Consider the following 54869-nt stretch of genomic DNA (forward strand, 5'->3'; position numbering starts at 1 on the left):
GAAAAAGTCCAAGAAGCACGCCGAAGCTTACGGCAATTCCTTTCCCGCCTTTTCCCCTATGAAAAATGGAAAAGGCATGTCCCAGTACCGGCGCTGCCAGCACTCCTGAAAAAAGCAGGGAATCCCTGCCTGCCCGCATAGAGCAATAATACACTGGCAGAAATCCCTTCAAAAGCTCCAGAAGAAGGACCAGGACTCCACATCCCACTCCCCCAAACAGGAAGGCATTGAAGGTTCCTGGATTTCCATCCTCAGACACTTCCCTGATATCAATATGCTTCCAGATTCTTGGAACTTCGTAGGCAAACAGAATGCTGCCAAGAAGAAATCCGCTTATCATATAAAACAAATATATTTTTTCCACTCTCATTTATGACCGCCGCTTTTTTCCTCTTCCTTAATCTCCCAGTGAAGCAGGAAGGTAAGTGCCGCACGAAGGGCTATGATCCCTGCTACAATTCCGATTTCTTTCCATTCCCGCACCACTACCGTACGAAGGATCTCACTTCCCATTTTAAATTCCAGACCCATGGCAAGTCCTCTTGCCAGGTAAACACCAGTATCGCCGGCGTGCTTCAGCCATTTGATAAATCCGGTAATACCACTCCAGATAATAATAGCAACTCCGATAAACTCGAAGATCACAATTGCAAATCCGGCAATATTTTCCAAAACCCACTCCATGGTCCCGGTTATGGTATTCATCATAAGCCACCTCTTTCCAGCCAGGTCACAACCTCTGTGTGGTCTGTAAAGCAGAACATTTCCACAGGCTGAATCTCTTTTACTTTATACTTCTTCGTCAGGTAAAGAAGATCTCTCGCCAGGGTTTCCGGATTGCAGGAAATATACACAATTTTCTTCGGAGCCAGCCGGATTACGGAGTTTAAAAATTTCTCGCTGCTGCCTGAACGGGGAGGATCCATAAATACCACATCAGCATTCTCTCCGGCTGTTGCCATAGCCTCCATAAATTCTCCGGCATCTCCCTGACGGAACGAAATATTGACGACCTTATTCTCCCTGGCATTAATCCTCGCATCGCGGACTGCATCTTTATTCAGTTCCACTCCAATCACTTCTTTTGCTTTGCCAGCAGCCACAAGGCCGATGGTTCCGATTCCGCAATATGCGTCAATCGCCTTCTCTTTCCCTGTAAGTCCGGCAAATTCCACTGCTTTTCTGTAAAGGATCTCTGTCTGTACCGGGTTTACCTGATAAAAGGATTTGGGTGAAATGCGGAAGGACTTTCCACAAAGGTTATCACGGATAAAGCCCTTTCCATAAAGTACGATTTCCCGCTCTCCAAGAACCATACTGGTATTTTTGTCGTTAATGTTCAATACTACCGTACTGATCTCTGGATGAGCCTTGCGCAGTGCCTTCACAAAGTTATTCTTTGATGGAAAAATAGGGGAAGCCACTACAAGGACCACCATCGCTTCACCGGATGTAAAGCCCCGGCGTACCAGCACATGACGGAGAAGCCCGTAGCCGGTATCTTCATCATAGGTCTTGATCTTGAAGGATTTCAGCATTCCCCGAATCGTCCGGATGATCTCCTGGCTTTTCTCATCCTCGATCAGGCACTGGTCAATGGGCACCACTCTGTGGGAACCAGCCTCATAAATTCCTGAGATGATATTGCCTTTTTTGTCTCTGTCAAATACAGCATGAACCTTATTCCGGTAAAAATAAGGATCCTTCATACCAATAACTGGTTTCACATTTCCAAATTTTTTCAAAAGCCCCTGCACCTGATTGTGTTTCTTCTTAAGCTGCGCAGGATAGGGCACTCCCTGATACTGGCATCCCCCGCATTTCTTCGCATATGGACAGGCCTTCTGTATATTTCTTTTCTCCTCCATAAATTCTCCCTCAAACTTCCTCTATTTATCTTCTGATAAGAAAATTATCCCCGAAACAAATGGGAATGTCAATCTTATACTGCATTTTTTCTTTTTTCCCAATAGAATACCAGTTTCATGGCACAAAGGGCACTTAACCAGCCCACCAGGGCGCCTGCCAGAACATCTGTTGGATAATGGACCCCCACATAAAGCCTTGACAACGCGATCAGCACAGCAAGAATAATAGCTGCTGTTCCTGGCCTTCCCGGATACATTTTATCATATACCACCGCACAGGAAAAGGAAGCACAGGTATGGCCGGAAGGGAAGGAATAGTCTTTTAGCTTAGCTACAAGGGGAACCAGACCTTCTACTGCATCATAAGGGCGGATCCTTGCAGCAGCGGTTTTCAGAAACAAGTTGGTCACGATAGCCCCAACCGCCAGGGCCAGTGCAGCGGTAAAGCCTGCTTTTCGTGTTTTCTTTGGGAATAGCAGCACGATGGCAAGCACGATCCAGAACCAGCCTCCATCACCCAGAAAGGTAACCCCCTTCCAGAACCAGTTAAACATATCATTTCTTAAATACTGCTGGATAAAAAGCAGTATCTGTGCATCCATATTGTGGATCCATTCCAGAATTCCCATTTCTTTTCCTCACTTTCTATTTCATAATAAGAACAAGTCTTAAAAGCCGCGACGTCTCATAACGAGACACAACACGTTCTGCGAGCTTTACTCGTTAGCACAGCAGCCGCCAATTTCTCGTGCAAGAACAGACTTTGCCCCACCTGCCCACGTAAATAACATAACAGGCGGTTCGTATGATTCGAACCGCCTGGATTTATTCTTTATTCACCTGCATGATACAGGATCTGCTGAAGATATTCACGATTTTGTTCCAGATTCGGAACCAGAACCTGCATGCCATCAATGGTCTGAGGCGTATAGCTTCCATCCTCAGGGATACGGTAAGACTGGATCTCGTCCGTTCCGATACTCATTACATCCATAGCATATCCAGTCATATCCCACAGGGAAAGATCGGTAGTCACCAGTGGAAGCACATCCTTGATCAATCCGCCAATCTCCAGAACATTTAAGTCCTTTATCTTGGCAAAAGCAGCTTTCAGCACGTCCTGCTGCCGCTCTGTCCTACGGTAGTCAGAATTGCCAATGGAGCGGTTGCGGGCATGGATCAGCGCCTGCTCGCCATCCAGATGGTTCACACCTTCCTGAAGGTCCCAGTCTGTACGAAGAGGTTGTGGATAAAGAACGCTCTGGTCTCTTCCACATATGTAATCCGCTTCTGCCTGGGTAAGTTCCAGGTCAATTCCTCCAACCTTATCCACCAGAACCTTAAAAACTTCGAAGTCCACTTCTACATTGCCATCTATCTGAACTCCAAAATTCTCTTCCAGAGTCTCATCCAGAAGCTCCATTCCACCATATGCATAAGCTGCATTAATACGGGTACTGGAATATCCTGGAATAGCAACGTAAAGATCTCTCATAAAAGAAGTCAGGCTGATAGTTCCCTGATCTTTATCCAAAGTAGCAAGAATCATGGAGTCTGAACGCTGACGTGTCTGATCGCCCTGCTTATCCTGTCCAATAAGCAGAATACTTTTTATATTGCTGGTATCAACTGTAGCATCGTTTTCCTGGGCCTTCACTGTATATACAGCCGAAGCTGTGACTGCCGGGCTCTCCAGTAATAATACTGCACCAAGACAGATAAGGCCTTTTTTCAAAATAGAGGATCTCATCTTTTCACTCCTGTAAGTACGGTGGTCATATAATATGTCTTCGGGTTATGCTTCTTAGCCGATTATTTTACTACAATTGTAAGGACTGCACCATTGGAGGCATTTCCATTGGAATCCACAACATAGTAGGTCAGCTCATAGGTACCTGGTGTATTCACATCCACATTGCCAGTGATCTGAATCTTGCGGTAAAGCTCATTAGACGCATCTTTATCATCCTGGATATCTTTTACATAGCTCAGTCTGTCAATCTGGGTTCCCTTTGTGATCTCAACATAGTAAGTTGTGAGATAGAAACGGGGATCCTGGGGATTCAGCCTGTCAATCTTTGCCTCTTCCCTTTCCTGAGCCTCCTCTTCTTCGGTCAGCTCTGTATCTTCTTCGGAATCCTCTTCTAAAACCTTATCAGAACTATCCTGTAAATCTTCGCTGTCCTCAGAATCACTATTGGTTTTAGCGGAACTGCTCTTATTATCAGATGCTTCATCACCGAAAATTACACTTCCAGGCAAAACTTCATCTGATGTCATATGATATGTCACCTTTGTTACATTATTGCTTTTGTCCTTTGCAACATAGACAACCGTTACCTCATCGCCTTTTTCATTTGGATATACGTTTTCGACTGTCAGACTGTCAGAAACATCTCCGTCCTTTTCATCAACAGCCTTTACACCTTCCAGAAGGTCTTCAGTGGTCATATCCGTTGCATAACTGTCTTTTTTGCTGTCAGCAATGGTGATCTCAGGTCCCTTGCGGTCCTGGCCCACATACAGCCATCCAAGAATGGCTGTCGCTCCGATTGCCACTGCCGCCATTAAAACAACTAACCATTTACGCATCTCTCATGCTCCTTATACTCGTTTTTATCAGCGACGTTTTCTTGCTTTCTGTTTCTTGGATCTGGACTCTTTCTCAGAATATGGAATACTTCCCAGAACAGACAGTCCAAGGTAGCGCTCTACATCCTCTTCCACTTTAATGGTATCATTTGTCAGATAAATAATGATCACAACAGCCATCGCAATGATCACGCCCAGAAGTCCGCCGATCACGCCATTCTTTCCGAGGCTTGGGCTTGCCTTCTCACTTGGAATATTGGCACTGTCTACTACATTGACAGCCTCAATATCCATTACAGACTGGATATGCTCTGCTGCCATATCGCGGATTGCATTTGCCATTTCGCTTGCTGTATAAGGATCCTCATCAGATACAATGATTGTCACAATACGGCTGTCTGTAGAAGTCTCTACAGTCAGCTTGCTAAGCAGCTGCTGATAGCTGATATCAAGGTTCAGCTGGGCAATTACCCCTTCCAGAACCGTACGGCTTTTAATAAGCTCTGCGTAATCTTTGGTCAGCTGTGTACTGGTCTGCATATCTGCACTGGTCAGCGTACTGCTGTCCTGTTTATTCAGTACCATGATCTTCGTGGTAGATTCATACTGTGGAGTGATAAAAAGCATTGTTCCAATAATGGAGATCACCCCCAGAATAATACCAGAAAGAATAATGATTCCCAGTCTGCTAAGAATCAGGTGAAAGATCTCACCCAGATCGATTTCAATTTCATCGTTGTTTGTAACCTGATTTTCCATTCTTCTTCTCCGTTACCCTGTAATTTTCGTTGTTCCCTTTTTAAAATCTTTCGTTATGGATAATGCATTCCGGATTACTGATAAAAATCATATCCGCATAATCTGTTCCCATCATTTTTTCAATTTTGTCGTAACATTTGCCAATATGTGGGGTACGCTTCGCCATATCATGACCATCTGAGCCCACAAAATCCAGCATTTCTTCTTTAATTACTTTCTTGCAGAAACGCTTGATCATAAAGCCGTCCCCGCCAATGATGCTGTCTGCATTCATCTGGATGTATGCTCCCATATCCCGGAGTTCATCAATAAAATCCAATCCGCCCTTCACAACAGAACGATAACGCTCCACATGAGCAATAATTGGATAATATCCTCTGCGGATCAGCGCCTGTACCCGTTCTCTGATATAAGACTTCTCATCTGTGGTACGAAATTCAACCAGCACATAACGGGATCCTGCCATGGTAAGCCGTTCGCCCTTTTTCAGGCAATCTGTCATGTCCATACTGGAATGAAGCTCACACCCAAGATACATCCGGATTCCCTCATCCCCAATTTCTGCCGCTGCTTTTCTTAAACGCAGAAACTGCTTTTTTACCACTTCAAGAGATGGTTCAAACATATCATACCGAAAATGGGGAGTTGCAATAATGTTACGGACACCGTCTTCATATTCCTTCTGAAGCATCCGAACAGAAAGTTTCAAATTCTTGGCTCCATCGTCCACTTCCGGAATAATATGGCAGTGAATATCATAAATACCTTTCATTCGCTTCGCCTATTCTATTCCCGTATCTTATGGCTTCATACCTGCAAAACTGGATCAATATTTACCGTATTCTCCATATTTGCCGTATTTTCCATATTTGCCATACTTACCATATTTGCCATATTTGCCATATTCCTTGGTATCTACTTTATTCAAAATAGCGCCAATGATCGGACAGTTTGTCTTCTCAAGCTGAGCTTTGACCTCCTGTACGAAATGATAACTGATGCTTCCAGACTCGATGACGATCACAGTTCCATCGCAGGAATCTGCCACTACAGCACAGTCGATTACACGGCCAAGAGGCGGAGTATCAATGATAATATAATCATAGACATCTCTCACAAGACGAATCATGTCCTTAAAGAGACGGCTTCCTAAAAGCTCTGCCGGGTTTGGCGGAACAACACCTGAGAAAATAATATGAAACTTCGGAAGATTTGTTGCACAAATAACATCTGAAAGCTTCGCCTGTTTGGAAAGATAATGGGTAAGCCCCTTTACCTCTTCCTCAACCTGTACTCTACCCATAAGTACAGATTTACGAAGATCTGCGTCAATTAAAAGTACGGATTTACCGCTCTCTGCAAGGGAAGCTGCAAGATGGAAGGTTACATTACTCTTTCCCTCATTGGGTGTACAACTTGTAAATGCGATTACCTTTTTGTCAGCTCCGCAAAACTGAATGTTGGTACGAAGTGCCTTATAGGCCTCGTCCATGGAGGAATCAGCTTTCCAATCGCTAATTTTTACTTTTACCATAATTTGTTTTCACCTTATCTATTTGTTATCCTGTAATGTATGCCGGTATTCTTTTGTTCTGTTCACTCTGTGAAACCAGACAATTTCCGAACATTTTAGCGGATACTCTCTTTTTGGACAGTATCCGCCTAATTATTATACACTACACTACAGCTGTTGACTAGTGTATTTTAACACTTATTCTATACAAATTTTCACAAAAGTTTCGCGGTTTTTACAACTTATTGCTTACTCGCCCTGGTTTTCCTCCTGAATATCCATATTTTCTTCCTGCAGATTCTCTACCTCTTCAGAAGACCGGCCTTCCTCAAGCAGATAAACTTCGGTCTCATACACGCCCTTTTCTTCAGCCTCTGCGTGACTTCCTACATAAATATCAATGCGGTTATTTTTGATGGCACCACCGCAATCCTCTGCAATATATACCTGGCCATCAATCACAACCTTAGAGCCGTAAGGAATCACGGTAGGATCTACCGCAATGGTCCTGTTGGTAACGGCTGTAGAACCTGTAGAAGTCACACCATTCGCCCAGGGACCGCAGCAGATGCTGCATGGGCAGTAATGGGTGATCCGAAATGTTCCAAGAGGGTGCAGGGAGCTGTCAGCAGATGCCATAACTACATCCCCCACAAGAATCCCCTGATCACCGCCAGTCTGTGTAACCCCATCTACTGCATCTGCAAAAATTCCGGTTCCGCTGCTCTTATGTATAACACCTGCCTCTACCGCTCCGTCAGAAGCACTCTCTTCTTCATATCCTTTCAGGATGGAATTGGGAACATAGCCGGTCTGTTCTTTTCCATTCCCATCTTCAAATACAATCCTGCTCCAGGCATCCGAAATGGTTCCAGTACGGTTGACCTCATCTTCTGCCAGCACTTCCCCGATCACATTTCCCTCTTTTCGTCCAGGATAGTCCAGTACATCTGTATCTTCTGCAATGATAACCGTATCCTGAACTGCGGTTACTTCGGATTCCTCTATCTGTGTTGCCTCTGTAACCGCTTCAAAAGTGGTCTCCTCGCCCCATGCCGAAGCAGGCATTAATGTGGACGCGCACAAAGCCAGAATCAATATCTTTTTCTTCATGAATCTATATCTCCTAACTTGTTTATTCTCTTTTTGTCTTTTCCCTACTCTTTGTTATCATAGCACAGCACTTCCTGTATTTCAAACCCTGTCCGTCTTTTTCTTATTTTTTCACATTTCCTTTCTTTTTTGAAAAAAGCATTTGACAAAAAGAAGTTTATACTGTAAAATAGCTATTGTTGTCGAGGTAACTAATCGACTTACAGTGAAGATGCGATAGTGGCGTAGTTGGTAACGCGCGACCTTGCCAAGGTCGAGACCGCGGGTTCGAGCCCCGTCTATCGCTCTGAAGCTCCGAAGTAATCGGAGCTTTTTTTGTGTCTGAAAGCTTTTAAAAATCTTCTTATTTTTTATATTTCTTCCTATAATTAATAGAATAAGAAAAGCCCTGCACAGATAGCCTGGAAACCAAACGCTTCTGCCGGTGATTCTGTAAAATACGTTTTTCGTTTCTGCTTCTGTACGGGCTTTTCTTTATATTTCTTTCAAGTACTTCTTATTCTGACTCTTAATGATGGAACAGTCTGATTCCGGTAAATGCCATCGCCATATTGTATTTGTTGCAGGTATCGATCACATCTGCATCTCTTACGGAACCGCCTGGCTGTGCAATGTATTTTACACCGCTCTTATGTGCTCTCTCAATGTTGTCACTAAATGGGAAGAAGGCATCAGAGCCTAAGGTCACCTCTGACATCTGATCCAGCCATGCGCGCTTTTCCTCCTTTGTAAACACCTCTGGCTTCTTAGTGAAGGTTTTCTCCCAGTTTCCATCTGCCAGAACATCCATGTACTCCTCACCGATATAAACATCAATGGCGTTGTCACGCTCTGCTCTGGAAATGGTATCTTTAAATGGAAGGCTCAGTACCTTCGGGCTCTGGCGGAGAAACCAGTTATCAGCCTTCTGACCTGCAAGCCGGGTGCAGTGAACCCTGGACTGCTGACCTGCGCCCACGCCGATAGCCTGTCCGTCTTTTACGTAGCATACGGAATTGGACTGGGTGTATTTCAGAATGATCAAGGAAACTTTCATATCCCTTTTCGCTTCTTCTGATAATTCCTTATTCTCAGTTACAATGTTGGAGATCAGCTCATCGTCAATGGCAAGCTCTTGTCTTCCCTGCTCAAAAGTAACACCAAATACCTGCTTATGCTCCAGTGGAGCTGGTACATATTCCGGATCGATCTGGATCACATTGTAGTTGCCTTTTTTCTTCTGTTTCAGAATTTCAAGAGCCTCTTCTGTGTATCCTGGAGCAATCACACCATCGGAAACCTCTCTCTTAATGAGAAGTGCAGTGTCCTTATCGCATACATCCGAAAGAGAAATAAAATCGCCGAAGGAAGACATACGGTCCGCGCCTCTTGCACGTGCATAAGCGCAGGCAAGCGGGGAAAAGTTCTGCCAGTCCATATCCTCTACCCAATAGATTTTTGCAAGTGTCTCTGTAAGCGGAAGTCCGATGGAAGCACCTGCCGGTGAAACGTGCTTGAAAGAAGTAGCTGCCGGAAGTCCGGTTGCCTTTTTCAGATCACGGACCAGCTGCCAGCCATTAAACGCATCCAGAAAATTGATATAGCCAGGTCTTCCGGAAAGTACTTTAATCGGCAGTTCACTTCCATCCGCCATGTAGATCTTAGATGGTTTCTGATTTGGGTTGCAGCCATATTTTAATTCTAATTCTTTCATGATGATTTCCTCCATTTTTATCCGAAACGAATTGTCTTAAGTATCTGATACCGTTTAAAAAGGCTCTCTGCAATTTTTTCCACATGCAGCAGAATGCTTAGTGATTTTTATTAAGGATCCTGGATTCATATTTACCAGTCTCAATGTCGATATATCTCACAAAAAGGGAAACCTTGTTGTCTTCATTCAGGCTCCCCCACAGCATGTTTGCAAATGCATCCATGTCATCCGGGATCTGAACCAGCTTTGGCTCGCCTTCAAAGCTCGGCAGCGGGTTTCCATCACATTTGTAGGTGTGGATAAAATGTCCCTCACCGGCCTTTGCATTCTGATATGCGAAGGTGTAACGGTTACAGGAGGATGGATCTCCATTGTTGCTCTTTAAAATAGACATTGCATAGCTGTAAGAGCCGTTCTCCACATGCAGAATTCCGGAAATACGTGGTGTGTAGTTTGGTCCGTCCGGCTCAAATTCTCTGGAACGTAAAGACTGCTCAAAAGTAAGCTGCTGATCCATACCTTCGTAAATGGTGTCTGTCTGGTCGCCGTTTGTCACGATGGTTTTATTTCCAAGAACACGGACAGGTGCATAAATGATCAGACTTGGATCTACCAGCTTGGAAGGGTCAAATGCCTGTGTTCGGATTCCCTCTCCGTCCTCCACAAATACACGGTTGCGGCTGTTCTCGCTTCTTCCCATAATAAAATAGGCTGCAACTGCCTTGGTTCCATCGGCGCTGCGGCCAATGATGATTCCTCTTCCCGGATAAGAATTTCCTTTCAGTTCTTTGTCCAATGCTATCATTTCCATGCAGATGTTCTCCTTTCGAAATCACATATAGATAATAGATATAAAAAACGCCTGGGAAGCCCTTCATCCAGGCTGCCCAGGCGGTCGGCACAAAAATAACTACTGCACTCCCTGTGGGTATCCCCACGATCCGCCAGTCATGCAGTTCTTTTTTATACTACAATATTTTTTTCTCTATTTCAAGATGGGAAATCTTTTTCTTTTATATACAATTTTTTTGGTGTTAAGGTTCACACCCTTCACGGCAGCACTCTGCATGCCTCACTTTGCGGTATATTTTGCAGAAAGCCTTTTTCGGACACGCTCTAGGAAATTCCCATCAATCCCTGATCTACTGTGATCTGTGCGCTGATATCCGCTTTCATCTGCTCCCACGCATCCGGGTGGTCCACATAATACTTGGGGCAATCCTTGCCTGTCACATCATAGTGCCTGATCACCTGCTCCGAGGTCAGCCCGAAGCGGGCACAAAGCCAGGCCGCAAGCCTTACCACAGAATCATAGGTTGCCTGCCCAAACGCTCCGGTATCATCCATATGACAGCACTCAATAGAGATACTGTCCATATTCCGGGAATTGGTGGCATAGGACATCTCCGAAGTAGGAATACACTGGATCACATCCCCCTCCAGCCCCACAACAAAATGGCTGCTCACTTTAGCCTCATGGGAGATTGCCAGATTTTCAAAATAATCCCGGTTATTCTGGGCTGTCGCCCCTGGATTGGCCGTATAGTGAATGGCTATGTAATCAACCTGGTTTAAAGGCAGCTGTGGTCTGGAATATTCATTGGGCGTCAGCAGCTGCACATCTATGTAGGGCGCACCCTCTGCCATCCATTCTTCTGGTCCATAGTGCTCGCCTTCATCTGCCTCCTGTGAGGTCTCTGTATTTTCCTGCTGCTTCTGTCCATGTCTGACCACCAAAATAATGATTCCGGTCAGGAACAGAAGCAGCAGGAACACCAAAAATGCCACTCTTTGGTTTCTCTGACGGATTCTGCCTGCCTTATCCAATTTTTCTCTTTTGTGAAAAGAAGGCCGCCTTGAAAAAGACGGCCTTGCTGATTTTCTTTTCATTATTTATCATCCACACTGTAGTTCGGTGCTTCTTTTGTAATGTGAATGTCATGTGGGTGAGACTCTTTCAGGGAAGCAGCGGAAATCTTTACGAATTTACCGTTCTGCTTCAGAGCTTCAATGTTCTCTGCTCCACAGTAACCCATACCGGAACGAAGTCCTCCAATCAGCTGGAATACGGTATCCTCAAGGTGTCCCTTGTATGCAACACGTCCTTCCACGCCTTCTGGAACAAGCTTCTTGGCATTCTCCTGGAAGTAGCGGTCCTTGCTTCCATTCTCCATGGCGGCAATAGATCCCATTCCACGGTATACTTTATATTTTCTTCCCTGGTATAACTCGAAGGTTCCCGGACTCTCATCGCATCCGGCGAACATACTTCCCATCATACAAACATTTGCACCAGCTGCAATTGCCTTGGTAACATCACCAGAATACTTGATACCGCCGTCTGCAATGATCGGAATGCCATATCTCTTGGCAACCTCATAGCAATCCATAACGGCTGTGATCTGCGGTACACCAATACCAGCAACCACACGGGTAGTACAGATAGAACCAGGTCCGATACCAACCTTAACTGCATCTACACCAGCGTCGATCAGGGCCTTGGTAGCAGCTCCTGTAGCAACGTTTCCTGCGATAACCTGCAGCTCCGGATATGCGGCCTTGATTTCTCTTACTGCACGAAGGATATTCTCTGAATGACCATGGGCGGAATCCACAACGATCACGTCAACATTCGCCTTCACAAGTGCGTCTACACGGGCAAGCACGTTGGCAGTAATACCAACAGCGGCACCACAGAGAAGACGTCCCTGCTCGTCCTTAGCAGCCAAAGGATATTTGATCTGTTTCTCAATATCCTTGATGGTGATAAGTCCTTTTAAATTGAAATCATCATCTACAATGGGTAATTTCTCTTTACGGGATTTCGCAAGGATTGCTTTCGCCTCATCTAAGGTAATGCCTTCCTTTGCTGTGATAAGACCTTCAGATGTCATGGACTCTTTAATCTTCTTGCTGAAATCTGTCTCAAATTTCAGATCACGGTTAGTAATGATACCTACTAACTTCTTACCTTCTGTGATCGGGACACCGGAAATACGGTATTTTGCCATTAAGTCATTGGCATCCTTTAAGGTATGCTCCGGAGATAAGAAAAATGGATCTGTGATAACACCATTCTCAGAACGTTTAACCTTGTCTACCTCGTCTGCCTGAGCTTCAATAGACATGTTCTTATGAATGATACCGATACCGCCCTGGCGTGCCATGGCAATTGCCATATTGTACTCCGTAACGGTATCCATTCCTGCACTCATCATAGGAATGTTCAGTTTAATCTTCTTTGTAAGGTAAGTTGAAACGTCGACCTGATTCGGGATTACTTTAGAGTACGCCGGAACTAAAAGGACGTCATCGAAAGTAATGCCTTCACCAATGATAATACCCATTGCTTTTCCTCCCTTGTCTTATTGTGTCTTTGGTTTGTAGATTAGTGTAGCAAAAAACTAAAAATGTGTCAATCTAGTAAATTAGTCTAAAAATACTTTGCTTGGAGCAGTATTTCTCATGGTTTTTGCTAGTATTTCATCTGGTTCAATGATCACCTTACAGGTATCTGCACCATCACGGCAAATGATTGCAAAGCGCCTATGTTCCGGATTACCGGAGGAAAAATCCTGTACCTTCAGCTTCTGGTTGCTGTTGTAATAGTCCATTCTGTGGGAGTTAAGCGGTGCCATAATGTCACATTCTGTGATGTTCAGGCTTTTTACCCTTTTTCTTTTGGATTTTGCCATGATCTTGTCAATGTCAAGCTCTCCGTTTACAAACAGGTACTCAAATTCCAGGTCCGTCCCCGGAAAAATGAAGAGATAGGCACAGACGCCAAGTACAATGGCCACGATTAGAAGCAACGGCATGATAAAAAGGCCAGCCAGTACAAAAAGCACGATCAATGCAATGATGCCACCTTTTACCAGCCTGTCTTTTGCGGTCCGCTCTTTTTTCACAAGCAGCTCTGAATACAAATCGCTCATATTACTATTCTCCTTTGTTTTATTGCTGTCTCTTACAGCGAATTTAATTTAAGTATAGCACATAAAAGGTTTCCTGTGAACTATGTTCACAGGAAAACGCTTCGCGATGCACAGAAATCATGCTTTCGCATGATTTCGCGCCAAGGTTCTCGGGTTTTTTGTGAGCTTTGCTCACACCAAACACCTCGCGGAATATTAGCTTTTCGTATACACAAAAGGGCCAGCGTCTATGACACCGACCCTTATGAATTCTAAATTTTTCGTAAAGAAGCGTTCGCTATAGTAACACTTTTCACTCTGTTTTACTATTGCTGGAAATTACATCATTCCCATGCCCTGGCCGCCTGCTGGCATTGCCGGAGCGTCTTCTTTGATGCTTGCAACAACAGACTCAGTTGTAAGCAAAGTAGAAGCAACGCTTGTTGCGTTCTGAAGGGCACTTCTTGTAACCTTTGCAGGATCAAGGATTCCCTCGTCTACCATGTTTACATATTTCTCGTTCAGAGCATCGAATCCAACACCTGGCTCAGACTCTCTTACTTTGTTGATGATAACTGCGCCTTCCAGACCAGCGTTTGCTGCGATGCGGAACAGCGGAGCTTCCAGTGCTTTCAGGATGATATTTGCACCAGTCTTCTCATCTCCCTCAAGAGCAGCTGCAAGTTTTGCAACCTCTTTGGAAGCGTGGATGTATGCGGAACCGCCGCCTGCAATGATTCCTTCTTCAACTGCTGCTCTGGTAGCTGCAAGAGCATCTTCCATACGGAGTTTTGCTTCTTTCATCTCTGTCTCAGTAGCTGCACCAACACGAACGACAGCTACGCCGCCTGCAAGTTTTGCAAGTCTTTCCTGAAGTTTTTCTCTATCGAAATCAGATTTTGTCTCCTCGATCTGGGCACGGATCTGGGCAACACGGTTAGCGATTGCCTCTTTATCTCCCATACCATCAACGATAACAGTTGTCTCTTTTGCAACTTTAACGGATTTTGCACGTCCTAACTGAGCCATTGTAGCGTCCTTCAGTTCCAGACCTACTTCGTCAGAAATTACAGTACCGCCTGTGAGGATTGCAATATCCTGAAGCATTTCTTTTCTTCTGTCACCATAGCCGGGAGCTTTGACTGCTACTACCTGGAAGGTTCCTCTTAATTTGTTTACGATCAGAGTGGTAAGAGCCTCACCCTCAACATCCTCAGCGATGATCAGAAGTTTTGCACCAGCCTGTACGATCTGCTCCAGTAACGGAAGAACCTCCTGGATATTGGAGATCTTCTTGTCTGTGATCAGAATGTATGGATCCTCAAGGTTTGCTTCCATCTTCTCCATATCAGTGGACATGTACGCAGAAATATATCCACGGTCGAACTGCATACCTTCTACAAGATCAAGCTCTGTGTGCATGGTCTTGGACTCTTCTACTGTGATAACACCGTCGTTGGAAACCTTCTCCATTGCGTTTGCAACAAGCTCTCCAACTTCTTTATCGCCAGCGGAAATAGATGCAACGTTTGCGATCTGTTTCTTTCCGCTTACTTTCTGGCTCATGTTCTTGATTGCTTCTACAGCAGCGTCTGTAGCTTTTTTCATACCGCGTCTCATAACGATCGGATTTGCACCTGCTGCTAAGTTCTTCATTCCTTCATGTACCATCGCCTGGGCAAGTACAGTAGCTGTTGTAGTACCATCACCAGCTACATCGTTTGTCTTGGATGCAACTTCTTTAATCAGCTGGGCACCCATGTTCTCAAAAGCGTCCTCAAGCTCGATCTCTTTTGCAATTGTAACACCGTCGTTTGTAATAAGCGGAGCACCGAACTGTTTGTCAAGTACTACGTTTCTTCCTTTCGGTCCAAGTGTTACTCTGACAGTATCAGCAAGTTTATTTACACCAGCCTCTAATGCGGTTCTGGCTTCTGCACCATATTTAATCTCTTTTGCCATGATTGATCATCCTCCTGATTTCAAGTTATTTACTATGATATTCAATTATTTCACAATTGCAAGAATGTCGCTCTGTTTTACAACGATATACTCTTCACCGTCAAGCTTAACCTCTGTTCCTGAATATTTGGAATAGATAACCTTGTCGCCGGCTGCAACTTCCATCTTAACTTCTTTGCCATCTACTACTCCGCCAGGTCCTACAGCGATTACTTCTGCCTGCTGCGGTTTCTCCTGTGCCTGTCCTGGAAGAACGATACCGGATTTTGTTGTCTCTTCTGCTTCTAACTGTTTTAATACAACTCTGTCACCTAATGGAACTAATTTCATGATCTATGTCCTCCTTTAGAATTGTTTCTCTTTTCTTTACTAGCACTCATTATTGCTGAGTGCTAATCACTGTCCATTATATTATTTAATTCTGTGATTTTGTGCAACTCTTTTCATTGTGGTGTATTTAAGTATATTCTTTTCTATACTCTTTTATTCTCTCTTTTTCTCTCATTTTCTCACTTTGATAATTTTCTGAAATTTTTTGCCTGGTCTGTGATACTGAGATCAACATACTCTGGGAGTTTGGCCAGTTGCCCGCGAAAAAAGAACTGCTTCCCCTCTTTTCTTGTGGAAAGCAGTTCTTCTGTGTACAATTTATCCAATTTCATTTTTGAGATCTATCAGGACTTTTTATTTCTCTGTGCCTTGATTTCTTCCAGTTCATCAAAGATCACTTCATTGAGGACTTTGATATAGGTTCCTTTCATACCGGAGGATCTTGACTCAATCACACCTGCACTTTCAAATTTACGGAGTGCATTTACGATCACAGATCTGGTAATGCCTACTCTGTCCGCGATCTTACTTGCAACAAGGATTCCCTCATCCCCGTCAAGCTCATCGAAGATATGGATGATTGCTTCCAGTTCAGAGAAAGAAAGAGTATTAAAGGCAGATTTCACAACCTGTTTCTTCCGGTCTTCCTCCGCATTCTCCTCATGTACAGCACGCATCATCTCAAGTCCCACTACTGTGGTGCCATATTCACTGACAATAATATCCTCAATGTCATACGGACGGTCCTTGCGGTACATAAATACTGTTCCAAGGCGCTCTCCTGCAATATCGATAGGATTGATGATTCCCTGATAGCTGCTGGAAACATGCTCAAAACCAAGTGTCTGGAGATTCACATTCTCCTTGGTGGATAAAACACCTAAAAATCTCTCATTCAGCAGAGGATCAACATGACCGCCCACCTCATCAGCTATCAGTTCCCGGATTTCCTCAACACCGGGGCAGAAACTAACGCCGAGTACCTTCCCCTTCTTACTGAGAACCAGGATATTGGAACTTAAGGTATCCATCAGAACCTGGCAGATATCATTAAAAACCACCTTACTGGAACTGCTGTTATGCAGAAGCTTATTGATTTTTCTTGTTTTATCAAGTAACTGAACGCTCATTTTGTCCTCCCTTCGCTTTTGTTCCGTTAAATTCACTTGTTACCCTAATACTACACGTTTTTCGAACTATTTACAAGCTATTTTTTACTATTTTTCAATTTTGTTTAGCTTTTCTGAAAATATTGCGTTTTTGGAACTATTCACCAAACAACAGCAGTAATATTTTTGCATAACACCTGCCCAGCACACAGGAACAAAGGGGCTCCTTCTTGTGTCGGCACAAAAAGGAACCCCTTTCCACGTAAGTTTAATTTTCGTTTTCGTCTTTTGGCCTGGCTTCCACATAGCCGCAGGTTTCCTGGCTGCACACCAGTTTATTTCCCTTCTCGACCATATAGCTTCCGCATACCGGACACTTCTTGGCAGACGGCTTCTGCCAGGACATAAAGTCACACTCCGGATTATCCTCACAGCCATAGTATTTACGGCCCTTCTTCGTCTTCTTCAAAACGACTTCCTTGCCGCACTTCGGGCAGGCTACGCCGATCTTCTCATAATAAGGCTTGGTGTTTCTGCACTCCGGGAATCCAGGACATGCCAGAAATCTTCCATGAGGACCATATTTGATCACCATATGGCGGCCACAGTTATCACAGACTACATCGGTTTCCTCATCATGAATGTCAACCTTCTCCAGTTCCTCCTGGGCCGCATCCACATCATGCTTCAGGTCTGGATAGAAATTACGCACAACGGTCTTCCACTGTACAGTACCATTCTCCACACAGTCCAAAAGTCCTTCCATAGTAGCGGTGAAATTCACATCCACAATACTTGGAAATGCCTGCTTCATAATGCTGTTTACCACCTCACCAAGCTCTGTCACATAAAGATTACGCTGCTCCTTTGAAACATAACGGCGGCTGATAATGGTGGTGATCGTCGGTGCATAGGTACTTGGACGTCCAATGCCAAGTTCTTCCATAGTCTTTACCAGGGAAGCCTCTGTATAATGTGCCGGCGGCTGGGTAAAATGCTGCTCTGGCTTTAATTCTTTCAGTTTCAGCTTCATGCCCCTGGTCAGGCTCTGGCTTAACACATTCCCCTTCTTCGTGTCCTCTTCCTGCATATAGACAGAAAGGAAACCGTCAAATGCTACCCTGGAAGCAGATACGGTAAAGGCATACCCGCCAGCTGCCACCTTTACAGAGGTGGTTTCATATCTGGCTGGTGCCATACGGCTTGCTACGAAACGCTTCCAGATCAGCTGGTAGAGACGGAACTGGTCTCTTGTAAGGGATTCTTTTATCTGTACAGGTGTACGGCTGATGTCAGTTGGACGGATGGCCTCATGGGCATCCTGGATCTTCTGCCCCTTCTTCACTGCCTTGGCGGACTCTGCCACATAGTTCTCTCCATACTGGCTATCAATATAGCTTCTCGCAGCTGCATCTGCCTCGTCGGAAATACGGGTAGAATCTGTACGAAGATATGTGATCACACCCACGGTGCCGCTGCCCTTGACGTCAATACCTTCATAAAGCTGCTGCGCCAGACGCATGGTCTTCTGGGTGGAAAAATTCAAAGTCTTGGATGCCTCCTGCTGCAGAGTACTGGTAGTAAACGGAAGAGGCGCATTTTTGACCCGCTCTCCTTTTTTTACTTCAGAAATCTCATATTCTTCGTTTTCAAGCCTCTTAAGGATTTCCTCCATTTCAGCCCTGTTATGGATATCCATCTTTTTGTCTGTTCCATAGAACTTGGCTTCCAGAGGTTTTTTCTCTCCATCTACCAGAAATTCACCATTCAGGCTCCAATACTCTTCCGGGATAAAAGAGTTGATCTCCTCCTCCCGGTCACAGATGATACGAAGTGCAACAGACTGTACACGGCCGGCACTTAAGCCACGCTTTACCTTGGCCCACAGAAGGGGGCTGATGGTGTAACCAACCATACGGTCCAGCATTCTTCGCGCCTGCTGTGCATCCACAAGATTCATATTCAGTCCTCTTGCATGCTTCAGGGAATCCTTGACTGCAGTCTTTGTGATCTCATTGAAGGTAATTCGGTGCATTTTCTCCGGATTTTCCTTCAAAGCCTGCATCAGATGCCAGGAGATTGCCTCTCCTTCACGGTCGGGGTCAGTTGCCAGATAAATCTTATCGGCCTTCTTGGCAGCCTTGCGAAGCTTGGCAAGCAGCTCTCCTTTTCCACGAATGGTAATGTATTTAGGCTCGAAATCGTTTTCTACATCTATTCCAAACTGACTCTTGGGAAAATCACGAACATGTCCGTTAGACGCCTCTACTTCATAATTTGCCCCAAGAAACTTCTTAATTGTCTTTACTTTTGCAGGTGACTCCACTATCACCAGATATTTAGCCATACTACCTCTCCTACTTTGTATTGTAACTGCGTCTTACCTGCACAGTTACTTTAGATCAAAAATCGTTACTGCAGATTATCCCCCTGATAATCTGTAGTACTGTCTGCCTGTCTCTCCTACGAGCCCCATAAGCTGAAGTTCCGTAAGAAGAGCGCTGACTTTTGCCGCTGAAAAGCCTGTTTTTCGTATCAGATCATCCAGGTTTTCAGGTCGTAAATCGAGACCACTATACACCAAATCCAAATCCGGCGCAAGCCCCAACTTCTTTTTTTCCATATTTTGAGGGGTGTTTTTTGCTTCGATTCCCCATTCCATAAGCATGATTTCCGGGCTGTAGGCAATTCCTGCACCGTCAAAGATCAGCTTGTTGCAGCCCCGGCTCAGCTCCTCTGTTACCGCCCCTGGAAGGGCATAAACACTGTGCCCGTGCTCCAAGGCAAAGTTTGCCGTAATCAGGGAACCGCTTTGTTCCTTTGCCTCCACCACAAGAACTGCATCAGAAAGTCCGCTGATGATCCGGTTTCTTGCGGGAAACGCCCAGTTCATAGGCGGAGAACCTGGCGGAAGCTCGCTGATGATCCCGCCGCCTTTCTCCAGGATCCGCTGATAAAGCCACCTGTTGGATTTTGGATAACATACATCCACACCACTTCCCAGTACTGCAAAAGTAGGGGTATCTGTATCAAGTGCCCCCTTATGTCCTTCTGCATCAATTCCTCTGGCCAGGCCGCTGATAATCTGTACCCCATACTTCGCCATGGTCCTGGCATATTTGAAAGCCTGGCATCTGCCGTAAGGACTGCACATGCGGGCACCAATCACCGCTGCGGAGGGCTTTTTCGGATCTGGCAGGTTTCCGATGTAGTACAGTTTTTTTGGCATCCCGGAAAGCTTTCGCAGCCGCTCCGGAAATGCCGGGTTTTCTATGGTTACACACTTGATCTTAGGGATTGCTTCCATACTAAAATACCTCCTGACCTGCATTTTTATGAATTAAAATATAAAAAAAACCAGGCAGCTATTTAACAGGCTCTCAAACGCTGCAAACGCATTCAGCCTTTATACTTCTTATCAAACGCTTTATAGGTAAGAGCCTCCGCAACATGTCTCGTATGTATCAGCTCCTCCCCCTCCATGTCTGCAATGGTCCTGGAAACCTTCAGTATCCGGTGGTAAGATCTTGCGCTGAGCGCCATAAGCTGGAAGGCATCTTTTGCCACCTGAAGGGCATGTTCCGTCAGCACACAATATTTCTGGATCTGTTTTCCAGACAGTTCCCCGTTAAAACAGATTTTCTCCTTTTCATAACGTTTCTGCTGTATTTTCCTTGCTTTTTCCACCCTTTTCCGGATAACGGCCGAGCTTTCCCCCGGTTTCTCCCCTGAAATCTGGGAAAAATTCACAGGAGGCACATCTGCACAAAGATCGATCCGCTCAAGAAGGGGCTGACTAAGCTTATGAAGATAATGGCTGACCTCTCCAGGTGTACATCTGCATTTATTCGTGTCGGGATAATACCCGCAGGGACAGGGGTTCATGGCTGCCACCAATATAAACCCGGCTGGAAACACATAGGTCCCACTGGCCCTGGAAAGCTGGATCTGCTTGTCCTCAAGGGGCTGGCGCAGTACCTCCAGGCTTCTTCTTGTAAACTCCGGCATTTCATCCAGAAACAGCACTCCCCTGTGCGCCAGTGTCACCTCCCCTGGTCCTGGAATTCTGCCGCCTCCAGCCAGAGATGCAGACGAGCTGGTATGGTGGGGATTTCGAAAAGGCCGTACCTGGATCAGCGGTCTTTTTTGACTTAAAAGCCCTGCAATACTGTAAATTTTCGTAAGTTCCAGACTTTCTTCAAAAGTGAGGGACGGCATAATAGTAGGAATCCGCTTCGCCAGCATGGTTTTGCCAGCGCCCGGCGGACCGATGAACAAAATATTGTGAAACCCGCTTACCGCAATTTCAGCCGCTCTTCTGGCACTTTCCTGCCCACAGATCTCAGAAAAATCCACCGGGCCGGTCTCTGTAATACTACCATCCCGCTCTTCTTCAGAATGCATCCTTTCTTTTTCAAAAGTCTCCGGATCCGAAACGAATTTCAGAACCTCCCCAATATTGCGGACACCAACCACCTTCATATCCCGCACCAAAGCAGCTTCCTCAAAATTTCCCAAAGGGATCATGCAATACCGGCAGCCAAGCTCCCTGGCCCGAATCACTCTTGGCAGCACACCAGAAACGCTTCGCACCTCTCCATTTAAGCTTAGTTCTCCCACTACCAGAACCCCCTTAAGAAGCTTTGGATCAAGAAATCCCGCTGCTGCCAGAACCGCCGCAGCTACCGGCAGGTCAAATCCTGCCCCCTCTTTTTTCAGATCTGCCGGTGCCAGATTTACCGTTACCTTCTTGGGCGGCAGACTGATTCCATTATTTTTCAGCGCAGTACGCACTCTGTCCTGGGCTTCTCTCACCTGGGTACTTGGAAATCCAACCATGGTGAAACAGGGAAGCCCGTCACTTACATCCGCTTCCACCTGGACCGGGCATACCTCCATACCGGAAATTGCCGCTGATAAAACGCTTGCAAACAATCTTATTCCTTTCTGCAGATACAGTCTGTCCCCGTATTTCAAACCATTCTGCCATCAAAAACTTCTCTGGAATAAAAACGAACAAAAGATCAAAAAATGATAACTGTGAAAATACTGCACAGTTATAAAAATGCTGCTGGTCTGCCTGGAAACCAGACCCTAAAGACATGCTTAAAAGATATACAAAATTCATTATAGCCCATTTTGCTCTGAATTGCAATAGTGCATTTCGTTCTGATTTATACTTTCGGAAAGGATTCTCCAAAGGGAATTCCACAGAAGAAAAAGAGGTGAACCAATGAAATTTCAGAGAATTCAGGACCTTCGGACAGACGCCGACCTGTCCCAGAAACAGATCAGTGATATCCTGCATATCAGCCAGCGTTCCTATTCCCATTACGAAACCGGCTCCAGGAATATCCCAATTGAAATGCTGATTCGTCTTGCCAATTACTACGAGACCAGTATTGACTATCTGGTTGGACGCACCGACAATAAAAAAATGCAAAAGTAACTGTGAGGAAGCCGAACCGTTACATGCCAAAATGAGGGGGACTGGTGTCCCCCTCATTTCTTGTTTTCAACATTTCATTTTCCCATCCAAAGCTACTTGCCCTGGCTTCGAAGCAGTTTCTCTGTATCCGCGATCTTGGAGATATTGGCCACTTCGTACTCGTTAAAAATATCCCCCTGGTTATCATCAAAGGTCTCCGGATCTTCAGTTCCCTTATACCAGGATTTGCTGTTAAAATAATCTGCGATCCTTTGTGTTACAAACTTTCTTCCATGGCGCGCATAAATCTCATTTTTCGCCAGTTCCAGCTGATCAGAGGAATATCCCGCCAGATCCTCATCTGTAAGATAGCGGCTGTCGCTGTCCGGGAATATGTAATCTCTGCCGGAAATGTCTTTGCTCTCCTCCGGTGCAGCTACAGTAGGGGTAGCCGTAGCTGCCGCTGCCGCCTTCTCCCTTGTCATCACGCCATCCACCTTCGGGGCCATTCCTGCCCCATCAGCTGTTACAGTAGTATCCAGGCGCAGATAAAGCTTTCCCTGGTCAAAGGTCATATTGCCGCTTACCTGATTTCCCCAGGAATCTGTAAAGTCCAGCTTCGCCGCATTTCCAGCAACCTTTGCAGTATCAGAAGCTTCTGAAACCCTGGTACCTTCACTGTCACTTGCCTGGGAAAACGTAAAGGTAACAGACTTCAAGGTAAGATCATCTATACTAAGGCATACCAGACCATTCTTACTGTACCAGGTTCCCAAATAATCATTTGCCATAAAAGCAGGTGCGCGGGTGATCACCGGAGTGGGGGTTACCGTAGCAGTGGGCTCCGGTGTAGGCGTTGCCGTTGCCGCAGGAGTTGGTGTCACAGTTGGCACCTTTTCCAGTGCTTCAATGGCAGCCTTCTTCTGCTGCTCTTTTTGAATTTTCTTTTTATGGTTTGCATACAGAATTCCAGCGATCCCTACCATAACAAATATGGCGATCAGCGCAAACAGGGTTGCTTTTAGTATATCCTTGTTGTGTTTTTTCAAAAACGGTCACCTCCAGTAAAAGAATTCCTGTTACTGTTCACCACCAAAACAATAACGAATTACTCTCTGCCTGTCTCTTTTCTCCTTAGTAACACTTATTCCTGTCCATTCCAGCAATAGGTACAAAGCTTGCATGGCTCAATGTCAATGGACTTCTTCAGGTCATCCAGACGATGGTATTTCAATGAGGTAAAATTCAGTTCCTTGCGGATCTCTTCCAGCATTTCCTTATAATTGGTGGAATCCGGATTTGCATAATCCTGCAGGATCTGATCGGACACATTGTCCCCCTCACGCTTTGCAATGATCCGTCTTGTGATCAGGTCCATCTCAGACTTGGAACGTGAAAAGTTCAGGTACTTGCAGCCATATAAAAGCGGTGGACATGCCGGACGGATGTGCACTTCCCTGGCACCATTATTATAGAGGAATTCGGTAGTCTCCCGAAGCTGGGTACCCCTTACAATGGAGTCATCGATCATAAGAAGGCTCTTATCCTTAATCAGTCTATGTACCGGGATCAGCTTCATTCTGGCAATCAGGTTTCGCTGGCTCTGCTGTGTAGGCATAAAAGATCTTGGCCAGGTAGGGGTATATTTAATAAACGGACGGGCAAATGGCACTCCAGAACGGTTGGCATAACCAATGGCATGTGCAATCCCCGAATCCGGCACACCTGCTACCAGGTCCGGATTTACCTCTCCCACATCTCTTCCAGCCAGGATATCGCCGCACTTATAGCGCATTTCTTCCACGTTTACGCCCTCATAGGTAGAGGTAGGATACCCATAATATACCCACAGGAAAGAACAGATCCGCATTTTGTCTCCAGGCTTCTGGAGCACCTGTACTCCCTCCGGAGTAATAAAGTCGATTTCTCCCGGTCCCAGCTCCTTCAGATCTTCATACCCAAGATTAATATAAGCGTGACTTTCAAAGGAAACGCAGCATGCCTCCTCTTTCTTACCGATTACCAGAGGGGTCCGTCCATACCGGTCGCGGGCAGCATAAATTCCCTCCCCAGTCATAAGAAGAAGTGTCATGGAACCCTCGATCATCTCCTGTGCATACCGGATTCCCTCCACAATACTGTCCTTCTGATTGATCAGCGCCGCAGTCACCTCTGTGGGGTTCACGCTGCCGCCGCTCATCTCCAGAAAATGGGTGTGCCCATCTTTAAAGCATTTCTCCACCAAAGCTTCTATATTGTTGATTTTACCAACTGTAGTAATTGCAAAATTTCCAAGATGGGAGCGCACCAGAAGGGGCTGTGGTTCATTATCGGAAATACAGCCGATTCCAAGATTTCCCTCCATCTCTGCCACATCCTTGTCAAACTTAGTACGGAACGGAGAGTTCTCAATATTGTGAATTACGCGGTCAAACCCGGCACTTCTGCTGTATACAGCCATTCCACCTCTCCTGGTACCCAGATGGGAGTGATAATCAATTCCAAAAAACAGATCCATTACACAATCAGACTTTGACGCAACACCAAAAATTCCACCCATTTTTCCTTAGTCTCCTTATTTTTTCTCCTTTATAACGCCTTTTCTGTAGGCATCCAAAAGCTGTTTCAGCTCCTGAATTCGTTCTTTCAGTGCCTTACCGTTATCCGTATCCCCAACAAGGGCACGTCTTGGATTGTAGCGGACCGCCACACGGTTTGACACAATGTCCCGCTCGGTCGCTACTGCATCTTCTGCTGAAGTAAAAGGCTCATGTGCAGTCAGGCTCAAGCCATAGGAACTATAAACAAGAGTATATCCGGCAATACCGGTCACATTCCGGTATGCCTCGCAGAAACCACCGTCAATTACGATCACCTTGCCATTACATTTCACTGGATTCTCTCCCTCCAGCTGATGTACCGGCACATGGCCATTGATAATATGCCCTTCCTCCGGATCCAGTCCGAATTCTTCCAGCATACGGTTTACCACCTCTTCTTTCTCCCAGAGGTGATAGTAGGCATTCTTTTTCTCCTTGTGTGTCTCTTTATCTGCGATAAAATAACGCTCGAAGGTAGTCATTTTATCTTTTCCATATAGTGGGGAATTAGGTCCGGCCCAGATATACCACAAAATATCCTGGCTTGCCTTCTTTTCCTTCTCATCTACGGTAAAAAATGCCTTTCTCACGTAGGCTTCCAGTTTATCATAAAGTGCCTTGCCTTTACAAGTCTCACCGTAAATCTCAACTTCTTTTAATGTTCCATTTTCATTCAGCGGAATGCTTCCATGGAACAAAAGGTTGCCGTTATAAGTCTTATAAAGGCCGCCTTTGTCCAGGAGAAGCTGCATGTGATTCTGAAGCTTCTCGCAGTTGCGAAAGCCAGAGATCAGACGCTCTATCACCTCTTTTTCCCCGTTTGTCAGCTCATAGGGATGCTCCCAGTCAATGGTTGGAAAATGGCAGTCCAGAAGCTTATGCACACTTCCATCCAGCAGACGGACCGTACCATTCCCAGGATCAATGCCTTCCAGCACGCACCGGTTTTCCATGTGAAAATCAGGACGCTCCCTGACCAGGGCTCCCTCCAGCTTAAACTGGATCATGGAAATGGCCTTGTGCATTTTCCGGCTCAGTTCCTTCTCAAGTGCATTGTAATTGGAAGGATTTCCGTGAACCTCGAAAACCTCACAGGGATCATCTCCATACACTTCCATTGCAAAAGCGGCAAGGGGCATCATATTGATCCCATAGCCATCTTCCAGAATGTCCAGGTTGCCATAACGGATGCTGTTCCGGATCACCGTTGCCATGCAGGCTGCCTGTCCCACAGCAGCTCCCATCCACACCACATCATGGTTTCCCCACTGGATATCCAGGGAATGGTACTCCATCAGGCGGTCCATAATAAAGTGAGGACCCGGGCCTCTGTCGTAAATGTCTCCCAATACATGAAGATGGTCTACGACCAGCCTCTGGATCAGCTCTGCAAGGGCAATGATAAAATTCTCTGCCCTTCCAATATCGATGATGGTATCCACAATGGAATCGTAATAAGCCTCTTTATCCAGGACCTCCGCTTTCTCCGTGATCAGCTCTTCGATCACATAGGCATAGTCAGCCGGAAGGGCCTTTCGCACCTTGGATCTGGTATACTTGGAGGCGGTTGTCTTGCACACTTCAATGAGGCGGTACAAGGTGATCTTGTACCAGTTCTCCATGTCCGTCTCTGTCTTTTTCACATAGGCAATCTTCTCCTTGGGATAATACACAAGGGTTGCCAGGGAACGTTTGTCACTGTTGCTTAAGGTATGTCCGAATACATCGTCTATCTTCTTACGCACTGCACCGGAACCGTTTCGGAGCACATGGGAAAAAGCCTCGTACTCTCCGTGGATGTCAGAGAGGAAATGCTCGGTGCCCTTTGGCAGATTAAGAATAGACTGAAGGTTGATGATCTCTGTGGAAGCCTTCCCAATGGTAGGGTAAAGCTCTGCCAGACGTTGTAGGTAGCGCAGTTCTTCTGTCTTCATGAAACCTCCTGTTTTGCAAGCAGCCCGACTGCCCATCCCCGGAGGGAGGGTACAATCAAAGACATCATATTTTTCTCATTTAACCAGCATTCGTTGAAAAATCAAACAGCGAAATCTGGTTGGACTGTGGAATATCCCCAAACAGCCCAAGCTTATCCATCAGATCAATTACGGTCTTGCTGACCTTGGTCCGGTCGCGGAAATCATCCTTGGAAAGGAATCTTCCCTGTACAGCTGCGTCCACAACAGCATCCGCAGCCTTATCTCCAAGACCTTCTATAGAGTCAATAGACGGCATCAGCCTGCCCTCTATGATCTGGAAACGATGTGCCTTTGCCCGGTAAATATCAATCGGCATGAAATCATAGCCTCTTGCATACATTTCCTGGACAATACGCATATCCTTCAGGGTATCCTGCTCTTTCTTGGACGCAGTATCTCCCTTCTTACGGATCTCCGCCATATAAAACTCCAGCTTTTCTTTTCCCATACACATCAGCTCATAGGAAAAGGCGGTAGCACGGATACTAAAATATGCCCCGTAGTAAGCCAGCGGCTGGAACACCTTGAACCAGGCGATTCGGTAGGCCATCATAACGTAAGCCGCTGCATGGGCCTTCGGAAACATATATTTGATTTTCTTACAGGACCAGATGTACCAGTCTGGAACGCCGTGTTCCTTCATGGTAGTGATCCATTCGTCACGGAGCCCTTTTCCCTTACGGACACTCTCCATGATGGTAAAGGCAAGACCACTCTCCACTCCCTGGCCAATAAGATAGATCATAATATCATCACGGGTACAGATTGCTGTAGAAATAGTAGCCTTTCCTTCTTCGATCAGAGTCTGGGCATTTCCCAGCCAAACATCCGTACCGTGGGAAAGCCCCGCAATACGGATCAGGTCGGAAAAGTATTTCGGCTTGGTATCGATCAGCATCTGCATGGCAAAATCAGTACCAAACTCTGGAATTCCAAGGCAGCCCAGCTTACAGCCGCCGATATCCTTAGGCTCTATTCCAAGAGCTTCGGTGCTGGCAAATAATGACATGACCGCCTTATCATCAAGAGGGACCTCTCTTGCATTTAAATCTGTCATATCCTCAAGGGTACGGATCATGGTGGGATCATCATGTCCAAGAATATCCAGCTTCAGCAGGTTTCCATCAATGGAGTGGTAATCAAAATGGGTAGTAATAAATCCACTGCTGGAATCGTTTGCCGGGTACTGGACCGGGGTAAATTTCTCTATTTCCTCTCCCATAGGGAGTACGATAATTCCTCCAGGGTGCTGGCCAGTGCTTCGCCGGATACCGGTACAGCCCTGTACAATCCGGTTGATCTCACAGGAACGCTTATGCTGTCCCCGCTCTTCAAAATAGTTCTTCACATATCCGAATGCGGTCTTATCTGCAAGGGTACCGATGGTCCCCGCCTTAAAGGTCTGGCCTTTTCCGAATATAACCTCTGTATAATGATGGGCATTGGATTGATATTCTCCTGAGAAATTCAGGTCAATATCAGGCTCCTTGTCACCTTTAAATCCAAGGAAGGTCTCAAAAGGAATGTCAAAGCCCTGTTTTGTCATCCTGGTGCCGCATTTTGGGCAGATCCGGTCTGGCATATCGCATCCTGCCATACCTGCAAATTTCTTAATCTCCGGGGAATCAAAATCACTGTACTTGCACTCCGGATTTGGGCAAAGATAATGCGGCGGCAAAGGATTAACCTCTGTAATACCAGACATGGTGGCTGCCAGAGAGGATCCAACAGAACCTCGGGAACCTACCAGATAACCGTCTGCATTGGACTTCCACACCAGCTTCTGGGCAATGATATACATCACCGCATATCCATTGGAAATAATAGAGTTCAGCTCCTTGTCCAGACGCTCTTCCACGATTTTTGGAAGAACCTCCCCATACATTTCATGTGCCTTCTGGAAACACATATCCTTTAAGTCCTGGTCAGAATTCTCAATGACCGGCGGATATTTGTCAGGATGGATGGGGGACATTTTCTCTATCATATCCGCTATCTTCACGGTATTTGTAATTACCACTTCCTCTGCCTTCTCGCTTCCCAGATAGGAAAACTCCTCCAGCATTTCTTCGGTGGTGCGAAGATAAAGAGGCGCCTGGTTGTCTGCATCCTTGAAACCGCTTCCTGCCATGATGATACGGCGGTAGATCTCATCCTGGGGATCCATGAAATGGACATCACAGGTAGCCACAACCGGCTTGTGGAACTGCTCTCCCAGCTTCACGATCTTTTTGTTGATCTCGATCAGGTCTTCCTTGGAGTGGATGGTATCGTTCTTCTCATCCTCGATCATGAACATATTGTTCCCAAGAGGCTGGATTTCCAGATAATCGTAAAAGCTTACCAGCCTTGCGATTTCCTGTTCCGGTGCGTTTCGTAAAAGAGCCTGGTAAAGCTCGCCGGCTTCGCAGGCACTTCCAATGAGAAGTCCCTCCCTATGTGCCTCGAACACGCTCTTCGGCACACGGGGTCTGTGGTTAAAATACTTAATATGGGACTGGCTTACCAGCTTATACAGATTGATACGCCCAGTCTCATTACGCATGAAAATAACGGCATGGTAGGTAGGCAGCTTCTTAATCGTATCAGGGGAAATTTTTCCCTGTTCATTGAGCTGGTCTACGTCTGTAATGTCTCTTTCCCGGCACATTTCTACGAATTTCTCAAAAATACGAGCGGTACACTCTGCATCATCCACTGCACGGTGATGGTGATCCAGAGAAACACCAACGGCCTTGGCAACTGTATCCAGCTTAAACCGGTTCAGCGACGGCAACAGGAATCTTGCCATACCTACCGTATCCACATAGGTAAAATCATTTGGGATTCCCATGCGGTTGCAATTCTCTATAATAAAGCTCATATCAAAATCTGCGTTGTGGGCTACCATGGTAGCTCCTTCACAGAATTTCAGAAATTCCGGTAAAATTTCTTCAATTGGACGGGCATCCATTACCATACTATCATTGATGCTGGTCAGCTGCTCAATTCGAAAAGGAATTGGCACCTGTGGATTGACAAATGTGGAAAAACGGTCTGTGATCTTTCCATTTTCCACCAGTACAGCACCAATCTCGATGATCTTACAGGTAAGTGGGGAAAATCCGGTGGTCTCGATATCAAAAACGACGAATCTTCCATCTAAGAACTGTCCCTTAGGGTTGGTGACCATACCTTTCAGATCGTCTACCAGGTAGGCTTCCATACCGTAAAGCACCTTGAAGTCAGAGTCTTTTGGTACACAGCCGCCCCATGCATCAAAGCAGTGGTTTGCCTCCGGGAACGCCTGTACCACACCATGGTCTGTGATGGCAATGGCAGGATGTCCCCACTCATAGGCACGTTTTACCAGGGCCTTAGCCTCCGTTACACCATCCATGTCGCTCATCTTGGTATGACAGTGAAGCTCCACACGTTTCTGTGGACTGGTATCTACCCTTGAGCTACGGAAATCGGAAATTTTCTTAATTCCGGAAATAGAGCCGATGGTCAGCTCCCCGTCGAAACGGTCGATGGAAGTGACTCCTTTGATTTTCAGGAAGGCGCCTTTTTTCACATGTTCTTTGATCTCCGGCACCTGCTCGTTGCGCAGGAACATTTTCACTGTGATGGAATCTGTGAAATCTGTAACCGGAAAGATCAGGATGGTCTTTTCGTTTCGGATTTCCCTTGCTTCCACATCCATAACCTGGCAGCGAATGATCACCTCTCCCATTTCCTGTACAATATTTTCCAGTGGAATTGGCTCGTCCTCGAAATCCCTTCCATAAATAACATCTGGGTTTGGATCCTTTCGGAAGCCTCCACGGAAATCGCCCCATTTTCCCTTCTTCTCGAATGGCTTTTTCTCGAAAGGCTTCTTTTCCTGGGCTGCAGCTTTTTTCTCCGTCTTGGCAGCGGCGGTCTTGCCCTCTGCTTCCCCTTTTCCAGCTTTTTTCTCTGCCGCAGGAGCCGGTGCCACCCCTTCTCCTTCTGTGGAAAGCTTGGCGTGCTTCAGCACATTTGCCACTTCCTGGCGGATCTGAATGGCCGCATTCTTGCGGTATTTGCTCTCCTCCGTCTGTACATAATCCATGGAAACCTTCAGGTCCATTCCGCAACGCTCGCAGAATACCTTATGAAGGTATTCGATCAGGATCTCGCTTTTCTGTCTGGAGATCACAGAATCCGGGAGCACCATGTTCAGGCAGTCATCCTCTGGAAACGTGATCTGGGCCTGTTTGAACAGGTTGTACTCCAGCATATTATAATTGCGAAGCTCCAGCTCCATACTGGAGCGGTAGGTATCCAGGAAATTCTTCGGCGTGTACTGTCTGGACAAATGAAACTTCTCGATTACCTTCACACTTACCTCAAGTCCTGGAAAGCATTGTCTCTTGATCTGCTCTTCCAGGCTGAAAATGTGCTTTTTGTGGATCCAGCGGTCGCTTCTTAAGTAGACGCGGACACAGGTTTTGGCTGAGTTACAGGCTACTTTGGTGACGATCACATCTTCCAGAAGTTCACTTAATTCCTGTTTCAGTTTTAAGCTTGGAAATACGTCAAAAAATTCTTTTTCCATTTATAAAATATACACCTTCTGTTTGTTATTACTCCTGAGTCTTATTGTTATCCCAATTCATCAATTCTTCTCTCAAAGTATCCAACAGCTGATCCTCCGGTACCTTCTTCACAATCTCGCCGCCTTTGATCAGAAGACCTACGCCTACACCACCTGCGATTCCGATATCTGCCTCTTTCGCTTCTCCTGGTCCATTTACCACGCAGCCCATAACGGCAACCTTAATGTCAAGAGGGATATCCTGCACCATAGTTTCAACTTTATTGGCAAGACCGATCAGATCGATCTGGGTACGGCCGCAGGTTGGACAGGAAACGACTTCCACGCCTCCTTTGCGGAGTCCAAGGGTTTTCAGAATACGTTTGGCGGATTTTACCTCCTCAAGAGGAGCACCGGTCAGGGAAACACGGATGGTGTCACCGATTCCCTGATATAAAATAATGCCAAGTCCCATAGCGGATTTGATATTACCGGAATAAAGGGTTCCCGCCTCTGTAATTCCCACGTGGAGCGGATAATTGGTCTGTTTTGCGATCAGCTCGTGAGCCTTGGCGCACATCATAACATCAGAAGATTTGATGCTGATCACCAGATTGCTGTACCCCAGTTCTTCGATAATATGCACCTTGTCAAGAGCACTTTCTACCAGGCCTTCTGCCGTAACACCGTGATATTTCTCCACCAGCTCTTTTTCCAGGGAACCGCTGTTTACCCCTACACGGATAGGAATATTACGCTCTTTTGCCACATCCACGACGGCTTTGATCCGCTCTGTGCTTCCAATATTTCCTGGATTGATGCGGATCTTGTCAGCACCGTTTTCCATGGCTGCAATGGCAAGACGGTAATCAAAATGAATGTCTGCTACCAGAGGAATGTGGATCTGCTTTTTGATCTCTTTCAGGGCTTTGGCAGCTTCCATGGTGGGTACGGCGCAGCGGATAATGTCGCAGCCTGCTGCTTCCAGGGCAAGGATCTGTTCTACAGTTGCCTGTACATCTTCTGTTTTTGTATTGGTCATGGACTGGATCAGGATAGGGTTCCCGCCTCCAATCTTTTTATTTCCTATCTGGATCACTTTGGTATGGTCTCTGTACATACGTAGTTCCTCACATTTCTTCTATATTTAAAGGGCACAAAAGGGATGTCTGTGACACCCCTGCTTTTTTCAATTTAATGCTGGATTTCCAACAATTTATTCTTCAAATCTTCTTCCATCTTGCGCATTTCCAGTTCTGCCTGGGCTCTCTTGGCGCGTCCCTCCTTCTGGATGTTCATAACGTCATCCAAAGTGGCGATCAGCTCCTGGTTGGTCTGCTTCAGGGTCTCAATGTCCACAATTCCACGCTCGGATTCCCTGGCGGTCTCTGTGGATGCAAGGTGAAGCGCCTCCGCATTCTTCTTCAGAAGCTCATTGGTCAGGTCTGTTACCTGGCGCTGGGCCTGGGCCGCTTCTGTGGAATGGGCGATTCCAAGTGCCAGCACCATCTGGCTCTTCCAAAGCGGAATGGTATTTACAATAGTTGTCTGGATTTTTTCCACCATAAGGGTATCATTGTTCTGAACCAGACGGATCTGCGGCGCTGTCTGCAGGGAAATGGTTCTGGTCAGTTCCAGATCATGAAGCTTCTTTTCAAAACGGTTGCATTTGCTGTCCAGATCTTTGGCTTCCTGGGCATCCTCTGGAAGTCCGCTGGCTGCTGCCTTGGCTTCCAGGTCTTTTAACCTGCCTTCCCGTACCTCCTGCAGCTTTTGTTTTCCAGCAAGAATGTACATGGTAAGTTCTTTATAATAGTTCAGATTCTGGGCATACATTTTCTCCAGAACTGCGGAGTCCTTCATAAGACGCATCTGATGATCCTGAAGAGAGGTTGTGATCTTCTGCACATTTACCTCTGCCTTGGCATAACGGTTCTTCATGTTCTCGATCTTATTTCCCTGTTTCTTGAAAAATCCAAGAAAACCTTTCTCTTCCTCAGCGGCGTCGAAATCCCGGAGTTCCCCCACAACCTGGGTGATCAGGTCTCCTACTTCACCAAGATCCTGTGTGCGGACATTTTCAAGAGCGGCGTCGGAAAAATCAGCCATTTTCTTCTGGGTTCCGGCACCGTACTGAAGGATCTGGCTGGTATTCTCAATGTCGATCTTCTTAGCAAAGCTGTCTACCATCTGCTGCTCTTCCGGGGAAAGAACGGTCTGCTCCATCTCCTTTTTCACAGCTTCTACCTCCGGCTGTACGGTCACCTCTGCCTTCGGCTCATCCAGAACCGGCTCCAATGTCAGTGTAGGTGTGTTATCTTCAAAACCTGTAAATTCGTTTCCCATAGCATCCTCCTTGTGTATAGGTCTGCCAGGATTTACCAGCAGACATTCGTTGTTTCGTAACTGCTGAATGTATTCGTAATCCAGGCTTACGCCCGGCAATCTACTAAACTTGTTTGTTTTTTCCAGCTTCTCTTCTCATGCGGGTAAGCTCATCTTCCGTCAGCCCTTCCTGTGCCAGAACTGTATTCAGCACAGAAATGTCACTGGATACATCTATGGCAGTATCCTCAAATATGGAATCCAGAAGCTTCTCAAAAGCCACATTCAGGGTATCGATAGTCTCCTCAATTTCTTTCTTGGAGGAAGTAATATTCTCTCCCTGAACCGGCTGACTGTCCATCTCTTCATAAGCATTCAGAAGTTTCACGGTCATTGGAAGATAATAATCCATAAGACGGTTCAGATCCGGAATGACCTCCGGGTGTGCCTTGGCCCGTTCAAAAATCTTCGCTATGATCAGTTCCATGCGGGAGATTTTTCTGGAAATCTCTTCTCCTGGAATGGCATCATTGCTACGGCGGATCTTGTAAAGGAATTCGTTTCCCTTGTCCAGAACCTGCTGCACTTCCGGGGAAAGCTTCGCTCTCTCATCTGCCTCCATCCGCGCCCGGGTGTCTGCCTCTTCACGCAGTCTATTTTCCTGGCGATTTCTTTCCTCTGCCTGCTGACGAAGCACTGCCTCCTGGCGGTCTCTTTCTTCTAACTGCTTCTGGGTGCTTACGTACTGGTCATAGGTTTCATTGCTTGTGATCAGGCAGGTCTCCTGTTTATCAACATGTCCCTGCAAAAACCAGCCTTTGCTGATCATACGTTTGATATCTTTTTTTACAAATTTCACCGGCTTTCCAACGGCCTGGGCCAGTTGCTGGAAATTACAGTAGGTATGGCAGCCAAGAGCCTTAATGTATTTGCTGCGGCGGCTTAAACTGGTAAGGCTGGTACAGCCCTGGCTGAGAAGGACTCCACTAGCAGCCGTAAATACAGCTAATACAGCAGAAAGTCCAAGCATACCACTGTTACCAAAACCTGCTCCAATTCCACCAACCACCATTGTGGCAATTCCAAAGGTTCCGGTAAAAATCCCACCAAACACAGTCTTCAGAATCCCTTTTACCTTAATCCCATTGGCCGGGGAATACAGCGCCAGATTTGTATTTTGTCCAGCAGCATCTTGTCTGCCGGAGCCAAAGTTCTGTGAATTCCCATTCCGTGAATTCTTCCCTTTCGCGCCAGCATATCCCTGATAACCAGTTCCCTGTCCATTCCCATCCTTCTGAAAATCCCAGGACCGGTTCTTCCTGTAATCATAAGAGCCGCCGCTGCGGTAATTGGTGTATTTCCCACTTCCCACCGTATTGTTCAGAGCATCCCGAAGGGCGTCACTTCCATTATCAATGGCCTTATTCAGCGTCTGGTTAATACTCTGGCTCAGCTTCTGGTAATTTTTCTCATTTATCGCACTGTCGATGATGTCCTGGATCTTGTCTCCAAGCTCATCAAATTCGTTATATCCCATCTTTTCCTCCGGATATTTTATTTCATAACGCCTGTTTTATTATTATACAAAAATCCCCTTCAAAAAACAAGACAACATAAAATATAAACACATTATCCTTTTTCGTCATCTTTTTCACAGGAAAATCACGGAAATTTCTACTTTTCCCATTGAATTTCACACTTAAAAGTTTTACAATAGTAAAAACGTCGTGGATTCATATTCAGAATCTACCCCAAGAAACCACGCTAGGAGGAAATTGTTATGGAGAAAAAAGACATCGACTGGGGCAACCTGGGCTTTGGCTATGTAAAAACAGATTACCGTTATGTATCTAATTATAAAGACGGCAAATGGGATGAGGGAGGCCTTACCACAGATGATACCGTTACCATCAGTGAATGTGCAGGCGTTCTTCAGTATGCACAGACTGTTTTTGAAGGTATGAAAGCATACACTACAGAAGACGGGCGTATCGTTACTTTCCGTCCTGACCTGAACGGTGAGCGTATGGAGCATTCCGCAGCAAGACTGGAGATGCCGGTATTCCCGAAAGACCGTTTTGTTGACGCAGTTGTTCAGACAATTAAAGCAAATGCAGCATATGTTCCGCCATATGGTTCTGGTGCTACTTTATATGTACGTCCGTACATGTTCGGAAGCGATGCTGTTATCGGTGTAAAACCAGCTAACGAGTATCAGTTCCGTGTATTTACCACACCTGTTGGACCATACTTCAAGGGCGGCGCTAAGCCGATCACAATCCGTGTCAGCGACTTCGACCGTGCTGCACCCAACGGTACCGGTCATATCAAAGCTGGTCTGAACTACGCAATGAGCCTTCACGCAATCGTTGATGCCCATAAGAACGGCTTCGATGAGAACATGTATCTTGATTCCAGGACACGTACCAAAGTTGAAGAGACAGGCGGCGCAAACTTCCTGTTCGTAACAAAAGACGGCAAGGTTGTTACTCCAAAGTCAGACAGCATCCTTCCATCCATCACACGTCGTTCCCTGATCTATGTTGCTAAGGAATACCTTGGACTTGAGGCAGAGGAAAGAGAAGTATACTTCGACGAAGTGAAAGATTTCGCAGAATGCGGTCTTTGCGGTACAGCTGCTGTTATCTCTCCTGTTGGAAAGATCTTTGACCACGGCAAAGAGATCTGCTTCCCAAGCGGCATGAACGAGATGGGACCGATCACCAGGAAACTTTATGAGACACTTACCGGAATCCAGATGGGCCGTATCCAGGCTCCAGAGGGATGGCTGAAGGTTATCGAATAATTTTTCTAAAATTCACATTTTTCGTGTCTTTTTGATATGAATATTACACAGCACATAATAGAGCTCCGGCATAGCGAAAATGCCGGAGCTTTTTATATATCTGCCCAGCCTGCGTGCAGGATTTTCCGCCTGCGGCTGGCCGCTTCCAGCGGCATCTTACGTTCCGCTGCGGTACAAGCCTGTCCGGTAGGGCTTTTTGTGTAATAGGAAATTCCTACAGAATTTCCTATATAAAAAATCAGCTCCACCACAATGGCAGAACTGACTTTTTAGAAAACATTTTATGTTTTCCCAATTATTTATTTCTCTCATATCTCACAAACTTATATTCCAGGTCGAAATAAGTCTGTTCTTCGCTCTCGGCTGCTACATGCCATTCCGGGTCTTCATCCAGATTTGGGAAATAGCTGTCTGCGATGTAAGCGAAATCAATCTTGGTAACCTGAGCCACGTCACAATACGGAAGAAGCTGTTTGTAAATGGTGTCACCGCCAATGCAGTATACATCTTCTGCCGGATATTTCTTCAGTTCTTCCATCAGTTCTTCAATAGAATGAACGATAATAGCATCTTTCACTTTATAGTTCTGGTTTCTGGTAAGAACGATATTGGTGCGGTTTTTCAACGGAAGTCCTCCTGGAAAGCTTTCCAGAGTTTTTCTTCCCATCACACACACCTTGCCGGTGGTCTCCTGGCGGAACATTTTCATATCTGCCGGGATACTTACCAGAAGCTTATTGTCTTTTCCAATTCCCCAGTTTTTGTCTGCCGCTACGATAATTTTCATTTTTATATTCTCCTTTACACGGTGCATGAATTCACGCTATCCAAGCTTAAATATATGCTGTATTGGCATATATCTCCGAAAACATCAATCAATTTATAATACCCACCGCTTAATATTCCCTACATAAACTGTTGCCAAAACATTACTTCTCATTTACTCCATACTCAGATTGCGATAGGAATATTCTTAATCTGCGGCCAGGTCTGGTAATTCTCCACGATCAGGTCATCTGTGGTAAAATCGTAGAAATTCTTCACATCCGGGTTCAGTTTCACAGTCGGTGCCGGATATGGGGTTCTGGAAATCAGCTCCTTGATAACCGGAACATGTCTGTCATAAATATGGCAGTCTGCGATTACATGCACCAACTCACCTGCTTCCATGTCACAGCACTGTGCGATCATCATCAACAGCAGGGAATACTGGCATACATTCCAGTTATTAGCCGCCAGGATATCCTGGGAGCGCTGGTTCAAAATGGCATTTAAGGTCAGCTTGTCCTTTCCAGGCTCCTTTGTTACATTGAAGGTCATAGAGTAAGCACATGGGTAAAGATTCATCTCATGAAGATCTTCATGCACATAAATATTGGTCATAATACGGCGGCTGTATGGATTATTTTTCAGATCATAAAGAACACGGTCCACCTGATCCATCATGCCTTCTTTGTACTGATGCTTCACACCCAGCTGATAACCATACGCTTTTCCAATGGAGCCATCCTCGTCGGCCCAGCTGTCCCAGATATGGCTGTGAAGGTCATGAATGTTGTTTGATTTCTTCTGCCAGATCCAGAGAATCTCATCCATGGCGCTTTTTAATGCAGTCTTACGAAGGGTCAGCGCTGGAAATTCCTTTCTCAGATCATAACGGTTCACAACACCAAAACGTTTGATCGTATAAGCAGAAGTGCCATCCTCCCACACCGGACGGACTTTCTCCCCTTCTGTACTGGTTCCGTTCTCAATTACGTCTTTACACATATCTATAAAAATATAATCAGCTAAACTCATACCTGTCCTTTTCCTCCTGGTCTCCATTGTGCGTTCTTTATAGCAGCACGATACCCGTCTGCCAGAGCCTCTCCCCATCAGGTATCCCGCTGCTTTTCATACTTCAACAATTTTAGCATAGATTCCTGTAAATAACAAGTTCTTTGCTCTCCTGTCTCCCTCCTGGTTGCTCTGGTTTTGTTGTTTTTTCAAGGCCTTGTCAAATCACCTTTTTCTTTACAATCTCATTTTCCCATGTTATAGTAAACCCCATGAAGAAAATTTTAATCCATTTACTGAAACCTCTTTCTTTTCTTCCTGCAATTGTGATGATGTATGTGATCTATTCATTTTCAGCCCAGACAGGGGAGGTGTCCGGGGCCTTAAGCTATGAGGTCAGCTACCAGATTGTAGAAACCAAGAATGAAGTTCTAAACGAAAACAAATCTTATGATGAGCTTGCTTATTCTGCAAGTTCCATTGAATTTTATGTCCGAAAGGCAGCTCACATGACAGAGTATTGTCTGCTGGCCATTGCCATTTCTTTTCCTCTCTATGTCTATGGCGTAAGAGGAATCTGGCTGATCCTGCTGGCAGGGGTGATCTGCGTGGGCTTCGCCGGATTTGACGAATACCACCAATCCTTTGTGTCAGACCGCGGTCCTTCTGTGAGAGATGTAGGAATCGACAGCATCGGTGTTACTGTTGGAATCCTGCTGGTACAGGCATTCTGCTGGTCCACCCTACATAACCCAAGTGGGAAACGTCGGCGCAGAAAAAGGCGCTAAACAAGGAGCCAAAACATGCTCCGCGAGTTTTACCCGCTATCGCGGCAGTTGCCAAGGTCTCATGCAAGCATGGACTTTGGCTCGTCGCTCGCGTAAATTTAAAACAGGCTTCCGGATCGTTTTCATCTGGAAGTCTGTTTTTATATACTTATATGAATTTTATTCCTTTTCATCCTCATTTGCATCCCCAAGCTGGTTCACCAGGTTGGCACGCTCTGCAATAGACATCTTTTTTCCCTGGAACGGACTGCTCTGCGCAGCGGCTGTTTTCTGAGCTTCCCCTGCTTCTGGCTCTGTTCCAGAAAGCTGTGATTCACCCCCAGCCTCCTGTTCCTTCTTTGCCTTGCTCAGCTTCATGCTGTTTCTAAGTCCGCTTACCACAAACACCACGCCCAGCACAATAAACACAATTCCAGCCACCATAAATCCCGGACTGCTGCCTTCTGTTCTTTTTATCACATCCTGACAAAGCGAAACGCCAAGATAAGCCACGTAAACGCCTGCCAGGATCATGATCAGATAGGTTCGCATAGGAACTCCGCTTTTGGGATTCTCCCCACCAGCTTTTTCCTCGGAAGCAGCTGCACTTATATTCTCGTTTCTCTCCCCCTCAGGGCTCTTGTTCTCGAAATCTTCCATCCTTCATCCTCCGTTCTTTTTCCGCAGTTTCTTCTATCAGGAAACCGCAAACTGGCTCTCATACAGGTTCGCATAGAAGCCCTTCTTCGCCAGCAGTTCCTCATGCCTGCCCTGCTCAATAATATTTCCATCCTTCATAACCAGGATCAAATCTGCCTCCCGAATGGTGGAAAGACGATGTGCAACAATAAAACTGGTTCTTCCCTCCATCAGCTCTGCAAAAGCCTTCTGGACCTTCACTTCTGTACGGGTATCAATAGAGGATGTGGCCTCGTCCAGGATCAGCATAGCCGGGTGCATCAGCATAACCCTTGCAATACAAAGGAGCTGCTTCTGTCCCTGGGAAATATTTCCGCCGCCCTCTGAGATCAAGGTATTGTAGCCGTTTGGCATACGCTTGATAAAGCTGTGGGCATGTGCATGCTTAGCAGCCTCCATAACCTCTTCCAAAGTCGCATCTGGCTTTCCGTACGCAATATTCTCACGGATGGTTCCCGCCTTCAGCCAGGTCTCCTGAAGCACCATACCAAAGTTTCGTCTCAGACTGTCACGAGTCAGTTCTCTTACCGGATAACCGCTTATCTTGATCTGTCCCTTATCCACATCATAGAATCTCATAAGCAGGTTGATCATAGTGGTCTTACCACATCCCGTCGGTCCTACAATGGCAATTCGCTGTCCAGGTTTTACGTCAATGGAAATATCGGTAAGCAGCGGAACCTCTTTTCTGTAGGAGAAAGAAACATTCTCCACACTTACACGGCCGTCCGCTTTTTCCAGTTCTACAGCGCCTGAAGCATCTGGCTCCTGTACAGGTGTATCAATAAAGTCAAACAGACGTTTCGCGCAGGCCAACGCATTCTCAAGCTCTGTGATAACGCCTGAAATCTCATTGAAAGGCTTGGTATACTGGTTGGCATAGTTCAGAAAACTGGTCAGCTGTCCCACCGTCATGCCGCCCTTAATTACCGTAAATGCACCAAAAATTCCAACTGCAGTGTAAACAAGACCATTAACAAAACGTGTAGACGGGTTTGTAATAGAGGAAAAGAAAATGGCCTTAATTCCGCATACCCGAAGCTCTTCATTTACTTTTCCAAAACGCGCATTTGCCCTCTCCTCATAGGAAAAAGCCTGCACAATCTTCTGATTTCCAACAAGCTCCTCCACGATAGAGGTCATCTCAGCCCTCTTCTCAGACTGCTCCTGGAACATACGGAAGGTTCTGCTTGCAATAAAGCTTGCCACAAACAGGGAGATCGGGGTAAGTAAAATAACGATCACCGCGATCTTCACACTGATGGAAAGCATAAATCCAATGGTTCCAAAGATGGTCAGAACACCGGTAAACAGCTGGGTAAAGCCCATAAGAAGACCATCTGAAAACTGGCTCACATCGGAAACAATTCGGCTTAAAATATCTCCTGGCTGGTTGGCATCAATATAAGATACTGGCACCTCCTGAAGATGGGCAAAAGCCTGGCTTCGTACATCCTGTACCACACTGTAGGTAACCTGGTTGGTAAGAAGGTTCATCACCCACTGGGAAACTGCATTTCCCACAACGATCACAGCCAGAGTACCAAGCACCTTCAAAAGTCCGGCTACATTTACATTTCCAGGCCCTACGATATTGTCCACACCGTTACCAATGAGAATTGGTGTATACAAAATAAATGCAACGGTGACAAGCGCTGTAAGAAGCATAATGATAATTTTTGCTTTGTAAGGGCTGATAAATTTCAGCACTCTTTTCATGGTATCTTTATTCTTTCCCATCAGCGGTTCACCTCCTGTTCGGAAAGCTGTGACAGACAGATTTCTCTGTAGACCTCACAGGATTCCATAAGTTCTTTGTGGGTTCCCACACCAACCAGCTCCCCATCGTCCAGGACCAGGATCTTGTCTGCCTGCTTGATGGAGGTTGCTCGCTGGGAAACAATAAACACCGTCATTCCTTTGGTCTGCTCATGAATAGCATGACGAAGAGCTGCATCTGTGGCAAAGTCAAGAGCAGAAGCACTGTCATCCATGATCAGGATCTCAGGATCTCCCACCAGTGCCCTTGCTATGGTAAGGCGCTGGCGCTGTCCTCCGGAAAGATTGGAACCTCCCTGGCTTACCATGGTATTTAAGCCTTCCGGCTTGCTGTTTACAAAATCCCTTGCCTGTGCAATGGAAAGAGCACGCTGGATTTCTTCCTCTGTAGCATCCTCTTTGCCCCACTTCATATTGTCGCGGATGGTCCCCTTAAACAGAACCGCCTGCTGGGGTACCATGCCAACCTTTTTACGAAGCTGTGAAAACGGATATTCTTTTGCATTATTTCCATCAATTACCACATTACCGGAAGTCACATCATAGAAACGTGGGATCAGGTTCACCAGAGTAGATTTACCACATCCTGTACCGCCGATGATACCGATGGTCTCACCTGGCTTTGCAGTAAAGGAAATATGGGAAAGTGCCGGCTCCTGGCTGCCTGCATAGGTAAAGCTCACATCCTCAAAGGCAACTCTTGCAGCATTCTTTCGCTCTGCCTGAACACTGCTGCCCTCGTCCGTGAGAGACGGCTGTGTATCCAGAACCTCGTTCAGACGCACACCGGAAGCCATGGCCTTTGTCACAGCTACGATCAGGTTTGCAAGGGCGATCAGTGCGATCAGAATCTGGTTCATATAGTTTACAAGGGCAACCACTTCACCCTGTGTAAGAATGCCCACAGACACTTCCCTGCTTCCATACCAGAGAATTCCAATAATGGCAAAGTTCATGATAACTGTAGTGGCCGGATTCAGAAGTGCGGAAATTTTTCCCGCTCTTACCTGCACCTTGGTGTAAGCATCATTTACTTCTGAAAATTCTTTATATTCTTCCTGCTGTCTTCCAAAGGCTCTTACCACTCTGGTACCCACATGGTTCTCTCTGGTGATTAGGGAAATCTTATCCAGGGAGGACTGGGCCTTTTTGTAAATCGGCACTGTTGTACGCATAATTCCGTAAATTACAATCGAAATCACCGGAACTGCGATCAGGAAGATCAGACCGATCTTCACATCAATGGTAAAGGACATGATCACCGCACCCACAACAATAAAAGGGGAACGAAGGAACAGACGCAATACCATGTTCACACCGGTCTGGGCCTGGTTCACGTCATTGGTGATCCTGGTCACAAGGGTAGGAGTTCCAAGCATATCCAGCTCTCTGTAGGAAAGCTTGCTAATATGGGAAAATAACTCTTTACGAAGGGCGGTACTGAATCCCATGGCTGCCTTCGCGGAGAAATACTGTGCTGTCAGGGAACATACAAGACCGATCGCTCCAAGCAGTACCATGATCACGCACTGATGCCAGATATAGGCATTGTCCTGATTCTTAATGCCGATATCCATGATTCTTGCTACAACCAGAGGCACGATCAGCTCAAAGGTGGCCTCCAGCATTTTGAACAAAGGAGCCAGAAAGCTTTCTTTCTCATAGCCTTTCAAAAATTTAATCAATCTTTTCATTTTCTTCTACTGCTCCTGAATTCGTCCGTATAACCGGGTCATGGCGTAAATTCTCTGAATGATCTCATCCGTAAACTGACCTCTTGTAAGACGCCATTTCCAGTTGTCTCCCAGTGTGGAAGGCATATTCATTCTGGCCTCGTTTCCAAGGCAGAGATAGTCCTGCAAAGGTACGACGCAGACTTCCGCTACAGATGACTGCGCAGACCGGATCAGACCCCAGACACACTCATCTGTGTCTTTTCCCTCACAGGCTGTATACTGATTCACATACTCCCTGTTGGACTGGGTAAGGTTTCCAAACCAGCCCTTTGTAGTCTCATTGTCATGAGTTCCAGTGTATACAATACAGTTCTTGTCATAGCGGAAAGGAAGATATACGCTCTCACCGCTTTCATCAAAGGCAAATTGAAGTACCTTCATACCGGGATAACCAGACTTGGCCAAAAGCTCCCTGACGCTGTCTGTAAGGAATCCCAGATCCTCTGCGATCACATCCAGATTATTAATATTCTCCTCCAGAACCTTGAACAGTTCTATTCCCGGTCCTTTCTCCCACTTTCCGTTCTTGGCAGTCCTGTCCCCATAAGGAACTGCCCAGTACTCGTCAAAGCCACGGAAATGATCGATCCGGACCTTATCATACAGCTTCATGCAGTGTGTCATGCGAAGAATCCACCAGCTATAGCCGGTTTTCTTATGATATTCCCAATTATACAGCGGATTTCCCCACAGCTGTCCAGTTGCGGAAAAAGCGTCTGGCGGGCATCCTGCCACCGCTACCGGAGTTGCCTCCTGGTCGAACTGGAACAGATCCGGGTTCGCCCATGCATCTGCACCGTCAAAAGCCACATAAATGGGAAGATCACCGATGATCTTAATGTCCCTGTCATTTGCATATTTCTTCAGCTGGCTCCACTGGCGGTAGAACCAGAACTGCTGAAATGCATAGAAGCTGATGTCCTCCTTCAGTTCCTTTCCCACCTTTTCAAGTGCCTCAGGCTTACGTGTCTTTAAGTCTTCCGGCCACTCATTCCAGGCGATTCCCTCCAGGCTGTCCTTCACAGCCATATACAGGCAATAGTCTGCAAGCCAGAAGTCCTGTTCCTTCTCAAAGGCTTCCATCTCCTCATGGATCAGCTGAAGCTCTTTGTTCGTTCCATCCATCTGGTAAAAACGTCTGTAAGCCTTTCGAAGAAGGGAAAATCTGGAAAGATAAACCTTCTCATAGTCCACATAGCTCTTGCTTCCGCCCCAGTCACAGTCTGCGCATTCTGCTGCTGTAAGAAGGTCTCTCTGGATAAATTCTTCCAGATCAATGAAATAGGGATTTCCTGCAAAGGTGGAAAAAGACTGGTAAGGGGAATCCCCGTATCCGGTCGGTCCAAGTGGCAGGATCTGCCAGTATTTCTGTCCCGCCTGTGCGAGTTGATCTACAAAAGCGTAAGCTTCTTTAGAAAAGCATCCGATTCCATAGTTGGAAGGGATGCTGGATATAGGCAATAAAATACCGCTGGCTCTCATCATATATTCCTCCTGTCTATTACTGCCCACCACTTACAGCACCACCCCTACAATGCACAAAGATCATGCTTTACATGATTTCCCACCGGGCTTTTGGTGCGCAGTAATATATTTTGGTATTATAACTATTATCCGTTTATTATACTGCCTTCATACATAATCGGTCAACAAGATAAAATACACTTCTAAAAAAACAGGCACCCGGAAAAATTCCGAATGCCTGTCTTTCCCTTGGGCATCACATTTATGTACTGCCCAAAAGCTTCTATTCTTTTACCTGGATTATTTCTTGCTTGTGTAACCGAAGAAGAAGTATCCAAGTGGTGTGTAGTACATACCGTCAATGTCTGGATTGAGCATGTATGGCTGTGTATAGAAATAGATCGGAGCAAGTACGCTGTCCTGTCCAATGAGGATATCCTCAGCTTCGTGGAATGCTTTCATACGCTCTTCTGGATCAGAAGTAGCTTTTGCTGCATCGATGGCTGCATCATAGTCTGGGTTGGAGTACTGAGCGTCGTTGTTGCCGCCGTCTGTGTACCACATATCCAGGAATGAGCAAGGATCATTGTAGTCTGCGATCCAGCCGTTACGGGCAATCTGGAAGTTACCATCTTTTCTGTTCTGAAGGAATACGTTCCAATCCTGGTTATTCAGGTTAACTGTTACGCCAAGCTCTGTCTGCCACATGTTCTGAAGAGCCTCACCGATCTTCTTGTGGTTATCAGCTGTGTTGTACAGATACTCTACAGTCGGGAAGCCTTCGCCGTTCGGATAACCAGCGTCTGCAAGAAGCTGACGGGCCTCTTCGCAGTTAGCCTCATAATCCTCATCGGAAATGCTGTAGTAAGAACCGCCTACTGTACGGAAGTCATCACTACCAGCACCAGCTGCATCATTTACACCGTTCGGTACATATCCGTCAGCCGGAACCTCACCAGCCTGAGAAACGTTCTCTACGATGTAGTTACGGTCGATTACAAGTGAGAATGCTTTACGGATGTTAGGGTCAGAGAAAACTTCGTCCTCTGTGTTGAAGCATACATAGTAGGTTCCAAGGTAGTCACCAATCTCAAGCTCGCCAGAAGCAAGGTAGGTCGGGATCTCGTCTACAGGAAGGTTCTCGATGAAATCAAGCTCGCCGTTGTTGTAACCTTTAAGCATTGCATTGTTGTCATCAAGAAGTGTAAACTTGATGGTATCCGGTCCAAGGTTCTCATAGTCATAGTAGTTCTCATTCTTCTCCATGGAGATGTAAGCGTTGTGAGACCACTCTGTCATTTTGTATGGTCCATTACCAATGTAGGTGCTTGGATCAAATGTCCAGTTGTCACTGCTCTCTACCATATCCTGACGAACTGGGAAGGTTGCCGGGAATGCCATGATTTCTTCGAAATATGGGCAGTCATAGGTAAGGTCGATCTGAAGAGTCTGATCATCAACTGCTGTGATTCCAAGAGTGCTTGGATCGGCGCTTCCATCAGCAACTGCGTCATATCCTTTTACCATGTCGATCATGTAGCAGTAATCTGCTGCTGTCTCAGGATTTGCAAGACGCTGCCATGCATAAACAAAGTCACCAGCTGTTACAGCCTGTCCATCAGACCATTTGATACCATCACGAAGTTTGATGGTGTAAGTAACTGTACCATCTTCGTTCTCTGCTTTTTCCCAGGACTCAGCCTGTCCAGGAGCTGTGACAGCATTTCCTTCGCCATCATTTACCCATTTCGCAAGACCTTCGAACATGTGGTTGCACATGATAGCTCCGTCAACTGCAGAATTCAGTGCAGGGTCGATTGTCTGTGGTTCAGATGCGATACAAAGATTCAGATTGAATCCCTCGTCAGATGCTGTATCCTCAGCGAATACAGGAGTAGCTGCCATGCTTACTACCATAGCTGCAGTCAGTGCCATAGACATAAACTTTCTTCTCATTACTTTTCCTCCTTTATGCTTTTTGCGCCGCATGAGAGATGAGAACCGACGCTTGTATTAATCAGTTCTTACATGAAGAACGTAATACCGAATGGATATGTCTGCTTACGCAGACATTACTATGAAAGTCAGCTATTCCGCGTCTCTGGCGCTCCCACAGCTGCTGCCCGCATATCCATGAACCCACTCATGCAAACATGGCTCATTCATGGCTTCCGTACGGGACCTTCATAGTATTTACTTGTCCAGTAAATGACAAGCTGCCCAGTGACCTGGCTCATGCTCTCTGAACACAGGAGCTGCCTGGCTGCACTTTTCAGTGGCATATGGACATCTGGTGTGGAAACGGCATCCGCTTGGCGGATTCATAGGACTTGGCACGTCGCCTTCCAGGATAATACGCTTTCTTGTCCGGCTCAGCTTTGGATCGGGAACCGGAACTGCGGAAAGCAGGGTCTGTGTATAAGGATGGATCGGATGTCTGTTCAGCTCATAGCTCTCTCCTAACTCTACAAGGGAACCAAGATACATAACACCGATTCTGTTTGAAATATGACGGACAACGGAAAGGTCATGGGCAATAAACAGATAAGTCAGCCCCATCTGCTCCTGCATGTCCTCCAGCATGTTTACCACCTGTGACTGGATGGAAACATCCAGCGCGGAAATGGGCTCGTCACAGACAATGAACTCCGGTTTTACTGCAAGGGCGCGGGCAATACCAACACGCTGCTGCTGACCGCCGGAAAACTCATGTGGATAACGGTTTGCATGCTCTGTATTTAATCCAACCTGCGCCAGCAGTTCTTTGATCATGTCCGCGCGATCCTTCTTGTTGGCCGCAAGCTTGTGGATATCAATGGCCTCACCAATGATCTCGCCAACTGTCATACGAGGATCCAGGGAAGCGGACGGATCCTGGAAAATGATCTGCATTTTTCTTCTGTAAGGAAGCATTTTAGCAGCTTTGGCTTTTCCAAGAGGTTTGCCGTCTTTATCCAGAGGATTGTCGTAAATGGTCTCACCATCATAGATGATCTTTCCACCGGTTGGCTCGTAAAGACGAAGGATCGTTCTTCCAAGTGTGGTCTTTCCACAACCGGACTCTCCAACAAGACCAAGTGTCTCACCCTTTTTAATATAGAGGGAAACATCCTGTACCGCCTGTACGCCTGGTCCCTTTACGCCATTGATTGGAAAATATTTTCGTAAATTCTCAATTTCGAGAAGCTTCTTTTCTTCTGCCATTTATTTCTCCTCCTTGTTCATAAGCTCCTGAACACGAAGCCAGCAGGCGGAACGATGTTTCTCGCCCACTTCCACGTAAGGAGGCATTTTCTTCAGACAGATCTTCATGCAATGCTCACAGCGGGGAGCAAATGGACATCCTTCCGGCGGATTCAGCATATCAACCGGGGTTCCCTCAATGGGGATCAGTCTCTCATAGCTCTCAGCGTCAACACGGGGCATGGAACGAAGAAGACCTTTTGTATATGGATGTGCAGGCTCGTAGAAAATGTCATCTACTGGTCCCTGCTCCACAATCTTACCTGCATACATAACCGAAACCTTGTCACAGATATCAGCCACAACTCCAAGATTGTGTGTAATGAAAATGATTCCCATTCCGGTCTTTTTCTGAAGATCTTTCATCAGGTCAAGAATCTGGGCCTGAATGGTAACGTCAAGAGCTGTGGTAGGCTCATCTGCGATCAGAAGCTGTGGATGGCAGATCAGTCCCATGGCGATCATAACACGCTGTCTCATACCGCCAGAAAACTCGTGTGGATACTGCTTCATACGCTTCTCCACATTGTTGATCCCAACCATCTCCATCATTTCCATGGCACGCTTCTGGGCCTCTTCCTTTCTGATCTTCCTGTCATGGGCACGAAGAGCCTCCACCAGCTGATTTCCGATGGTGTAAACCGGATTCAGGCAGGTCATAGGGTTCTGGAAGATCATGGCTACTTTGTTTCCACGGAATGCAGTCATCTCTTCCTTGGAAAAAGAAAGGACATCTTTTCCCTCGAAGGTAATGGAACCTCCGATTACTTTACCTGGGGACTGAAGAAGCCCCATAATAGAATATGCTTCCTGGCTCTTTCCAGAACCGGATTCTCCAACAACTCCCATAACTTCGCCATAATCAAGGTCATAGGAGATACCGCCAACGGCTTTTACCTCGCCGGCCGGGGTAAAGAAGGAGACTTTCAGGTCTTTTACTTCCAGTAATTTATTTTTCTGTTCAGACATTGTTCTCCTCCTCTCTTATTTCTTCAGCTTTGGATCAAGAGCATCGCGAAGTCCATCGCCAAACAGGTTGAATGCAAGGATCATAATACTCAGGATCACGGAAGGTACGATCAGTCTGTAAGTATAAGTGTACATACCGCTAAGTGCGTCTGTTGCCATGGAGCCAAGGCTTGGAAGAGGTGCAGAAACACCAACGCCAAGGTAGGATAAGAAGGACTCCAGGAAAATAGCAGACGGAATCTGCAGGCAGGTGGTAACAACGATCTGTCCGATACAGTTTGGAAGCAGATGACGACGGATGATCCTGCCGCCAGATGCACCAAGTGCTCTTGCTGCGGTTACATATTCCTGCTGTTTCAGCTGAAGTACCTGACCACGGATAATACGGCTCATAGTAACCCAGTATAACAGACCAAATGCGATAAACATGGAAATCAGGTTCGGTCCAAGTACATTGACAAAGGACTTCAGCGGACTAGTTCCAGATGAGTTTACATAGTCGGTAAGGATTGGCTTCAATGCAGTTGCAATAAGAAGAACAACCAGCATCTCCGGAACTGCATAGATCAGCTCTACAATACGCTGCATCACTGCGTCAACCCTGCCGCCGCAGTAACCGGAAATAGCACCATAAAGGGCACCGATCACAAGTACCAGAATGGCTGCAAACACACCAACGGACATAGATACACGGGCACCATACATAACACGGACCAGAATGTCACGGCCATACATATCAGTACCAAATACATGTGGAAAAACTTTTTCCCCATTTGCCTTACGCTCAAGCTCTGCCTGGGAATATCCAAAAATGTGCTTCTTGATTCCAAGCTCCTTGCGGATGGAATCCTCATCTACATTCTGCTCCTCAGAAGACTCTTCGGAAGGTTTTGCAGCAACTTTTGCTTTTGCCCGGATAACAGCTTCATCTTTCTTGGTGAATTTCTCGCCATTTTTCTCAGCTTCTTCTTTCGCCTGGGCGATCATTTCGTCTACATCTACTACATCAGACTGGGTTCTTGCAGCGATTTCATCATTGACACGCTGTGTGTCCTCCAGGGTGTAGTGATATGGGTAAAGGTTCTCAGCACCTTTGTTAAATTCATCATAGCCATATGGAATCAGAACTGGTCCCACAAAGGCAAATAAGAACAGAAATACGATCACACCAAGTGCAACCATAGCCACTGCATTTTTCTTTAATCTTCTCCAGGCATCCTTCCAATAGGAAACGCTCTGGCGGTCCTGAATGAAATCATCCTTCTCCTGTCTGGATGCAGATGTGAAATCATCCGGACTTAAATCCTGAAGGAGATTCTCTATATCCGGCTGAAGACTAACCGGACATTTCTTGATCTTCTTATCTTCTGCCACGATCATTCTCCTCCTTTCGTAAGGCTGATTCTCGGGTCAGCAACCTTATACAGGAGGTCTACAACCAGGTTCATCAGGATAATAAATGCTGCCAGGAAAATAGTAGTTCCCATAATAACCGGATAATCACGGTTCTGGATGGACTGTACGAAGTAACGTCCAAGTCCCGGAATAGAGAACACACTCTCTACAACGAAACCACCGCAAAGGGTAAAGGCCACCTGCGGTCCTAAGTATGTAATAACTGGAATCAACGCATTTCTAAGGGCATGCTTGAAAATAATCTTTTTGTTTTTCAGACCTTTGGCGCGGGCTGTTTTAATGTACTCCTGGCTTAAGGAATCCAGCATGGCAGAACGTGTCTGACGTGCGGTATAGCACATTGGGTAAAAGCCCAGGGCAAAGCATGGCAACACATAGGCACGCCATCCCTGCGACGGGTCGAAAATAGACGGAAACAGATTCAGGGCGTTGTTTCCAGTCAGGGTTACCAGAAGGACAGATGCCACAACGAAGCTTGGCATGGAGATTCCAAGTGTACAGATCACACGAAGAATGCTGTCTGTCAGTTTGCCTCGCTTAAATGCGGCAAGACATCCAAGAGGTACACCTACCAGGATCGCCCACGCAAGTGCAAGTGCACCTACCTTGGCAGATACCGGGAACATATCCACGATAATGTCAAGAACTGCACGGTTCTTCTGCATCTTAAGTGATACACCGAAGTCACCGTGAAGAATATTTTTCAGATACATAAACAGCTGTACATAGACCGGCTTGTCCAGTCCATATTTGGCATTCAGCGCTGCAAGTGTGGACTCGGAAGGTGTTTTCTCACTGAGCCAGGGGCTTCCCGGTACAGCATTCATCAGCAGGAAGGTAAGACAGGCTACCAGAAAGATAGTCAGAATCGCCATTCCAAGTCTTTTTGCAAAGTACTTTCCCATTTTTCCTCCTTATTTTGTCTGGCTGAAAACTTTTATTTCTGTTTCCTTTATGGAATGCTGCCAGAAACAGCATGCCCCTATCAGGATGATTTCTGACCAGAGTTCATTTTTATAATACGTGAGAAAAATTATAGCATTTTGCAGTGCTTTATTCAAGTAACATTTTAAACTTTAGAACAGTGACAGTGCATTTTTTTAAGCTTGTACCATTTTTAAGTGATATCACCCTATATTTTTGTATATTTTGTACAAAGACATTTGTTTGTTTCACAAATGCAGACAGGTTTCCCACCGACAGCAGCAGAACAGGTTATCACAGCAGCTGCCAAGGCTCCTGCAGGCACGTACTTTGGCTCGTTGCACGCAAAATAAAAGAAGGACACCATCTTGGCATCCTTCTCTCTCAATTCTTACCAGTTCTCCTTTTGCTTCGTCCGGCTCCGTGTCCTTCCCACAGCTCATAAGAAAAGCCACGCACAGAAGAACCAGCAGCAAAATCCAGCCTCTTTTTCTCATACGGAATCTCCATTTCGCACCACATCCAGATTTCAAGTCACAAATTTTCCACCTGCAGCTCTTCAATATGCATTATTTCCCTGCCTTTTCACAATAACAGCTTCAAAAATATGCGCCGCAGTTAATAATGATGATGTCAGTATGTACAAAATGAAACAATTTATACCTGGCATGCTGCTTTTTCTCAGAAGCCTTTCTTCTTTATATAGAAGGCAATGTCGTGATAAACCTTCTTCCGGTCTGTCTCATTGAGAATTTCGTGGCGCATTCCCGGATACAGCTTGCCTTTTACATCCACATAACCGGCGTGGCGCATATCCTGCACTGCTTTTGCGAAATGGCGTACATTGATCATGCAGGGATCATCGGATCCGCTGACAAAGAGTACCGGCATTTTCGGCTTGGTGCAGTGCCAGTGCTTCACATCATAGGCGCGCTTCATCAGTTCAAATAGTGCCAGATAGCCGTCATCTGTGAAGGTAAATCCACACAGCTCTGAATCCGAATATTCCTGGGCTGCCGCCTTGTTTGCACAGATCCAGGAGGTACAATTTTTATCCTTGCGGAAGCGCATCACATTTCCGGCGAAGGAAAGTGTCTCGATAACTTTGCTCTTGTGGGTTGGTCCAAACACCGCACTTTCCATATGGGCGACTACCTCTCCAAGAGGTCTTGCCGTATTCTTACTTGGGGAACCACAGATGATCAGCATATCCATACAGTCATCATGCTCTCTTGCAAAAGCACGTACAGCCAGAGATCCCATGCTGTGCCCGAATAGGATCAGCGGCAGGTCCGGAAGCTGCTGGTGCATTTCCCGGTTCACCGCTTCAATATCCTTGAGGATGGCGTCTGCTCCGCCGCCATACATATAGCCCAGATCATCCATGGCCCGCACACTTTTTCCATGACCGCGGTGATCGTGGATCACACATACATAGCCTTTTTTTGCCATGTATTCCATAAAGGGAAGATAGCGTTCCTTGTATTCGCTCATTCCATGCACGAGCTGCAGGATTCCCCGGTACGGTATCTCATCCGGAACCACTGCCAAAACGGAAATATCAAGGCCATCCGCCTCTGATTCTATATAAGCTTCGTATTTTGCACTCATAGTTTTTTCCGCCTTTCTGCTTTTTTCTTATTGTAACATATCCTGTCGTTGCCCGTAAATAGACACTATTCATGACCTGACCAATCTCTTTGTTACTGGTCACGGAGTGAACCGTAATACTTTCTTTTGCTTTCCCAGTGCTTCCCAGACGTAAATGCTTTGACACTCTCCCTGGAGTATACTATAATAAAAAATGATGTCACCAATTTTATATTCTAAACATAAAGATTACAGACACCTGGTACAGTACAACCAAACTTATAATATCATAGACATCATAAAATTAATCAAGGAGGAACCATGGAAAAAAAACAATTAAATACACCAGAGGAGCAGCCCGTTCCAAAGAAGAAAAAGAAAGGCAAAGCCGGACGAATTCTACTCCTGCTTGTTCTCCTTCTCGCTATAGTCGCAGGCGCAGGCTACTATTTCTATGAGCGCAGCCAGCCAGCCAGGGAATTGGACAATTATCTTGCAGCCATTCAGAATCTTGATTTTACTTCAATGGAAAGCATGCTCCAGAGTGGCGATCTGTCTGCCCTTGACAACGCAGATGTGCGAAATGCCACTTATGAAAGCTTCTTCAAATCCATCAATGCCAAGATGACCTGGAAGATCACCAAAACCAGTTTCAATTTTCAGGCAGGCACAGCTGAGGTTACAGCGCGGATCCGCTACGTGGACGGCTCTGACATTTACCGGGAAACCGTCACAGAATTCCTTCGCCAGATCGTTTCCAGCGCATTTTCCGGAGAAAGCCTTACCGAACAGGAGACACAGGACAAGCTTGCTTCTATTTTAAATGAAAAAGCAGCCAGCCTGGAGGATAAATTCAGCGAGACAGATATTATCTATCCTATGATTAAGGTAAACGGCCAGTGGAAGATCACCGCTCTTGACGCGGAAACCGTGAAGATCATGTCAGCCAATTTCAAAAGCGTGGAAGAAGAGATCAGCCAGACATTGGCTGCTTCCGATTCTTCTGCCGACAATGCCACTGGAACAGCTGATCCCAGTGTCCAGGCTCCAGCATCCTCCGACGGCACCATTGATCTTACTAACGAACGTTTTTCCATTCATTATACACGGAACGTCGTTTCCACAGATTTTGGCGGTGAGCCTTGTCTTCTGGTTTATTACGATTACACCAACAATGGAGAAAGCGCCTCAAGTGCTATGGTAGACGTAAATCTTACAGCTTACCAGAACGGAGCTTCTCTGGAAGCAGCCATTCCCTCCAGCAGTGATGATGCCATTGATACCTTTATGAAAGAGATCCAGCCAGGTGAGACCGTGAACGTTTGTCAGGCATTTTCCCTTAAGGATATGAGCCCTGTTACTTTACAGGCAGCTGACGCATTCGGACTGGATACCGGAATTACCGCTTCCCAGACATTGAATTTGCAATAAACAGATAAGAAATACGCGAAAATCCAATTTCCGGTTTTCGCGTATTTTTTTGCATAATTTTGAAGCAGAAAGAAACACTATAGATACGAAAGGATGGTGACTTATGGGAAATAAATTTTTGAATTGTTTCTGTCTGACACTTACACTCATTGGTGCAGTTAACTGGGGATTGATCGGATTCTTTAATTTTAATCTGGTTGCCCTGATTTTCGGAAGCATGAGCTGGATCTCCAGGATCATCTATGCACTAGTTGGACTCAGCGGCCTGTATCTGCTCAGTTTCTATGGTACGATCTGTTCCGCCGAAGACAATGCATAAAAGGAGCTTCTTTTCTGTAACATAACCGATCACGACAGGACAGCTTGCTCATACTCTCTTTTTAGAGCCTGATAAGCGCAGTTTTCAAAGACTGTTCTTACCAGGCTTTTTAATTTACGTTCTATCCCGTTTATACAAAAAAAGAACCAGGAAATAACCTCCTGATTCTTAAGAGCGATAGACGGGGCTCGAACCCGCGGTCTCGACCTTGGCAAGGTCGCGCGT

46 protein-coding genes, 1 tRNA gene and 1 riboswitch (1 of these 48 only partly in view) are annotated in these 54869 nt (G+C 46.0%); of the genes, 6 read left to right on the top strand and 41 right to left on the bottom strand.

The genetic code is table 11. From position 1 onward, the window contains the following. The 10 genes from LIQ05_RS10220 to LIQ05_RS10265 all read right to left on the bottom strand — a co-directional run. Positions 1-370 carry the 5' portion of a glycerol-3-phosphate acyltransferase gene (locus LIQ05_RS10220; RefSeq protein WP_226820436.1) on the bottom strand. 248 nt of this gene lie to the left of the window's left edge, so only the first 370 of its 618 coding nucleotides appear in the window; it begins with the start codon at positions 368-370; the stop codon falls past the left edge of the window. Further along, positions 367-708 (bottom strand): DUF1622 domain-containing protein, encoded by a 342-nt coding sequence (locus tag LIQ05_RS10225; RefSeq protein ID WP_226820437.1) that lies wholly within the window; start codon positions 706-708, stop codon positions 367-369. The genes LIQ05_RS10220 and LIQ05_RS10225 overlap by 4 nt, the downstream gene beginning before the upstream one ends. Further along, entirely contained in the window at positions 705-1868 is a 1164-nt protein-coding gene (gene rlmD, locus LIQ05_RS10230) for a 23S rRNA (uracil(1939)-C(5))-methyltransferase RlmD (RefSeq protein ID WP_226820438.1), read from the bottom strand. The genes LIQ05_RS10225 and rlmD overlap by 4 nt, the downstream gene beginning before the upstream one ends. A gap of 74 nt (positions 1869-1942) precedes the next feature. Further along, positions 1943-2497, bottom strand: coding sequence for a phosphatase PAP2 family protein (locus LIQ05_RS10235; protein ID WP_226820439.1), 555 nt, complete (start codon positions 2495-2497; stop codon positions 1943-1945). Between the two features lie 203 nt (positions 2498-2700). Continuing rightward, complete coding sequence (locus LIQ05_RS10240) at positions 2701-3618, bottom strand: LCP family protein (RefSeq protein ID WP_226820440.1); 918 nt, start codon at positions 3616-3618, stop codon at positions 2701-2703. A gap of 62 nt (positions 3619-3680) precedes the next feature. Continuing rightward, complete coding sequence (locus LIQ05_RS10245) at positions 3681-4460, bottom strand: immunoglobulin-like domain-containing protein (RefSeq protein WP_226820441.1); 780 nt, start codon at positions 4458-4460, stop codon at positions 3681-3683. A 27-nt stretch (positions 4461-4487) separates the two neighbouring features. Further along, positions 4488-5219: a YveK family protein gene (locus LIQ05_RS10250; protein WP_226820442.1), complete on the bottom strand. Its 732-nt coding sequence runs from the start codon at positions 5217-5219 to the stop codon at positions 4488-4490. Positions 5220-5259: 40 nt separating this feature from the next. After that, the gene (locus LIQ05_RS10255; protein ID WP_226820443.1) at positions 5260-5991 is read right to left on the bottom strand and encodes a CpsB/CapC family capsule biosynthesis tyrosine phosphatase; all 732 of its coding nucleotides are present in this window, start codon (positions 5989-5991) and stop codon (positions 5260-5262) included. A 54-nt stretch (positions 5992-6045) separates the two neighbouring features. Beyond that, entirely contained in the window at positions 6046-6753 is a 708-nt protein-coding gene (locus LIQ05_RS10260; protein WP_226820444.1) for a polysaccharide biosynthesis tyrosine autokinase, read from the bottom strand. A gap of 228 nt (positions 6754-6981) precedes the next feature. After that, positions 6982-7845 carry a 3D domain-containing protein gene (locus LIQ05_RS10265; RefSeq protein ID WP_226820445.1) on the bottom strand — a complete coding sequence of 288 codons (864 nt, stop codon included), beginning with the start codon at positions 7843-7845 and terminating at the stop codon, positions 6982-6984. Between the two features lie 213 nt (positions 7846-8058). Between LIQ05_RS10265 and LIQ05_RS10270 the strand changes: the two genes are divergently transcribed. Then, positions 8059-8131, top strand: a tRNA-Gly gene (locus LIQ05_RS10270). Between the two features lie 222 nt (positions 8132-8353). Here LIQ05_RS10270 and LIQ05_RS10275 read toward each other — a convergent pair. The 11 genes from LIQ05_RS10275 to LIQ05_RS10325 all read right to left on the bottom strand — a co-directional run bounded on the left by LIQ05_RS10275 (position 8354) and on the right by LIQ05_RS10325 (position 21830). Further along, positions 8354-9538 carry a phosphoribosylaminoimidazolecarboxamide formyltransferase gene (locus LIQ05_RS10275; RefSeq protein WP_226820446.1) on the bottom strand — a complete coding sequence of 395 codons (1185 nt, stop codon included), beginning with the start codon at positions 9536-9538 and terminating at the stop codon, positions 8354-8356. 97 nt (positions 9539-9635) lie between these two features. Then, the gene (locus tag LIQ05_RS10280) at positions 9636-10349 is read right to left on the bottom strand and encodes an IMP cyclohydrolase (RefSeq protein WP_226820447.1); all 714 of its coding nucleotides are present in this window, start codon (positions 10347-10349) and stop codon (positions 9636-9638) included. Positions 10350-10416: 67 nt separating this feature from the next. After that, positions 10417-10500, bottom strand: a riboswitch (ZMP/ZTP riboswitch). A gap of 154 nt (positions 10501-10654) precedes the next feature. After that, the gene (locus tag LIQ05_RS10285) at positions 10655-11428 is read right to left on the bottom strand and encodes an N-acetylmuramoyl-L-alanine amidase family protein (protein ID WP_226820448.1); all 774 of its coding nucleotides are present in this window, start codon (positions 11426-11428) and stop codon (positions 10655-10657) included. Continuing rightward, a complete protein-coding gene (gene guaB, locus LIQ05_RS10290) occupies positions 11428-12885 on the bottom strand; it encodes an IMP dehydrogenase (RefSeq protein WP_226820449.1) in 1458 nt (485 codons plus the stop codon). The genes LIQ05_RS10285 and guaB overlap by 1 nt, the downstream gene beginning before the upstream one ends. A gap of 81 nt (positions 12886-12966) precedes the next feature. Then, positions 12967-13473, bottom strand: a complete 507-nt coding sequence (locus LIQ05_RS10295; RefSeq protein WP_226820450.1) for a DUF6106 family protein — start codon at positions 13471-13473, stop codon at positions 12967-12969. Positions 13474-13791: 318 nt separating this feature from the next. Beyond that, the gene (gene groL / locus LIQ05_RS10300; RefSeq protein WP_226820451.1) at positions 13792-15414 is read right to left on the bottom strand and encodes a chaperonin GroEL; all 1623 of its coding nucleotides are present in this window, start codon (positions 15412-15414) and stop codon (positions 13792-13794) included. Positions 15415-15459: 45 nt separating this feature from the next. After that, positions 15460-15744, bottom strand: a complete 285-nt coding sequence (gene groES, locus LIQ05_RS10305) for a co-chaperone GroES (RefSeq protein WP_226820452.1) — start codon at positions 15742-15744, stop codon at positions 15460-15462. A 344-nt stretch (positions 15745-16088) separates the two neighbouring features. Then, positions 16089-16874, bottom strand: a complete 786-nt coding sequence (codY, locus tag LIQ05_RS10310) for a GTP-sensing pleiotropic transcriptional regulator CodY (protein ID WP_226820453.1) — start codon at positions 16872-16874, stop codon at positions 16089-16091. Positions 16875-17121: 247 nt separating this feature from the next. Continuing rightward, positions 17122-19200: a type I DNA topoisomerase gene (gene topA / locus LIQ05_RS10315; protein ID WP_226820454.1), complete on the bottom strand. Its 2079-nt coding sequence runs from the start codon at positions 19198-19200 to the stop codon at positions 17122-17124. Between the two features lie 75 nt (positions 19201-19275). Continuing rightward, complete coding sequence (gene dprA, locus LIQ05_RS10320; protein ID WP_226820455.1) at positions 19276-20160, bottom strand: DNA-processing protein DprA; 885 nt, start codon at positions 20158-20160, stop codon at positions 19276-19278. 92 nt (positions 20161-20252) lie between these two features. Beyond that, positions 20253-21830: a YifB family Mg chelatase-like AAA ATPase gene (locus tag LIQ05_RS10325; RefSeq protein ID WP_264292761.1), complete on the bottom strand. Its 1578-nt coding sequence runs from the start codon at positions 21828-21830 to the stop codon at positions 20253-20255. Between the two features lie 256 nt (positions 21831-22086). Between LIQ05_RS10325 and LIQ05_RS10330 the strand changes: the two genes are divergently transcribed. Then, entirely contained in the window at positions 22087-22302 is a 216-nt protein-coding gene (locus tag LIQ05_RS10330) for a helix-turn-helix domain-containing protein (RefSeq protein WP_226820456.1), read from the top strand. A gap of 92 nt (positions 22303-22394) precedes the next feature. Here the strand turns inward: LIQ05_RS10330 and LIQ05_RS10335 are convergent, their stop codons facing one another. The 7 genes from LIQ05_RS10335 to LIQ05_RS10365 form a co-directional block, all read right to left on the bottom strand. Then, complete coding sequence (locus LIQ05_RS10335; protein WP_226820457.1) at positions 22395-23330, bottom strand: YARHG domain-containing protein; 936 nt, start codon at positions 23328-23330, stop codon at positions 22395-22397. Positions 23331-23425: 95 nt separating this feature from the next. Continuing rightward, positions 23426-24841 (bottom strand): amidophosphoribosyltransferase, encoded by a 1416-nt coding sequence (locus LIQ05_RS10340; RefSeq protein ID WP_226820458.1) that lies wholly within the window; start codon positions 24839-24841, stop codon positions 23426-23428. A 15-nt stretch (positions 24842-24856) separates the two neighbouring features. Continuing rightward, complete coding sequence (locus LIQ05_RS10345; protein ID WP_226820459.1) at positions 24857-26815, bottom strand: fructose-1,6-bisphosphatase; 1959 nt, start codon at positions 26813-26815, stop codon at positions 24857-24859. Positions 26816-26894: 79 nt separating this feature from the next. Further along, positions 26895-31418 carry a PolC-type DNA polymerase III gene (locus tag LIQ05_RS10350; RefSeq protein ID WP_226820460.1) on the bottom strand — a complete coding sequence of 1508 codons (4524 nt, stop codon included), beginning with the start codon at positions 31416-31418 and terminating at the stop codon, positions 26895-26897. A 28-nt stretch (positions 31419-31446) separates the two neighbouring features. Continuing rightward, positions 31447-32517, bottom strand: coding sequence for a flavodoxin-dependent (E)-4-hydroxy-3-methylbut-2-enyl-diphosphate synthase (gene ispG / locus LIQ05_RS10355; protein ID WP_226820461.1), 1071 nt, complete (start codon positions 32515-32517; stop codon positions 31447-31449). Positions 32518-32591: 74 nt separating this feature from the next. Next, positions 32592-33743, bottom strand: coding sequence for a toxic anion resistance protein (locus LIQ05_RS10360; protein WP_226820462.1), 1152 nt, complete (start codon positions 33741-33743; stop codon positions 32592-32594). A gap of 103 nt (positions 33744-33846) precedes the next feature. Further along, positions 33847-35259, bottom strand: a complete 1413-nt coding sequence (locus tag LIQ05_RS10365) for a 5-bromo-4-chloroindolyl phosphate hydrolysis family protein (RefSeq protein WP_226820463.1) — start codon at positions 35257-35259, stop codon at positions 33847-33849. Between the two features lie 243 nt (positions 35260-35502). Here LIQ05_RS10365 and LIQ05_RS10370 point away from each other — a divergent pair, with 243 nt between their 5' ends. Further along, positions 35503-36528 carry a branched-chain amino acid aminotransferase gene (locus tag LIQ05_RS10370; RefSeq protein WP_226820464.1) on the top strand — a complete coding sequence of 342 codons (1026 nt, stop codon included), beginning with the start codon at positions 35503-35505 and terminating at the stop codon, positions 36526-36528. Between the two features lie 295 nt (positions 36529-36823). On the opposite strand, the gene LIQ05_RS10375 is transcribed toward LIQ05_RS10370, so the two are convergent. Next, positions 36824-37315 carry a dihydrofolate reductase gene (locus LIQ05_RS10375; protein WP_226820465.1) on the bottom strand — a complete coding sequence of 164 codons (492 nt, stop codon included), beginning with the start codon at positions 37313-37315 and terminating at the stop codon, positions 36824-36826. Between the two features lie 164 nt (positions 37316-37479). After that, positions 37480-38328, bottom strand: coding sequence for a thymidylate synthase (gene thyA, locus LIQ05_RS10380; RefSeq protein WP_226820466.1), 849 nt, complete (start codon positions 38326-38328; stop codon positions 37480-37482). A gap of 251 nt (positions 38329-38579) precedes the next feature. Here thyA and LIQ05_RS10385 point away from each other — a divergent pair, with 251 nt between their 5' ends. After that, the gene (locus LIQ05_RS10385) at positions 38580-39095 is read left to right on the top strand and encodes a VanZ family protein (RefSeq protein ID WP_226820467.1); all 516 of its coding nucleotides are present in this window, start codon (positions 38580-38582) and stop codon (positions 39093-39095) included. Between the two features lie 159 nt (positions 39096-39254). Here LIQ05_RS10385 and LIQ05_RS10390 read toward each other — a convergent pair whose 3' ends face one another. From LIQ05_RS10390 to LIQ05_RS10440, 11 genes are all read right to left on the bottom strand, one after another. Continuing rightward, positions 39255-39734: a hypothetical protein gene (locus LIQ05_RS10390; protein ID WP_226820468.1), complete on the bottom strand. Its 480-nt coding sequence runs from the start codon at positions 39732-39734 to the stop codon at positions 39255-39257. A 36-nt stretch (positions 39735-39770) separates the two neighbouring features. Then, on the bottom strand, positions 39771-41513 hold the full coding sequence (locus LIQ05_RS10395; protein WP_226820469.1) for an ABC transporter ATP-binding protein: 1743 nt from the start codon (positions 41511-41513) through the stop codon (positions 39771-39773). After that, entirely contained in the window at positions 41513-43246 is a 1734-nt protein-coding gene (locus LIQ05_RS10400; RefSeq protein ID WP_226820470.1) for an ABC transporter ATP-binding protein, read from the bottom strand. Before LIQ05_RS10400 ends, LIQ05_RS10395 begins: the two co-directional genes overlap by 1 nt. A gap of 6 nt (positions 43247-43252) precedes the next feature. After that, positions 43253-44770, bottom strand: coding sequence for a 4-alpha-glucanotransferase (malQ, locus tag LIQ05_RS10405; protein ID WP_226820484.1), 1518 nt, complete (start codon positions 44768-44770; stop codon positions 43253-43255). A 282-nt stretch (positions 44771-45052) separates the two neighbouring features. Then, a complete protein-coding gene (locus LIQ05_RS10410) occupies positions 45053-46708 on the bottom strand; it encodes a peptide ABC transporter substrate-binding protein (protein ID WP_226820471.1) in 1656 nt (551 codons plus the stop codon). A gap of 237 nt (positions 46709-46945) precedes the next feature. Next, positions 46946-47956: an ABC transporter ATP-binding protein gene (locus LIQ05_RS10415; RefSeq protein ID WP_226820472.1), complete on the bottom strand. Its 1011-nt coding sequence runs from the start codon at positions 47954-47956 to the stop codon at positions 46946-46948. Next, positions 47957-48964, bottom strand: a complete 1008-nt coding sequence (locus tag LIQ05_RS10420; protein ID WP_226820473.1) for an ABC transporter ATP-binding protein — start codon at positions 48962-48964, stop codon at positions 47957-47959. It abuts the gene before it with no gap. A 15-nt stretch (positions 48965-48979) separates the two neighbouring features. After that, entirely contained in the window at positions 48980-50338 is a 1359-nt protein-coding gene (locus LIQ05_RS10425) for an ABC transporter permease (protein ID WP_226820474.1), read from the bottom strand. 2 nt (positions 50339-50340) lie between these two features. Continuing rightward, complete coding sequence (locus LIQ05_RS10430) at positions 50341-51285, bottom strand: ABC transporter permease (RefSeq protein WP_226820475.1); 945 nt, start codon at positions 51283-51285, stop codon at positions 50341-50343. A 267-nt stretch (positions 51286-51552) separates the two neighbouring features. Then, entirely contained in the window at positions 51553-51801 is a 249-nt protein-coding gene (locus LIQ05_RS10435; protein WP_226820476.1) for a hypothetical protein, read from the bottom strand. Positions 51802-51985: 184 nt separating this feature from the next. Then, positions 51986-52915 (bottom strand): alpha/beta fold hydrolase, encoded by a 930-nt coding sequence (locus tag LIQ05_RS10440; protein ID WP_226820477.1) that lies wholly within the window; start codon positions 52913-52915, stop codon positions 51986-51988. A 300-nt stretch (positions 52916-53215) separates the two neighbouring features. On the opposite strand from LIQ05_RS10440, the gene LIQ05_RS10445 reads away from it, so the two are divergent. Together LIQ05_RS10445 and LIQ05_RS10450 are read left to right on the top strand one after the other, a co-directional pair. Continuing rightward, on the top strand, positions 53216-54325 hold the full coding sequence (locus LIQ05_RS10445) for a DUF5067 domain-containing protein (protein ID WP_226820478.1): 1110 nt from the start codon (positions 53216-53218) through the stop codon (positions 54323-54325). 103 nt (positions 54326-54428) lie between these two features. Then, the gene (locus LIQ05_RS10450) at positions 54429-54644 is read left to right on the top strand and encodes a DUF378 domain-containing protein (RefSeq protein ID WP_226820479.1); all 216 of its coding nucleotides are present in this window, start codon (positions 54429-54431) and stop codon (positions 54642-54644) included. The last annotated feature ends 225 nt before the right edge of the window (positions 54645-54869 follow it).

This window comes from Blautia glucerasea (assembly GCF_020537505.1).
Taxonomy (GTDB): domain Bacteria; phylum Bacillota; class Clostridia; order Lachnospirales; family Lachnospiraceae; genus Blautia_A.

What these genes read in the sequence shown, in the direction of transcription:
- LIQ05_RS10225 (WP_226820437.1), bottom strand. Translation starts at nt 708, where the DNA reads ATGATGAATACCATAACCGGGACCATGGAGTGGGTTTTGGAAAATATT.
- rlmD (WP_226820438.1), bottom strand. Translation starts at nt 1,868, where the DNA reads ATGGAGGAGAAAAGAAATATACAGAAGGCCTGTCCATATGCGAAGAAA.
- LIQ05_RS10235 (WP_226820439.1), bottom strand. Translation starts at nt 2,497, where the DNA reads ATGGGAATTCTGGAATGGATCCACAATATGGATGCACAGATACTGCTT.
- LIQ05_RS10240 (WP_226820440.1), bottom strand. Translation starts at nt 3,618, where the DNA reads ATGAGATCCTCTATTTTGAAAAAAGGCCTTATCTGTCTTGGTGCAGTA.
- LIQ05_RS10245 (WP_226820441.1), bottom strand. Translation starts at nt 4,460, where the DNA reads ATGCGTAAATGGTTAGTTGTTTTAATGGCGGCAGTGGCAATCGGAGCG.
- LIQ05_RS10250 (WP_226820442.1), bottom strand. Translation starts at nt 5,219, where the DNA reads ATGGAAAATCAGGTTACAAACAACGATGAAATTGAAATCGATCTGGGT.
- LIQ05_RS10255 (WP_226820443.1), bottom strand. Translation starts at nt 5,991, where the DNA reads ATGAAAGGTATTTATGATATTCACTGCCATATTATTCCGGAAGTGGAC.
- LIQ05_RS10260 (WP_226820444.1), bottom strand. Translation starts at nt 6,753, where the DNA reads ATGGTAAAAGTAAAAATTAGCGATTGGAAAGCTGATTCCTCCATGGAC.
- LIQ05_RS10265 (WP_226820445.1), bottom strand. Translation starts at nt 7,845, where the DNA reads ATGAAGAAAAAGATATTGATTCTGGCTTTGTGCGCGTCCACATTAATG.
- LIQ05_RS10275 (WP_226820446.1), bottom strand. Translation starts at nt 9,538, where the DNA reads ATGAAAGAATTAGAATTAAAATATGGCTGCAACCCAAATCAGAAACCA.
- LIQ05_RS10280 (WP_226820447.1), bottom strand. Translation starts at nt 10,349, where the DNA reads ATGGAAATGATAGCATTGGACAAAGAACTGAAAGGAAATTCTTATCCG.
- LIQ05_RS10285 (WP_226820448.1), bottom strand. Translation starts at nt 11,428, where the DNA reads ATGAAAAGAAAATCAGCAAGGCCGTCTTTTTCAAGGCGGCCTTCTTTT.
- guaB (WP_226820449.1), bottom strand. Translation starts at nt 12,885, where the DNA reads ATGGGTATTATCATTGGTGAAGGCATTACTTTCGATGACGTCCTTTTA.
- LIQ05_RS10295 (WP_226820450.1), bottom strand. Translation starts at nt 13,473, where the DNA reads ATGAGCGATTTGTATTCAGAGCTGCTTGTGAAAAAAGAGCGGACCGCA.
- groL (WP_226820451.1), bottom strand. Translation starts at nt 15,414, where the DNA reads ATGGCAAAAGAGATTAAATATGGTGCAGAAGCCAGAACCGCATTAGAG.
- groES (WP_226820452.1), bottom strand. Translation starts at nt 15,744, where the DNA reads ATGAAATTAGTTCCATTAGGTGACAGAGTTGTATTAAAACAGTTAGAA.
- codY (WP_226820453.1), bottom strand. Translation starts at nt 16,874, where the DNA reads ATGAGCGTTCAGTTACTTGATAAAACAAGAAAAATCAATAAGCTTCTG.
- topA (WP_226820454.1), bottom strand. Translation starts at nt 19,200, where the DNA reads ATGGCTAAATATCTGGTGATAGTGGAGTCACCTGCAAAAGTAAAGACA.
- dprA (WP_226820455.1), bottom strand. Translation starts at nt 20,160, where the DNA reads ATGGAAGCAATCCCTAAGATCAAGTGTGTAACCATAGAAAACCCGGCA.
- LIQ05_RS10330 (WP_226820456.1), top strand. Translation starts at nt 22,087, where the DNA reads ATGAAATTTCAGAGAATTCAGGACCTTCGGACAGACGCCGACCTGTCC.
- LIQ05_RS10340 (WP_226820458.1), bottom strand. Translation starts at nt 24,841, where the DNA reads ATGGGTGGAATTTTTGGTGTTGCGTCAAAGTCTGATTGTGTAATGGAT.
- LIQ05_RS10345 (WP_226820459.1), bottom strand. Translation starts at nt 26,815, where the DNA reads ATGAAGACAGAAGAACTGCGCTACCTACAACGTCTGGCAGAGCTTTAC.
- LIQ05_RS10350 (WP_226820460.1), bottom strand. Translation starts at nt 31,418, where the DNA reads ATGGAAAAAGAATTTTTTGACGTATTTCCAAGCTTAAAACTGAAACAG.
- ispG (WP_226820461.1), bottom strand. Translation starts at nt 32,517, where the DNA reads ATGTACAGAGACCATACCAAAGTGATCCAGATAGGAAATAAAAAGATT.
- LIQ05_RS10360 (WP_226820462.1), bottom strand. Translation starts at nt 33,743, where the DNA reads ATGGGAAACGAATTTACAGGTTTTGAAGATAACACACCTACACTGACA.
- LIQ05_RS10365 (WP_226820463.1), bottom strand. Translation starts at nt 35,259, where the DNA reads ATGGGATATAACGAATTTGATGAGCTTGGAGACAAGATCCAGGACATC.
- LIQ05_RS10370 (WP_226820464.1), top strand. Translation starts at nt 35,503, where the DNA reads ATGGAGAAAAAAGACATCGACTGGGGCAACCTGGGCTTTGGCTATGTA.
- LIQ05_RS10375 (WP_226820465.1), bottom strand. Translation starts at nt 37,315, where the DNA reads ATGAAAATTATCGTAGCGGCAGACAAAAACTGGGGAATTGGAAAAGAC.
- thyA (WP_226820466.1), bottom strand. Translation starts at nt 38,328, where the DNA reads ATGAGTTTAGCTGATTATATTTTTATAGATATGTGTAAAGACGTAATT.
- LIQ05_RS10385 (WP_226820467.1), top strand. Translation starts at nt 38,580, where the DNA reads ATGAAGAAAATTTTAATCCATTTACTGAAACCTCTTTCTTTTCTTCCT.
- LIQ05_RS10390 (WP_226820468.1), bottom strand. Translation starts at nt 39,734, where the DNA reads ATGGAAGATTTCGAGAACAAGAGCCCTGAGGGGGAGAGAAACGAGAAT.
- LIQ05_RS10395 (WP_226820469.1), bottom strand. Translation starts at nt 41,513, where the DNA reads ATGGGAAAGAATAAAGATACCATGAAAAGAGTGCTGAAATTTATCAGC.
- LIQ05_RS10400 (WP_226820470.1), bottom strand. Translation starts at nt 43,246, where the DNA reads ATGAAAAGATTGATTAAATTTTTGAAAGGCTATGAGAAAGAAAGCTTT.
- malQ (WP_226820484.1), bottom strand. Translation starts at nt 44,770, where the DNA reads ATGAGAGCCAGCGGTATTTTATTGCCTATATCCAGCATCCCTTCCAAC.
- LIQ05_RS10410 (WP_226820471.1), bottom strand. Translation starts at nt 46,708, where the DNA reads ATGAGAAGAAAGTTTATGTCTATGGCACTGACTGCAGCTATGGTAGTA.
- LIQ05_RS10415 (WP_226820472.1), bottom strand. Translation starts at nt 47,956, where the DNA reads ATGGCAGAAGAAAAGAAGCTTCTCGAAATTGAGAATTTACGAAAATAT.
- LIQ05_RS10420 (WP_226820473.1), bottom strand. Translation starts at nt 48,964, where the DNA reads ATGTCTGAACAGAAAAATAAATTACTGGAAGTAAAAGACCTGAAAGTC.
- LIQ05_RS10430 (WP_226820475.1), bottom strand. Translation starts at nt 51,285, where the DNA reads ATGGGAAAGTACTTTGCAAAAAGACTTGGAATGGCGATTCTGACTATC.
- LIQ05_RS10435 (WP_226820476.1), bottom strand. Translation starts at nt 51,801, where the DNA reads ATGAGAAAAAGAGGCTGGATTTTGCTGCTGGTTCTTCTGTGCGTGGCT.
- LIQ05_RS10440 (WP_226820477.1), bottom strand. Translation starts at nt 52,915, where the DNA reads ATGAGTGCAAAATACGAAGCTTATATAGAATCAGAGGCGGATGGCCTT.
- LIQ05_RS10445 (WP_226820478.1), top strand. Translation starts at nt 53,216, where the DNA reads ATGGAAAAAAAACAATTAAATACACCAGAGGAGCAGCCCGTTCCAAAG.
- LIQ05_RS10450 (WP_226820479.1), top strand. Translation starts at nt 54,429, where the DNA reads ATGGGAAATAAATTTTTGAATTGTTTCTGTCTGACACTTACACTCATT.